Genomic DNA, 57671 nt, shown 5'->3' on the forward strand with positions numbered 1-57671 from the left:
GGCGCGGCCGAGTACCTGGATGTTCTGGGTCCGGGGGCCCCACGCCGAGTCGGGGTTGAGCTTGACCACGACGGAGGTGATGTCGGCCTCGGCCCCGAGCTTGACCGTCAGGTTCGACGGGTGGCCCGCGGACTCCCAGTAGGTGTTGACGTTGTTGTCGTTGGCGTTGGCCGCGACGAACGTGTGGATCGTCGACGACGCCTCGATCGCCTTGCCGCGCGCCAGGTCGGTGCCGTCGTCACCCGGGTCCGGGTCGGGGTCCTCGCCCGCGGGGCCGTAGATCCCGAACTCGGATATCTGCGCCGCCGGCCAGCCCGTGTTGCCGGTGATGTTCAGCCGTACGTAACGGACGCCGGTGGAGGGGAAGTCGATGGTGACGGTGTTCCCCGACGCGGGGGTGAACAGCCGTCCCTGCGAGGCCGAGAGGGTGCTGTAGGTGTTCCCGTCGGTGCTGCCCTGGACGCTGAGGGCCTGGGTGCGGGCCTCCCAGGTGGCCGGGAGCCTGAGCACCACCTGGTCGACGGCGACGTTCGTGCCGAGGTCGACCCGGAGCGTCTGCGGGAACGCGTTGTTCGGTCCCTCCCAGTACGACGCCTGATTGCCGTCGGTGACGTTGGACGCCGGGTGGTTCCCCTCGGATCCGCTCGCGGACACGCTCTTGCCGGCCGCCTGGTTGGGGCGCTCGGCCGCCGTGGCCGAGAGGGGGGTGAGCCCGACGACGGTCAGGGCTGCCATCAGGATGCCGGTGATCAGCCGCCGGCGGAGCTGTCCGCGTCTGAGCCGCGCGGGCTGTGGGGGTCTGAGCTGCTTCCGTCTCATATGGTCCTCTGTTCGGTTGGAACGAGGGGGCAGGCCGTGCGCTGCCATGAAGTTGCGAGAAGAGCCTTAAGAAATTGAGCCACTTGCTTACTTTTTTGCGATTCACAGGTTGCAATCATGTCAACGGCTTGTCAACGGTTTTCGCACGCCTATCACGGGAGTTGTGCGCGGCACGCCGGACGCCCCCGCCGGTCATGGCAGGGGCGCCGAACCGCTGTTGACGGCGCGTCAGAGAGCCGGAGCCGCGGGTCCCGGCAGGAGCGCCATGCGCTCCTGCTCCTCCGCGACGATCTGCCGGGCCAGCGACTGCTCCGAGATGTCGACCGCGTCCGGCGTCGACTCGGCGACGTCGCTGTGGCGGGCGTACGCGTCGAAGAGCCGCTTCTTCGTACCCAGCAGGCGCAGAACCCGCTGGTCGACACTGTCGGCGGTCAGCAGCCGGTGGACCTGGACATGGCGTATCTGCCCCATCCGGTGCGCGCGGGCGATGGCCTGGGTCTCCAGTGTGGGTTTGACCTGCGGCTCGCACAGGATGACCACCGACGCGGCCTGGAGATTGAGGCCGGTGCCGCCCGACTGGATCTGGCTGAGCAGGACCGCGTGCCCGGACGCCTCGGCGAAGCCGTCCACCAACTCCTGCCGCCGGGCGGCGGGCACCCGGCCGGTGAGCGGACCGAAGAGCGTACGCGGATCGGCACCGGCCCCGGAGGCCGGGCCGAGCGCCTCCTCGGCGGCCCTCAGCACATCGTGGAAGAAGGAGAAGACAACGACCTTCAGCCCGTTCGACGCGGCGTCGCCGACGAGTTCGCGCAGCCGCCGGAGCTTGGCGGACGTCGCGGGATCCGCGTACGCGGCCCGGCGCATGGCCATGAAGTTCCCGGCCGCGACCGCCTGCCGGTAGGCGGCGCGCGCGGCGGGGCTGAACTCCTCCCACTCGTCGACCTGTTGCAGCTCCGGCAGCTCGGTGAGGACGTCCTGCTGGTTGCGGCGCAGATACGTGGGCGCGACGGCCCTGCGGAAGGCTTCCGAGCCGATGGCCGCCTCGCCGAGGCGGACGGCGGGGACGAGCTCGGGCCGCAGATGGCGCACCAGGCTGCGGAACTCGTCCACCCGGTTCTCCATGGGCGTCCCGGTCAGGAACAGGACCCGGTCGGTGCGCTCCGCCCAGCTCCGTACGGTCCGGGAGCGCCGGGTCTCCGGATTCTTCACATAGTGCGCCTCGTCCACGACGAGCATGCCGACGCTCACGTCGTCCGGCACGGCGAGCGAGCCGAGCAGGTCGTACGTGGTCACCGCGACGTCCCCGTGCCGCGTCCACTGCCCCAGGGCCACGGTCCGGTCCTGGCCGTGCACCCGGTACGCGCGCAGGGTGCTGCGGGACTCGATCTCCCGGATCCAGTTGATGACGACGCTGGCCGGGCAGACCACCAGGAAGTGGGTATGCCCCTCGGACTTGAGGTGCGCGAGGGCGGCGATGGCCTGGATGGTCTTGCCCAGACCCATCTCGTCACCCAGGATCACCCGGCGCTGCGCCAGCGCGAACCGGGCGCCGAACGCCTGGTAGCCGCGCAGCGACACCCGCCGATGGGTGTCGTCCAGCCGCTGCGTACGGACACGTTCGGAGATGTCACCGGGCAGGAAGCCCTCGGCCGCGTCCACGTCCGGGGCGGCTTCGGAGAGTTCTTCGAGGAGGACGAGATAGTCGGCGGGGCGGACCTGGAAGTCGAGCCACGCCTCGTCCGCGGGGACGGCGGGCCGCAGCAGATCCGTGGCCGCCTGGGCGAGCAGCAGCGGGAGTTCGCGATCGGCGGCGTCGAGGAAGGCCTCGACCGTCCCGACCGCCCGCTGCGCCTCCTGCCGGCGCCGCTTCCCGGTGAGCAGCATGCGCAGCCGGTCCCCGGCCGGGCGCGCCGGAGGCAGCAGCGGGGCGAGGTCCGCCTCGGTCCGGGCCGCCGCAGCGAGGGCGCGGGGCATGTCGGGGCCCGCGTTCACCATCCGGTTCAACGCGAGGACCAGGGCGGTGGCGTGGGGATCGCCGATGTCGTCGGCGTCGAGGCGGACGGCGACATGCTCCTCCATCGCCTCCGCGAGCCGCCGCGCGGCGGCGATGGCGTGACCGGCGCTCTGTGTGCCGATGCCGGGGATGCGGCGGAGCTCGTACGCCGTCGCGTCGAGCACCTTCCTGACGTTCGTGTATCCGGCCTGTTCGAGCGTGCCCAGCCGGAGCCGGCCCTCGGTGACGTCGGCGAGCCGCGAGAGGGGGATGCCCTCCAACTCCCGGCGGACCAGCGCGTCGCGCAGCGGGGTGATGGCTCCGAGGACACCGCCCCGGACCTCCGCGTGATCGGCGGTGACGCGGCGCGCGGTGGCGAGAAGCCGGTCGGCCCGGTCGAGCACGGCGCGCGCGGCGCCGCCCACCGGCACCGCCCTCCGCTGCTCAGGCCCCGCTCCGTCGCCCATGACGCCCCTCGTGGTCCACCACATCCGGTCGAGCGACATGATTCCACGGGGGTACGACATCGCCGGGCGGCCGTTTCGGCGCGCCCGGCGATATCGGGTCGGTCGTTCGTGGGCCGGGGACCCCCGCGAACTATGCCGCCATGGTCCAGCGTTGGCCGGAGGCGCCGTCGCAGGTGCGGAGTTCGAGCTTCGTACCGTTGGCCGTTCCGCCGGCCACCGGCGTCAGGCACTTGCCGGAAGCGACACCGACGACAGTGCCGTCCGCGTTGACGCGCCACTCCTGGTTGGCCGTGCCGCGGCAGTCCCAGATGATGACGGGGGTGCCGTCGGAGGTGGCGGCGCCGCTCGCGTCCAGGCAGCGGTTGCCGTACACGCGCAGCTCGTTGGAGGCCGTACGGGCCCACTGCTGGTTCGCCTTGCGGTGGCAGTCGTAGACGATCGTCCGCGTGCCCGTGGTCGCCACGGCCCCGTCGACGTCGAGGCAGCGGCCCGACTGGGAGTTGACGAGCGTGCCCTGACCGCCGCCGAGCGGGACGAGGCTGGCGGGCACCGAGCGCAGCGCGTTGTACCAGACGGTCGCCATCTTGGCGTAGCCGGCGGCGTTGGGGTGGACGCCGTCGGCGAGGTCGGCCACCGTCAATGCCTTGTACATGTCAACCAGATGGACGCGTGGACCCTTGCTGTCGACGATGCCCGGCACCTCCGCGTTGAACGTCTTGACCCGGGCTTCGAGGCCGGGGCTCGCCTCGGGCGTGATCGTCGCGACGAACAGCTCGATCTGCGGCTTCTGTTGGAGGATGCGGTCGATGAGTTCGGAGAGCCGGGCCGGGGCGTTCGCCAGGTCGTAGTTCTGGTTCACGTCGTTCGTGCCGATCTGGAGCATGATCGTGCGCGGGTCACTGGCGGCCAGCCAGCCGTCGATGTTCGAACGGAGCTGGTCGATGCGCCAGCCCGAGTGGCCCTGGTGGTCGTGGTCGCCCAGCTCCGGCGGGCCGTTGAACTGCGAACCGACGAAGTCGACGGTGTAGCCGCCGGAGGCGAGATGCTGCCAGAGGTCGATGCGGTAGCCGCCGGGGACATTGAAACCGTCGGTGATCGAGTCGCCGAGAGGCATGATCCGGACTCCGCCGTTGGACTCGGCGGGTGCGGCGGTCGCCGCGTTCGCGGCGGTCTGGGTGAGCGTCATGACGGCCGCTGTGATGGCGAACACCAGGAGGCTGAGGAGAGCTTGCGCACGGCGTGAGGCAGTTCTTCGCAAGACGGGTCCTTCCTAGGGGCCGCCGAGGAATGGGGGGATGCGCGTCATGTGTCCGGTGGTGCGTGCGCGCGTGGAGGGAGGTGCGGGGGGTGAGTGGCGGCCCTGTTGTAGATACCACCGGCCGGTCCTTCCGGCGAGGCATCGCGCGGCGGAGTCGGCGAAATGACGCTGTTCCGGCCACACTCCGACAGGCTTCCGGCCAGGAACAACCGCCGGACGGGCCTTCCCGGGCCCTCTCGGGGGACGGTCCTCCGGTCCCGCGGGTCAGTCCTCGTACAGAAGACGGCGCAGGAAGCTGTTGGTGAACTTGCCCGCCGGGTCCAGGGATTCCCGCAGCTCCAGGAAGTCCGCCATACGCGGGTAACGCCCCCGCAGTTCGGCCGGCGCCGTCGTGAACACCTTGCCCCAGTGCGGCCGTGCGTCGAGATCCTCCAGCGCCGCCTCCAGCCGGGCGATCACCGGTACCACCGACGCCGTGTCCTTGACCCAGGTGAAGTGCAGCGCGACCGTGTCCCGTCCCTCGGCCGGGCTCAGCCACAGACCGTCGGCGGCCACCGTGCGCACCTCGCAGACCTGGAGCACAGGCGCCATCACCGGCCCGAGCGCGGCCACCTCCCGCAGCGCCGCGAGGGCGTGGTGGCGCGGGACCAGATACTCGGACTGGAGCTCCTCACCGTTGCTGGGAGTGAACTCGGCCCGGAAATGCGGCAGTCGGGCGTGCCAGGGCCCCGGCACCCCTTGCTGCTCGGTGCAGTGCGCCGCGGGCATACCGGGCACGGGGTGCATGGGCCCGGTGGCCGGGGCGCCCCAGGGGAAGTCCGGCCCGGCCGGGTCCGACGCGGGGCCGGCGCGGTGCTTCAGCCAGACCTGCCCGAAGCCCGGCGCGCTCCAGTCGGTGAACAGGCTCACGCTGTACGCCGCCGAGGTGACCGCGTCGAAGTGCTCCTCCAGCACCGCCAGGGGCAGCCCGGTGCGGACGAACTGCCGTACGTCGAAGGCCGGAACGAGGTCCAGGGTGAGCGAGGTGACCACGCCCAGCGCGCCGAGCGCCACCACTGAACCGGCGAAACGCCCGCCGTCCTTCTCGCGTTCCCATGTCACCGAGTCGCCGTCCGCGGTGACCATCTCCACCGCGCGTACGGCGGTCGCGAGCGAACCGGAGGTGTCACCGGAGCCGTGCGTGCCGGTGGCTACCGACCCGGCCACCGAGATGTGCGGGAGGGACGCCATGGTGTGCAGGGCCAGCCCCTGCTCGTGCACCGTCCGGGCGAGTTCCGCGTACCGTACGCCGCCCGCGACGCGGACCGTACCGGCCGCCGTGTCGACGTCCACGGTCCGGGGCAGCCCGGCGAGCGAGACCAGGGCGCCGTCGGTGTCGGCGATGCGGTTGAACGAGTGCCCGCTGCCGAGCGCCCGTACGCGCGGGCTGCCCGCGACGAGCGCGCGCAGCTCGTCGAGCGTGGCCGGGCGGTGCACCCGGTCGGCCGAGAAGACGATGTTCCCGGCCCAGTTGGCACCCGCGCCGCCGGCCACTGCCTCCGTCACCCTGTCCGCCCTCTTCCTGAGTCCCCGGTTCGATCCGGTTCGATCCGGCGGTCCGATTCGATCACGCGTCCGCCGCGCACCCGACTCCGCCCCCCCATCCCCATCCCCGCTCATCGAAGGCGGACCGCGCGTGTCACACCCCCGCGATCACGCCAGCTGACGCCGTACGAGTTCGTGCAGCCTGCCGCCCTCGTCCGCCAGCAGGGCGGCCGGCGGCCCCTGCTCGACGATGCGTCCCGCGTCCATGACCAGCACGCGGTCCGCGTCGAGGACCGTGGAGAGGCGGTGGGCGATCACCAGACGGCCCGCGTTCAGTCTGCGGGTGCTCTCGATCACTGTGCGCTGGGTCTCGTTGTCCAGCGCGCTCGTCGCCTCGTCCAGGAAGAGCAGCCGCGGGCGGCGGACCAGCGCCTGGGCGATCATGAGGCGCTGGCGCTGGCCGCCGGAGATGGCGCCGCCTCCGGCGATCATGGTGTGCAGGCCCATCGGCATGCGCTTGATGTCCTCCGCCAGCCCCGCCATCTCGACGGCCTCCCAGACCTCCTCCTGCGAGAACGTCTCGGCGCCGCAGACGCAGTCCCAGATGGAACCGGTGAGCGGCTGCGCGTTCTGCAGGACGACACCGCACTGACGCCGTACGGCCGCGCGGTCGAGGGCCGCCAGGTCCTGGCCGTCGTACAGCACGCTGCCCGTGACCGGCCGGTCGAACCCGATCAGCAGGCGCAGCAGTGTCGACTTGCCGCAGCCGCTCGGCCCGACGACCGCCACGAACTCGCCGGGCTCCATCCGCAGCGACACGTCGTCGAGCACGAGCGGACCGTCGTCGGTGTACCGGAAGGAAAGCTTCCGGGCTTCGATCCGGCCGGTCAGCACACCGGGCTGGGCGCCCGTGTCGCCGCCCTCGGGCGCCTCGTCCAGGACCGGCTTGATCTGCTCGAACATGGGCAGCACGGCGGCGACCGACACGAGCGCGCCGGTGAGCTGGGTGACGGAGGTCAGCAGCATGGTCACGGCGGTGTTGAAGGTCAGGAACTCGCCGGCCGACATGCTGCCGCGCGCCGGTCCGGCCAGCAGCATGAACATCACCAGGGAGCAGAATGGCAGATAGACCGCGTCCAGCACCGTCGCCACGTTCTTGATCCGGCCCGCCCGCTGCTGGAGTTCGCGCGAGCGGGCGAAGCCGCGCGCCCAGGCCGCGTACGCGAAGCCCTCGGCCGCCGCGACGCGCAGTTTCGGCAGCCCGCGCAGCGTCTGGAACGCCTGGTTGTTGAGCTTGTTGCCGAGTTCGACCAACTGCCGCTGCCAGCGCAGCTGCCACAGCCCCAGCCCGAGGAACACGGCGGCGATCACGACGAGCATCGCCATCGCCGCCAGCGCGAGCGGCACACTGTGGACGAGCAGCAGCACCAGGCTCATCGCGCCGACCGCCGCCGACTGCACGAGCACCGGCCCGATGCCCGACAGCACCCGCCGGATGGCGCTGACGCCCATCGCCGCGCTCGCGAGTTCACCGGTGGAGCGTTCGGCGAAGAACTTCGTCGGCAGTCTCAACAACCGGTCCCACACAGCGGGTTGGAGCGTGCTCTCGATACGGCCCTCCATCCGCAGGATGGTCAGGCTCTGCGTCAGCATGAAGGCGGCCGAGACGATGCCGGTGATCATTACGGCGATGGAGACCTGGGCGATCAGCCCCGTGCGGGCGCTCGGCACGTACTCGCCGAGCACCCGTCCGGTCGCGATCGGCACCAGTGCCCCGAGCCCCACGGTGACGAGACAGGTCAGCGCCAGATTACGCAGATCCACACCGTTGCCGCGCAGGCCGAAGCGGAGCAACCGCCAAGGGGTCAGGGGCTCTTCGGGCAGCGGGCGGTAGAACATCACGGCGCGCGGTTCGAAGTCGTCGGCGTTGTGCGCGCCGACGCGGAGCCGTGCCTGCGTCGCCGGGTTGACCGCCTCGTAACGGCCGCGCCGCCAGAGCAGCGCGACCGGGGCGCCGGACTTGGCCCGGTGGCCCACGAGCGGGCCCGAGTCGGTCCGCCACCAGGGGCCGTCCAGCCGGACGGCGCGGGTGCGCACCCGCGAGGCGATCGCGATGCGTTCGACCGGGCCGACGCGGTCGTCGAGCGGGGTGCCCGCGCCGTGCGAGTGGTCGGACAGGGTGATGCCGGAGGCCGCCGCGACCAGTCGGCAGACCGCGAACGTCGCGTCCCGTGCGGCGTCGCCGGTCGCGCCCCCGGCCGCGCCGCCCTCGTCGGAGCCGGTGCCGGGGCGGCCGATGGACGCCACCAGCGCCTCGTCGGCCCGCGCCCGGACCGCCTCGCCGGCCTTGATCCCGGCGGCGGTCCGGTCCTCGTGCGCGCGCTCCTGCCGCTCGATCCAGTGGTCGACGGCCGACAGCAGCCGGTGCTGCTGGTTGACCATCCGCTGCCACATCGCGCCGTCGACCAGCAGGTCGCCGGCCGCGTCCGCGCTGTACGAGGCGCCGTACTGGACGCTGCCGGGGGAGACCGGCATCCACAGCACGTCGTCGTCCGAGACGGCGCCGTCGGTGGACGGGCGGGCATCGAGGGGTGTCTGGAAGAGCGCGCCGAGTCCGCGCGCGGCGCCGAGGGCGAAGGCGTGCTCCAGAGGGGTCGGGACCGGAGGCGTGGACGGTGCCGTGCGGGCGTCGCCGTACGGGTCAGGGCCGTACGGGTCGGCGCCGTACGGCCGGGCGTACGGATCACCGGACGCGGGCGGCGGCGTGTACAGCTCCCGCAGTGCGATCCGGCGCAGCGCGCAGTCCCCCGACGGCCTGCTCAGCAACGTGTGCCGGGGGCCCTCGACCGGACCGAGGAGCAGCGTGCCGGCTTCCAGGCGGCCGAGGAAGTGCCAGTGCCCCTGCCCCACCGCGTCCACGGCGAAGAGGTCGAGCGTGCCGCCGACGACCAGCCACAGCACGTGCGGGCCCTCCAGCGGCACATTGCGCACACCCGCGCAGTCGACCGGTGTGCCCAGGGCGCCCAGCGCGTGGATCACCGGGTCGAGGCCCGCCGTCGCGCCCGTCCCGGCGCCCGCCGTCGTGGAGACCATGTCAGTGCTCCCTGACCAGTCGCGCGTACGGACCCTCGGCGGCGACCAGCTCCTCGTGCCTGCCGCGCTCCACGACCGCGCCGTGGTCCAGGACCACGATCTCGTCGCTGTCGCGCACCGTGCTCAGCCGGTGCGCGATCACCACGCAGGCGCAGCCGCGCCGCCGCAGATTGTCGATGATCAGGCGTTCGGTCTCCGCGTCCAGCGCGCTCGTCACCTCGTCGAGCACCAGAATGCTCGGCCGTCTGACCAGCGCGCGGGCTATCTCCAGCCGCTGCCGCTGACCCCCGGAGAAGTTGCGCCCGTCCTGCTCGACCCTGCTGTGGATGCCCTCGGGGCGGCGCGCGATCACGTCGTCGTACAGCGCGGCGTCCCTGAGGGCGGTGACGACGGCGTCGTCCGGTATCGACGGGTCCCACAGCGTCACGTTGTCCCGGACCGTTCCCTCGAAGAGGAAGACATCCTGGTCGACGAAGGACACCGAGGCGGCGAGCGCGCTGCGGGAGATGGACTCCAGCCGCTGCCCGTCGATACGGATCGTGCCCTCCCACGGACTGTAGAGCCCCGAAATGAGCCTGGAGACAGTGGACTTGCCACTCCCGGACCCGCCGACCAGGGCGACCTGCCGCCCCGGACCGACCGACAGCGAGAAGCCGTCGAGCAGCGGCGCGTCCAAGGGGCTGTAGCCGAACACCACGTTCTCCAGCTCCACATGGCCCAGCAGCCGGCGCGTGCTGGAGTCCGGCTGTTGGCGCGAGTAGAGCGGGTCGACGGGGAAGCTCTCGACGTCCTTGAGCCGGGCCACGTCGGCGGCGAAGTCCTGGATCCGGCCCGCCACCCCGTTCAGCCGGGTGATGGGCGCGGTGAAGCGCACCACCAGCGCCTGGAAGGCGACGAGCAGACCGATCGAGATGGCGCCCTCCACCGCCCGCAGTCCGCCGATCCAGAGGATCAGCGCGCTGTTGAGCGTGGCCAGCGTGGGGGCGACGACCGTGAGCGCGGCGCTCGGCACGCCGAGCTTCTGCTGCTCCTCCAGCGTCGTCGCGTGCTGTCCGGCCCACCGCCGGAAGTATCCGTTCTCACCGCCGGTCGCCTTCATCGTCTCGATCAGCTGAAGGCCGGTGTACGAGGTGTTGGTGAGCCGCGCGCTGTCCGCCCGCAGTTTGCGCGTACCGGTGGAGCGCAGCCGGATCACGATCCGCATCGCGACCACGTTGAGCAGGGCCATCAGCACGCCGAACAGGGTCAGTTGGGGGTCGTACGACCACAGCAGCGCCGCGTACAGGATCACCACGACGCCGTCCACGGCCGCCGCCGCCAAGTCCCGCGCCAGGGTCTCGGCCACCGCGTCGTTGGACTGGAGCCGCTGCACGAGGTCGGCCGGGCTGCGCTGGGCGAAGAACGTGACCGGCAGCTTCAGCAGATGCCGCAGGAAGCGGGCGCCGCTCAGGGTGGAGGAGATGACGCGCCCGCGCAGGAGGTTCGCCTGCTGGAGCCCGGTCAGTACGGCGGTGAGCACCACCATCGTGGCCATCGACGCGAACAGCGGTCCCAGGAGGGAGGTCTGACCGCCGATCAGGAACATGTCGATGTACGTACGGCTCAGCGCGGGCACCGCCGCGCCCACCGCCACCAGCAGCAGGCTGGCGAACAGCGCGGCCAGCAGAGTGGCGGCGGTGCCGCGCATCCGCGCGGGCATGGCGCTCATGATCCCGGGCTTCCGGCCGCCCTTGCGGAAGGCGTCGGTGGGCTCGAAGACGAGGACCACGCCCGTGAAGCTGGTGTCGAAGTCCTCCGACGGTACGAAACGGCGGCCCTTGTCGGGGTCGTTGATGTGCACACCCCGGCGGCCGGGCCCCCGGCGCATACCGTCGTACACGACGTAGTGGTTGAACTCCCAGAACAGGATCGCGGGCGCCCGGACCTCGGCGAGGGCTTCCGCCTCCATCTGCATGCCCTTGGCCTGGAGGCCGTAACTACGCGCGGCCTTCAGGATGTTGGAGGCGCGCGATCCGTCGCGCGAGACGCCGCACGCGATGCGCAGCTCCTCCAGGGGGACATGGCGGCCGTAGTGGGCGAGCACCATGGCGAGGGAGGCCGCGCCGCACTCCAGGGCCTCCATCTGGAGGACGGTGGGGGTGCGCACGGTCCCGGGCCTCGGGCTTCCGGTGGCGGGGCGCGTGCGCCTGGGGGCCCGGCGCCGTCCGCCGGTGGAGCCGGCGCCGGTGTCAGGCGTCTCGTCGGGCCGGTGCCTGCCGCGTCCGGCGGGCGGCAGTTGCTGGTGCTTGCGTGGGGCTGGAGAAGGCTGGTGGCGCCGCGGGCTCACGGGAGCAGCCAATCGATCGGGTGCTGTTCGGCCAGCCGGATGGAGCCGGTGGCCAGGGTCATGGACTCGACGGCGTACGGCGGCCCGTCCGGTGACGACCAGGCGTAACCGGACCTGGTCGCCGACGACTCGTCAAGTCGTACCAGTACGGCGACGGGTGGGCCCTCTCGCGAGAACTGCTCGCCCAACTGGGTACTGCCAAGGAACCCGGTGATGCGCCTGCTGGTCTCGGCGACGCGACCGACCGCTTCGACCCGGCCGCGCAGTACGCCGTACCGCTGCTTGGGCACCGACTGGACGGTGACGTCCACGGACGCGCCCACGGGTACGGTCGCTCCGCTGTCGGCGGGGGCGTACAGCATCACGCTCAGCGGGTCGTCCTCCTTCTCGACCCGCTCCACCGCCGCCACGTCGGCGCCGGTGGTGATCACGGAGCCGACGGCCGCGACGAGGGTCGTGAGCCGGCCGGCGCCGATGGTGCGGACGACGGTGCTGCCCTCGGCCGAACGGACCTTGACGAGGGGGGCGTTGGCGGACACCCGCCGGCCCTCCTCGGCGAGCACCTCCGTGACCTGGCCGGCGACGGGGCTCTGGATGACGTAACTGCCCTGCGCGTGGGTGAGGATGCCGGGGGCGCCGAGGGTGGACGAGACGCTGCCGGTCACCGCCCAGACGGCCGCGGCGATCATCACGACGACCGTGACGCCGAGGACGAGACAGCCCTGGGGCCGGGCGAAGCGCACCGGCAGATCGATCTCCTCGGGCGACTGCAGTTTGGAGAGGGCCTGTTGGCGGAACTGCACGACGCTCTTCCCTCGTTGCTCAGTGTTCGGACACGGGATTCACCTCGACAACCACCACCGCCGCGACCTCCGCCACGACGACCGCCGCGTCGGCCGTGTGCCCGGGACCCGGGGCACACGGCCGACGCGGCGGAACTGGGGTCTCAGCTCAGAGGCTGGAGACCACGCCCGTGGCGAGGCCCGTCACACCCGACGTGTTGATGCCGGTGGCACCCTCGACGGTGCCGACGACGCCGCCGATCGTGGCGGAGATGGGGAGGACGGAGTCCACGGTGCCCGTGACGGTGCCGACGAGGCCCCCGACGAGACCGCCCGACACGTTGTCGAGGTCGCTGTCGGAGATTTCCTGGGTCTCAACCTGGGGAGAGCGGTTCATGATGTGAGATTCCCTTCGCATGGCTTTTCAAATGGCCACGACCGGCCTTGCCGTACTGGCGAACCGGCCGTCGCAACGGTCGTCGGGGCGACCCCTGCGGATTTCCGAGTATCAGGATTCGGAAATCCGCCGAATGGCGCCGGGGTGACTCCCGCAGTGCGAAGGATCAAAGCACGGAGGCCGGTCGGGTAGCCACTCGAACGCCCAACGAACAGGTCCCGTCCGTGCGTTGGAGCACCTACAAGTGCGCGGGCGTCCATGGCTTGATGGCAGCTTCTTCACGCGATCCCACACCCTGAAATGGACATTCCCGCATCAAGGCCGTACGTGTACACGGTCACAGGTACGGACCTGGCGGCCGGCTGTGTCCGCCTGCGTATTCGGTGTGCAGATTCGTCGAAGGCGACAGAGGAGGGAGAGGCCGCCGGGAAGCCCGCGGCCGGCCGCGTGGATTGCTTGGTCACGGTATTTCCGGGGAAACCGCGCGGCTTCCAGGAGAAGGCAACATACACGCATAACGGCGTTGCGCCGGACGCGGGGGAAATGGTGGTCTTCCGGCCGGTCACCGCATGGTTCGACGTCAGTAGGGCTATTTTTGACTCAGTGCGCCGTATCGCCGGTCGTGTCGGTTTCCTGGAGCCGGGCGCCCGCCTGTCACGACCTTCGAGCTCTCCGGCTTCGTCGAGGAGCCCGACCACTACATCCTGCGGATCCCGCTGGGAGTCCATCGACAAGTATCCGCGGGACTTCAGATCCAGTAAGGAATTCCGCGCCTTCTTCGCGGAGATCTGACCGTACGTCGATGCCGTCGAAGAGATGCGCCACTACTCACCGACCGATTTGGTCGGTGTCGACGCCGGTACACCGCAACCACCGACCCCCTATGGCTGGGCCGGTGGCGCTGCAGCCTTCGAGCGGATTTTCAGCCGCTTCTACGAAAACGTCGTCGAGGACGAATTGCTCGCACCGCTATTCGCCGGCATGAGCGGGGATCATCCGCCGACGCTGGGTGGACCTCCTCGTTGACGCGGCGGACGAGATCGGTCTGCCTGCCGACCTTGACTTCCGCGCGGCGTTCATGAGCTAGATCGAGTGGGGCACCCGCATCGCCACGGAGAACTCCCAACCGAACGCGCCCCCGGTTCCCCACGCCCCGGTCCCGCGCCGGGGCTGGGGCGTGGCACCGCCCTGTTGGCTGTGAACGCCAGAGGTCCGCGTCCCGCCCGCCTTTACGCAGTGTCGTCGCCAACTGCCTCACGGTAGCCTGAGAGTGGGTTGACGCAGCGGTACCGGTTGGGAGCTCGGGGGGATCGTGGAGCGGCGTGATGTACGAGGGCACTATGAAGACCTTGCGGCTGAGTACGACGAGCACTGGGTATACGGACCGGACTACGTCCCCTGGATGTCGGCCCGGATCATGGAGGCGTTGCGTCTCTCGTCGAAGGACCGAATCGCCGATGTGGGCTGTGGCACCGGCCTGTTCGCCCGTGAGGTGGCCAGGTCGGTTCAGCCCAGGCACCCCATCCTGTGTGTCGATCCGTCCGAAGCGATGCTGCGTCAGATCGGAACCCCGGCACCGGAAGGGCTGACCAAGGTAGTCGGTTCCGCGGAGGACATTGCTGAGGGTCGGGTCGGCCTGCCTTACGAGCGTCTCGACGCGCTGTGGCTGAAGGAGTCCGTGCACCACCTGGCCGAGGCCGGCCGCACCCTGCGGTCACTCGCCGCACGTCTCGCCGCCGGCGGGAGGATCCTCGTCGTGATGCTGCCCGCCACGATTCGGTATCCGTTGTTCCAGGACGCCCTCACACGGTTCGAGGAACTGCAACCTGACCCGGAGATTATCCTCCGCCACCTCAGAGCAGCTGAGCTGGACGTGGAACTCACTCACGTTGAACACGAGTTGCGTGTCAAGCGTGACACCTACTTCCGGATGGTGCGCTCGCGCTACATGTCGCTGCTGTCCACATTCAGTGACAGAGAGCTCGACAAGGGGATCGACGAGATGCGCGAAGCCCATCCCGAACCGGTGCTCGTCTTCCCCGACCGGTTCGCCTTCATCACCGGCGTACGGCGGGGTGAGGGCTGATGAGCACGATGGTTGACGAACGGCTACGGCGCCTGCGTGGCGAACTTGAGGATCACTCCCGTATCGCCGATCACTTGGGTCTCGACCTGGAGCGGCCTCTTCGCTCACTGAACGACGGCTATCCCGAGAATGCCGTCGCCCTCATCGGGAAGCTGACCGAGAAGTTACTCAAAGAGTTGTGGCGGCATCACGGTATCGAGGGCGATCCGGCCACCAAGGCACTGAACGATCTTGTCAAGCGCTGTCGCCCGCACATCCGCAGCAGCACCGTCCTGGACGCGCTGGACGACATCCGCAGGCTTCGTAACCGCTCCACACACGATGGTTATGACATCACCGACGAGGACGGGCTGCTGGCGATACGCCGACTTGTCGATGTGCTTGTTTGGTTCACTAACGCCGGCAGCGCCGCTCTGCTCGGCGGTGAACCCCAGATGGACCCCGCGGTAGCGGGATACTGCGAATTCCTCGCCGGGCTCCACGTCACACTCGGCTACCGCCAGGCCAAGCGCTTCGTCCTCAGCCCCGACACCGTCTACCAACTCTTCTGCCGCGAGTCCGGGATGCGGCTCGAGTATGTGGAACTGCTGCTGTCCCGACACGCGGACGACCTGCGGACCGTGCTCGCCTCCGGCGATGGAGAACTACTCCGAACCCAGTTGCCCAAGCGCACCCGCTTCGTCGTGTTGGAGGACGACGACGGCAGTCGGTCGGGAGACTGCCTGCACGAACTTCTCGGTCAGGATTGCCGAATCGTGCGCTACGACGGATTCGTCGACACACTCGTCAACCTCGACACCCATCTCGATGGCCTTGCCGGTACCCCTGCTCGCGCTGAGGCCTCATCCACGCTCACCGCCGCTGTCCTCTCGGCCGATCCGTGGACCGGTGAGCCGCAGGTGACGGAGGATGAAGACGCCGCCGCTCTGCTCGCACGTCTGGCCCGGGGCAGTGCGAATGTGCTGGTCACTGGTCGGCCGGGAAGCGGCAAGAGCACGCTTCTGCGCGCGCTGGCAGTGGACCCTGAAACTCGCCGGTTCCGTTTCTATTTCGACCTCGGCCTCAAGGCCAGAGACGAATCGTTCGCAGACTACGTCGGGAGGCTTCTCGCCCCGGCCATGGCGTCGGACCGTTCCCGCGCCTACGAGCTCTTCCTCTACCTGATTCGTTCTGGGACAGCGCTGTGCGTGCTGGACGCCGTGGACGAAGGTGTCGAAGAGGCGAGTCCCGCCGGATTTCTGCGGATCTTCGCGGATCTCGCGGCGGTGCTCTCTGCGGAGTCTGCGGTGATCATGAGTTCCCGCGTCTCCTTCCTGGCCGACTCGCCGCAGGTCCGACAACTTCTGGACAGTCGTGCCGGTCGCTCCGAGCAATTGGTGGAACAGATGTACGCAAACGGAGTGGACCCCGCCCGCGTACCTCATTTCCATCTGGTTCGCCTTGCTGAATCCGACACGACACCCCTGGAGAAGCGGCTCACCGCGACGCTCCGGCTGAGCCCGGCACAGCCGTTCGCTGACATTCTCGCGACTCACATCACCCGGTCCCTGACTGAGGCGGGACGACCGGAGATCGAGCGGCATCTACCGGCCACCCTCGGCCGGGAGTTCCTGGCCGACCGCACCGTATTCTCCCTCCTCGACCTGCACCGGATGCTTGGCAGGGACGCCTTCGCGGACGGACGCCTGGAAGCCGACTCGTGCGTGCTGGCGACACTGCTCCGGCCCGCGGGACCAGAAACGGTCGCCTTCGTGCACACCGCCTACCACGAACTCTTGGCCGCCCGCTATCTTGCTACCCCGCAAGGCAGAGCTGCGGCGGCCGAAACGCCGGGAGGGCCGTTCCTCACTGAACAGGTACGTTCCTTCCTTGTGCATGTCGAGAAAGGGCCGACATCCGACGACTGTGTTCTGCCGGCCGACACCTACCTGGTCGGCCCGGCCGAGAGGCTCCTACTCCGTCCAGTCCACGCGCCGGTTCTCTTCGACCGCCATCCCGTAACCGTGGCTCAATACCGCAGGTTCATCGCAGTGTTGGACGAGGATGGCACGTCGCCCTGGGACCACCCGGATCAGCCGTCTCATATCAGCCACCATCCTTGGACGGATCGGCTCCGTGAGTCCGACTACTACTTGGACCCCCGTTATGACAATTATCCAGCCGTATGCGTCAACTGGTGGGACGCGTACGCCTTTGCCGCCTTCGCGGGCAAGAGACTGCCTACCGCTCTCGAGTGGGAAGCGGCGGCCAGGGGGCCGATCGGCCGACTCTTCCCCTGGGGCGACGCCGCCGACGGTGCCTCAGTCAACTGCGCTGATATGTGGGTCGGTCGACCCGTCGTGACCTACCAGGCTTGGCAGCGGGACTTCGCGCTCGATGCCGCGCGTAGGGCATGGGTGCGGCCGGTGGACGAACGCCCCGACAACCGTTCCCCGTACGGCATCGTGGATATGGTCGGAAACGCCTGGGAGTGGACCTCCACCAGCCTTGCCGATGCCGGAGAGGCCGTCATCTGTGGCGGCAGTTATGACAACCCGCTGCGTGCCGTGCAGACGAGCAGCAAAGGCGTATACCGGAAACGCGGAGGGAGTAACGCGGTCGGCTTCCGCTGCGTACAGGACATCACGATGGGGAGGACTTTGCCGGATGGGTAGTGAGCCACGCCTAGGAACGATTGTCGACCGACGTCCCAGTGGTGGAGGAATGACCGGCGCCGTTGGCGCCTACGTTGTGCAGGATGTCGAAGACGAGCGTTACTACGTCTTCGACTACCGGCAGATCGTGACGGAGGGATTCAGGACAATTCGTACTGGTGAACGAGTCCGCTTTCACCTCTCCGATGACAGCCCCGGCAGGGCGGAATTCGTTATCCGGCTCGACCAGCCCGACCCCGCCGAGTACTACGAGTGAGCGGCGACTCCCCGACGCTCGAGTCCGCCACCGGCGCCAGGCAGACCCTCACCGTTGTCCTGCCGGTGAGGTTGCTCCGAACGCCCGGGTGGGAGGAGGGACCGTTTCCGTTCGAGCTCGGCAGCCGACGTACCGACACCACCACCAGGTCGACGTACTTCGCCCCCGCCTGCGCGCGGGTCCTTTACGGAACACCTGGGCGCGCCTGTCGGTGGCACCGCGCGGCGGACACCAGCCACAACGGGTTGCGGCTTGTCGCCATGGAGGTGCTGCGCGCCCCCACCGCCCGCGATCCGCACCATGCGCTCGCCGTGCTGCACTTTTCTGTCGATCAGCCGTTGCTGCCCGTCCTCCGGGCCATCGGGCACCGGCCGACCGCAGGTCCGGAGCCGCTCGCCGGGCCGCTCGATCCCGCAACGCTGCTCGCGGGGGTCGGCGAAGTACTGGGTGGCGAAGAGACCTTCGCCCTCGCTCGCCCGTACACCATTGCCTTTCTCACCCCCGGGCCTCTCCACACGCATGCACTGAGGCAAGACCCTGAAGCCGCACTGCCGCCCACAGCCGATCGATGGCTTTGGCAGCTGGCCTCTCGTTCCGCCCCGGGGGACTTTCCCGTCGCACCCGAGAGCGCCCCGCACCACGACGCCTCCACCGTCCGGATATCCGCCGACTGGAGCGCCCTCGTGCTGCGGCACGGAGCCGCCTTTCTCGGGCACCGGGCCGATACCGGAGACGGCGACTTCTACGACTTCGCCGCCCTGCACGCGCGGACCGTCTACCTCGACGCACTGCTCCTCGGGTCGCTCCAGCGCGATCACATCGACGAACTCACCGAAGAGCTCTCCGAGGTCTTCGACTCCGAGCGGCTCACCCGGCGGGTGACCGCGCTGGAGAAGAACATCGCCCGCTTCCGCAGCACCTACTGGCGTCAGCACCTCACCGCGCACGGCCCCGCCAACGGCCTGCTGCTCGCCTTCCAGCACCAGCACCGGCTCCCCGAACGGTTCGCCGAGATCCTCGCGGAGGCCGCCGACCACAGCCGGCTCGTGCAGACCCTGGAGAGCCAGCAGATCAGCGCGGCCCTGGGCGTGCTCACCATTCTCGGGCTGCCGCTCGGGACAGCGCTCGGGGTGCTCCAGGTGCTCGGCGACGAATCGGTGTCCCATCTCCTCGTCGCACTCGGCCTGTCGATCGCCGCGACGGCCGCGGCGCTCACCACCCGCTACGGCCGTCTGGTCCTCTCCTCCCTCCGAGGCGGCGGCACGGCACGCGGCCAGGACTAGCCGAAGCGCCGCGCCACCGCCCGGAACGACTCCTTCTGCTCCCAGCCGCCGCCGACCGCCTTCAGCAGGCCGAAGCTCGCCATGTCCAAGTCCTTCGCCGGGTCGGGGGAGTACGGCTTCGGCGAGGCGAACTCGAAGACGTACGCGCCGTGGACACCGTGGGCCTCGTAGAGGTCGAGCAGGTCCGTCAGATAGTCGGCCTGTTCCTGCTCCGCGCGGACGTGGGGGCCGTTCAGGACCGGCGGATCCACCGTCCAGTCGATGATGTCGTAGCCGGACGGGCCCGCCGCCGCCGCGCCCTCGAAGGTGCAGCATCCGAACTCGGTGATCAGGAGCGGCTTCCCGTGGTCCAGGTGCGCGCGCAGACCGTCCGTGTAGTGCTCGGTGTTGAACGCCATCCGGTAGTAGTTCTGTCCCACGAAGTCGAAGCCCGACCAGTCGACCTGCTCCCACAGCGCGCCGCCGTACGTCAGCCGGCCGCCGAAGCGGGCGCGGGCCACCTCGATAGCGCGTGCGAGATGCACGTTGAGCTTCTCGCTGAACTCCGGCATCCGCGGCCACCACTCCGGGAGCGCCAGCTTGGCCAGACGGTCTCCGTAGGTGTCACCCGGGATGAACCCCGAACCGAAGACGGTCAGTTCGCAGCCGACGTTGAGATCGACCGCCCCGTGGCGCCGCCTCAGCCCCTCGGCGGCGTCGGCCGCCGCCGACAGATGCGTCAGCGTCGCCTCCGCGTCGCCCTCGATGAGCCGGGGCTGCAACCAGACATGCAGGCCCGCCTCGGCGGCGAAGCCCGCGTACGCGGCCAGCCGGTCGATGTCCGTGCCGAGGATGCTCACCGAGTTCGCGTGCAACTCCCCTTGGATCAGGGCCATATGGCGGCGCACGACCTCGTCAGGCCAGGGCGGCGGGGAAGAGCCCCCGCCCGAGTAGTCCGTTCCCGCGTCGTAGTTGACGCCCTTCAGGACCAACGGCGCCGCGCGCCCTGTGGGTTCGTCTCGCATGGTGCGACCCTAGAGACTCCACCCCCGTACAGACACCGGTCGCCGCCGGACCAAATCGTCCGGATCCGCGCCGATCCCTGCCCACCGGCGGGACCGGCGGGCTAGGGTCATGACCTGACCTGCACGCTCGTTCCCCTGAGGAGGGTGAAGATGCCCCCGCCGGAGGAGTCGGACGGCCTCCCGCTTCTCGAACGCGAGCCGGAGATCGCCGCGGCCGCGCACGCCGTCGAGGGGCTCTTCGGAGACACACCGTCCGGTGGACTGCTCGTCTACCGGGGCGCCGCCGGACTCGGCAAGACCGCGCTGCTCGCCGAGGTCCGGCGTATGGCCGCCGGGCGTTGCACGGTCTGGTCGGCGCGCGGCGGCGAGACCGTGACGTCCGTGCCGTTCCATGTCGTACGGCAGCTGCTCCAGCCCGCCCTGACGGAGCGTGGACCCGACGACGTACGGGACCTGCTCGGTGACGGGTACGACATCGTCGGCCCCGCGCTCGGAGTCGCGCCGCCCGGCGCGCGGCCCGCCGACCCGCAGGGCGTGAGGGACGGCCTGGAGACCCTGTTCCGCAGGCTCGCCGAGACACTGCCCCCACTCGTCGTGATCGTCGACGACGCGCACTGGTCCGACCTGGAATCCCTCGGCTGGCTCGCGTCCTTCGCCCGGCGTACGGGCGGCCCGCCGATCCTGGTCGTCGTCGCGTACCGCAGCGAGGACGCGATCGGCGAATGCGCCCACCTCCTGCGGGCCCTCGGCGAGAGTGCCAGACTGCTCGTCACCCTCAAGGCGCTGACCTCCGAGGCCACCGCCAGACTCGCCCGCGCCGCTCTCGGCGAGCACGCGGACGACCCGTTCTGCCGCGAGGTGTGGGAAGTCACCGGCGGCAACGCCTACGAGACCGTCGAACTGCTCGCCAAGGCGCGGGACGAAGCCCTCGACCCCGTCGGCCGATCCGCCGGCGCCCTCAGCGCGCTGGGCGCCGCGACCCGCGGCACCGGCCTCATCGCGAGGCTGGAGGGGCTGGGCACCACCACGACCCGCTTCGCCTGGGCCGCGGCGATCCTCGGCACCGACATCTCACTCGAACTCGTCGTGTCCCTCGCCGGGATGGGGCCGGCGGAGGCCGCCGACTGCGCCGAACGGCTCCGGCTCGCCCGCATCCTCGTCGGCAACGACCCGCTGGAGTTCGTCCACCCCCTCATCGCCACCGCCGTCTACCGCGCCATCCCCTCGGGCATCCGGACCGCCTTCCACGGCCGCGCCGCCTGGCTCGTCACCCGCAAGGGCCTCGGCGCCGCCCTCGCCGCCCGGCACCTCCTCGAAGTCCACCCCGACAACGACGCCGAACTGGTCGAGCAACTGCGCGAGGCAGCCGCGGAACACCTCGCGGTCGGCGCCCCCGACGCCGCCCGCCGCTGCCTCGAACGCGCCTTGACGGAGCCGCCGTTGCCCCGGGTCCGGGCCGAAGTCCTGTACGAACTGGGCTGCGCGACCCTCCTGGCGTCACCGGCCACCACCGTCAGGCACCTCCGCGACGCGATCGACACCCAGCTCCTCGACGACAACCTGCGCGTCGACGCCGTCTTCTCCTCGACGACAACCTGCGCGTCGACGCCGTCTTCCGGCTCTCCCAGGCACTCACGCACAACGACCAGACCCGGGAAGCCGCCCGGGTCGTCGCCGCCGAAGCGGCCCGCACCCCGTCCGGCCCCGCCCAGATGAGGCTCAAGGCGGCGCACTTCCTCTGGGAGGGCGTGCAGGAGACGGAGGACGACGGGCGCGAACGCTCCCGCCGTCTCGCCGAGACCGCCGCCGCGCTCTCCGGACGCGACAACACCGAACGCGTCCTGCTGATGCTGCGCGCATTCGACGCCACCGCACGCGGCGAGAACGCCGAGGAGATCATCCAGATCGCCGAACGGGCCCTGCTCGACGGCGGACTCGCCCCCGGCACCGGCTGGACCGGCATGGCCTGGGGCTTCGAACCTCCCGCCCTGCTCGGGCTCTCCCTCGCCTTCGCCGACCAACTCGACCGCGCGGAGACCCTCTTCGACGAAGGCATGCGCGCCTTCGAGATCTCCGGCTGGAGCGGCGGCCATCTCGCCTTCGCCCACACGCTCGTCGGCTACGCCCACCGCAGACGTGGCCACCTCGCCGACGCGGAGATGTATCTGCGCGAGAGCCTGCGCCTCGCCGACCGGGTCGGTGACCGCCTGCCGATGCACTGGAACGGCATCTGCATGCTCGTCGACACCCTGCTCGCCCGGGGCCGTGTCGAAGAGGCACGCGCGGCCGCCGAGCGTTACGGCTTCGGACCGCCGTATGCCTCGTCCATCGCCATCCCCGACGCACGCTCCGTACGGGGCAGGCTGCTGCTCGCTCTCGGCCGTACGGAGGAGGGGATCACCGAACTCGAAGGCGCGGGGCGGGCGTTGACGGCCCGAGGCCGCCACAACGGGGTGATGGGCGCCTGGGCGATCGACCTCGCGCGGGCACTCGCCGACGTGAACCCGGGCCGCGCGGCCGAACTCGCCGCGTACTCACGCGACCGGGCCGAGCGTTTCGGCACGCACACCGCGATAGGAGTGGCCCTGTGCTGCTCCGCGTCCCTCACCGAGGGACCGGCCGCGGTCAAACTGCTCGGCGAGGCCGTCACTCATCTCGAAGCCTCTCCGTGCAGGTACGAGCTGGCGGTCGCGCGCGTCGAGTACGGCATCGCCGCGAGGTCGGCGCCGGACCTCGGCCGGGGCCGCGTACTCGCCGAGTGGTGCGGCGCCGACGGGCTCGCGGAACGGGCCCGGCTGGCACTGGAGGACCTGCGTACGGTGGGGGACGGGGCCGGTCACCGCCAGGAGTGAGGGCCGCCGCCGCGCCATTCGACCATGGTGGCGTCGGCCATCCACGCGGGATCGACACCGGCCCTGCGCTGCAGCTCGGCCACCACCTGTTTCTCCATCACACCACTGTGCGCGCCGTCGCCGCAGGCCGCATCCGGACCGTGCCGCGCCCGGCGCCGGCGGACCACGTCTACGGCAGCGGGCCCACCGGATACCGGCGCCGCCGTGCGGTGCGCCGTACGAGGAACAGCGCCAGCGCGGCGAGACACGCGGCGCCGATGAAGACGACGGGCCAGGCGTACCCGGACGGTGCGGAGTCCCGGCCGGCAGGTTCGGAAGGACCCGCCCGCTCACCCGCCGAGGTGAGCCGGCCCCCCTCCGCCACGCGCGCCCCTCCCGCCGCGTCCGCCTCGGGCCCCGCCGCCAGCCCGGCCCGCGCGACCGGGCCCCGCTTCGCCTCCTCGGCCGCCCGGCGCGGCGGGCTCGGCGGCCGGGGCGGCATCAGCGACCCGACGGGAGTAACGGCGGGCGCCGCCGCGAACCCCCAGTCCAGCAGGGTCCTGGCCTCCTCGTACACCGCCCGCGAGGCTCCGGACTGCGGATTCATCACCGTCACCAGCAGCGTCCGGTCCCCGCGCCGGGCCGCCGCGACGAGCGTGTTCCCCGCGCTCGTGGTGTAGCCGTTCTTGATGCCGATCAGCCCCGGGTAGCGCTCCACACCACCGGAGCCCGTCAGCAGCTTGTTCGTGTTCCGGATGCCGAACGTCGAACCGCCGTTCCCGGGGAACTGGGCGTCGACGGTCGAGCAGTGCTCCGCGAACGCGGGCAGCTTCAGCCCGGCGCGCCCGAACACCGCGAGGTCGTACGCGGATGACACCTGGCCGGGCTCGTCGTAGCCGTCCGGCGAGACCACGCGGGTGTCGCGCGCGCCCAACGCCTCCGCCTTGGCCTGCATTTGGGTGATCGTCGAGTCCCAGCCGCCGTTCATCCCGGCGAGGACCCGCACCGCGTCGTTGCCCGAGCTGAGGAAGACGCCACGCCACAGATCGGCCACGTCGTACGTCCGGCCGGGGGCGACGCCCACCAGGCTGCTGCCCTCGCCGAGCCCCGCGAGGTCGGCCTGGGTCACGCTGTGCCGGGCACCGGCGGGGATCCGGGGCAGCGCGGTGACGGCGAAAAGGGTCTTCAGGGTGCTGGCCGGCGGCAGCGCCTTGTGGGCGTTGTGGGCCGCGAGCACCGCTCCCGAGCCCGCGTCGGCGACCACCCACGAGAGGGCGGAGACGTCCTTGGGCGGCGCGGGCGCGCCGGAGGCCGCGCGCACATGGGTGCCGGGCCGGTACAGCAGCGAGGGATCCGCCGGCCGCGAGACGTCTCCGGCGGGGTCGGCCCTTGAGTCCACCCGGCTTGCGGCGGTGGCCGTCGGGGAGGACGCCGACGCCGGGACGAGGGTCAGCAGTCCGGTGAGCCCGGTGGTCAGAGCCACCGTGCCGGCGAACGCGGGGCGCAGGATCGATCTGATGATCATTCAGCCACCGTAGGAACGGACCACCGGGCGCGCACGGCTGCGTGAGCCGACCGGAGGTATCCCCGTCCGGCCGCGACCGCCCGTCCCTGCCTCCGGCCTCGATCCCTGTCCGACCGCCGCTCGTCCGGCCGTCACCCCTCGTCAGGTCGTGCGTTCTCACCGTTCGTGTGCGAGCGGGATGCCGTGGTCGCGCAGGATCGTGAGCGCGCGGACGGTGGCGTAACCACGCCACTCCAGGGCGGCCGCGGGGGAGTGGGCCGTCCAGTCGACGCTCCAGCCGCCGTCCTCGCGCTGGTCGGCGGCCAGCTGTTCGAGTTCTTCGGCGATCACCGACGCGTCGAGGAGCTCCCGCAGCGGTCGGCCGGGGCGGGGCGAGAAGTCGAGCAGCCGCAGCGATTCGTCCTCGCCGCCGCCCTCGACCGGCAGGGGGCTGCCGTCCCTCGGCAGGAACGCGGCGAGTCTCGCCAGCTCGGCGGGGGCCCACGAGTGGCTGCCGTGGATGGTGTCGAGGAGGTCCAGGACGAAGCGGAACTCGATGGCGGGCGGCGGGCGGTCGAGACCGGCGATCCGCTCCTGACAGAAGTCGGTGGCCCGCGCCAGCCAGGGATGGTCACCCACGGCCGGGTCGTGCCGGCCCACGCGGTGCGCGGCGGCGGCGAGTTCCGACGTCATGTGGAGTGAGGAGACGTGCGGATCGGCCCCGGCCCAGAACGGCGCCGAGCCGGCCGCGTCCGCCCCCGACATCGGCAGCGCGAACGGCAGGCCGCCGTCGGGGCGGCTGATCGACCCCAGCCAGTCGCACAACTGGGTGGCCCGGGAGAAGACGGCGGGAGCGCACTCCTCGAACACCTCGAAGGCGAGGAGCGCGCCGACCGGCTGGCTGAGGGCGGACCGCAAGTCGGGTTCCAGCGCCCAGCCGTAGCCGCCGTCGCTGTTCCGGTAGCCGTCCAGCGCGGTGACGACGGCGGAGGGAGTGCCCGTGCCGCGCAGCAGATCGAAGCGGCGCCGGTCCAGCAGCCGCGCGTGTGTGGTCAGGAAGGCGATGGCCCCGGTGAGGCTCGGGGCGTGGGTGAAGTGCATGGGCCGAGTCTGCGTGGTCGGGCCACCACCGGTGCTGAACGAAACGGCCCCGGAGGCCGCGCCGCGGCGGCCGGCGGCACGCCTCGCCGTCGCCAGGGCCCAACCGACTCAGGGAGCCCAGGGGTAACACACGTACAGGGCCGCGTCATTCGAACTGATGTCGTCACCGTACGCGCTGGTTTCAGAGCTCTCCGTGCAAAATCCGCGAGTCTATGCCCCCCGGGCCCGCCCGCGCACGAGGTTCGTGAATATGCCGCTGCCGTGTTTCGCCCGAACTAAGCTCTCGCGGAGCGCGCCGAGTTGAGATGGAATCAGGCGCTTGTTCCCATGTGCCGCAATAGTTTCGAATACCCGACCCCGGAATCGACCGCCAGAGGGCTTACATGGTTCGTGTTGAAGCACCCATGAATGATCAAGCGTCATCCACCGTTCGCGCGCTTCTGCTCTCCGCGGTACTGATGGCGACAGCGACAGCTGCCGTCGTGGTCTTCGTCGCCGACGCCGCCCGTGTGCCGGTCGCGGCGTACGGCGCGGTCGCCACCGTCCTCGTCGGCTGGGGCGCGCTGGAGATCAGCAGACGGGGAGAGGCGACGCGCGCTCTGCACACCCGGTACGGGCAGCATGTCGCGTTCCTGGAACGGCGCATCGCCGAGCACGACAGCCAGAGCGTGCGCCTCGGCAAGGAACTGATGCCGCTCGCGATCTACCAGCTCCGCCGGGGGAACTCGCCCCAGGAGGTCATGAACGTCATCGTCGACGGTGACGAGCGCTACCGCGAACTCCCCGATTCGCAGCGCGCGTTGCTCCGCGCGATCCTCGACATCGTCGACGACGAGGAGGCCATGCGCGAGTCCGCGCAGCGCTCCTTCGTCAACATCGCCCGGCGCGTCCAGTCCCTCGTGCACCAACAGGCCAGCGAGCTGCGCGAGATGGAGGAGCACCACGGCCGGAATCCCGACGTCTTCGACGACCTGCTGCGCATCGACCACGGCACCGCCCTCATCGGCCGGCTCGCCGACAGTGTCGCCGTCCTCGGCAAGGCCCGTCCCGGGCGCCAATGGCCCAGGCCCGTACCGCTGTTCAGCGTGCTGCGCGGTGCCATGTCCCGGATCCTGGAGTACCAGCGCGTCGATCTGCACTCCATCGCCAAGGTCGCCATCGTGGGTACGGCGGTCGAGCCGCTCATCCACGCGTGCGCCGAACTCCTCGACAACGCCACCCGCTACTCACCCCCGCAGACGCGCGTCCATGTGACCGCCGTCGAGGTGCAGACCGGCATCGCCATCGAGATCGAGGACGGCGGCGTCAGTCTCAGCGAGGAGGCACGGACCCGGGCCGAGCGGATGCTCGCGCAGGCGCAGGCCGGTATCGACCTCAACGACCTCGGCGAGAGCCCGCGCCTCGGCATGGCGGTCGTCGGCCGCCTCTGCCAGATGTACAACCTCCAGGTCTCGCTGCGGCAGTCCGCGTACGGCGGCGTCCGCGCCGTCCTCGTCGTACCGCGCGACGTGGTGACCACCGGCCCCGCGCCCGGTATCGCCCACGGCATCGGCGCGACCGCGATGGGCATCGGCGGCACCGAGCTGCCCCAGATGCGCCCGTCGCGCACGGCCGCGGGCGGCGCCCCGGCCCTGGCGCCTCCCGCACCGGCCACGACCCGTACGTCCGCGCCGGTGGCCGCGCCGGCCGCCCCTCCCGCGCCCCGCCCGGCCACCGGCCCGGTACGGCCCGCCGCCGGGGCTGGCATGGAGGACGACGTCCCCGTCGTCACCGAGTGGACCGCGAACGGCCTTCCGCAGCGCCGCAGCCGCGGCAGGGCCCCACTGGGTTCGCACAACACCGTGCGCACCCCGGTGCCGCGTCCCTCGAACGGAGCGGCCCCCGGTACGGCGGGGACGACCGGCACGCCGGGCACCTCGAACGGCACCGGGGAGGACCGGAAACCCGGCCCCGGCATCTGGCTCGAAGCCTTCACCAAGGCGGTCAACGGCGAGATGCAGGCGCCGCCGACAGGTTCCGCGGGGACGGGCACGGCCGCCGCGACAGGAGCGGGGGAGGCGCCGCCGGACCGGCCCGGCGAGCGCGGCGAATCCGATGACATGTGGGGCAAAGGGGACCTGAAGTGATCCAGCAGCGCGCGAACTTGGACTGGATGCTCAAGGAGCTCGCGGACGGGGTTCCGCAGATTCAGCAGATCGTGGTGCTCTCCGCCGACGGACTGCGAATCGCCAGGCACGGCGGTGACCCCGACGTCGCCGACCGGCTCGCCGCCGCCTGCGCGGGGCTTCAGAGCCTCGCCGCCGCCGTCGCCGCCGAAATCCCGATGAGCGACGGCCGGATGAGGCTCGTCGTCATCGAAGTGGGCGGCGGATTCTTCTACTTGATGGAAGCGGGCACGGGCGCCTATCTCGCCGTACTCGCCGACGAGACGGTGGACGCCGGGCTCGTCGGCGCCCGGATGCGGGACATGGTCGTCCGGATCGGCGCCCATCTGACGAGTCCGCCGCGACATGACGGGCCGACCGGATGACTCCTCCCCGACGAGAGCGCAGGCTGCCCGGGGCCGACGTGGGGGACCCGGAGCGGCTGTACGTGATCACGGGTGGCCCGGACGGGGCCAAGCGCGCCTCGCTCGACCTCGTCACCATGATCGTGGCGCGCGAGGCCCCCTCACCGACGGTGCCGCCCGAACAGGCGGCCATCCTGCGGCTGTGCGGGGCGCCGCTGTCCGTGGCCGAGCTGTCGGCCTATCTCAGCCTGCCGTTCAGCGTGGTGACGGCGCTGCTGACCGACCTTCTCACGCTGGATCTGGTCGAGTCCCGCGCGCCCGTCGCCCGCGCCTCACTCCCCGACAGGTCCCTTCTCGAAGCGGTGATGCATGGACTCCAGAAGCTCTGACACGATCACAGGCCCCAGGAGCGAGGACGTACTTCCCACCACGGCGACCTCCGCAGTGAAGGTCGTGATCGTGGGCGGATTCGGGGTGGGCAAGACCACCATGGTCGGTTCGGTGAGCGAGATCCGCCCGCTCACCACCGAAGAGACCATGACCCAGGCCGGCGTCGGCGTGGACGACAACTCCGGGGTGGAGAGCAAGACCGCCACCACCGTCGCCATGGACTTCGGCCGGATCAGCATCAGCGACCAACTGGTGCTCTATCTCTTCGGCACCCCGGGCCAGGAGCGGTTCTGGTTCCTCTGGAACGGCCTCTTCGAGGGCGCCCTCGGCGCCGTCGTTCTCGTCGACACCCGCCGTCTCGAAGTCAGCTTCGACGTGATCGGGCGGCTGGAGGAGCGCGGCGTGCCGTTCGTCGTCGCCGTCAACACCTTCCCCGACGCGCCGAGCCATCCCGTCGAGGCGCTGCGCACCGCGCTCGACCTGCCCGACGAGGTGCCGATGGTCGACTGCGACGCACGGCTGCGGGCGTCGAGCCGTGACGTCCTGCTGACCCTCATGCGCTATCTGCACTCGCTGGCGCTGCCGGCCTGATCCGCCCTTTCCCCTCCCTGCCCAGCCCTGGACTCCTCCCATCCCTGGAGCGACCGTGACAACGCCCAATTCGCACCGGCCCGGAACGGACGAACCCGCCGCCCCGCCCCCGGGCTGCCCGGCCCACGGCCTCGTCGCCGACTCCTTCGGCGGCGGCCGTCCGGCGCCCACCGGGCTGCGGCGGCTCTACGGCCCCGAGGCGGAGAACGACGCCGCGGGCCTGTACGAGAAGCTGCGCGCCGAGCACGGTTCGGTGGCGCCGGTCCTGCTGCACGGCGACGTACCCGCCTGGCTGGTCCTCGGCCACAGCGAGAACCTGCACATGACCCGTACGCCCTCGCAGTTCTCGCGGGACTCCCGCCGCTGGCGGGCCGTCAACGACGGCAGCGTGCCGCCCGACCACCCCCTCGCGCCGGTCTTCACCTGGCAGCCCATCTGCGTCTTCGCGGACGGCGCCGACCACGAGCGGCTGCGCGGCGCCGTCACCGACTCGATCGGCCGGATCGACCACCGGGGCGTACGGCGCTTCATCAACCGCTACAGCAACCGGCTCGTCAACGACTTCTGCCAGTCGGGCAGGGCCGACCTCGTCAGCCGCTTCGCCGAGCACCTGCCCATGATGGTGATGGCGCAGATCCTGGGCATGCCCGAGGAGTACAACGAACGGCTGGTCCAGTCCGCCCGCGACATGATCAAGGGCACCGAGACGGCCGTCGAGAGCAACGAGTACGTGATGGGCGTCCTGGACAGGCTGGTCGCCCGGCGCCGCGCGGCGCCCCAGGAGGACTTCGCCAGCTGGCTGGTCGAGCACCCGGCCGGACTCACCGACACGGAGGTCGCGCAGCACCTGCGGCTGGTGCTGGTCGCCGCGTACGAGACCACGGCCAACCTCATCGCCAACGTGCTCCGCATGGTGCTCACCGACCCGCGCTTCCGGGCGCAGCTCAGCGGCGGCCATATGACACTGCCCGAGGCGGTCGAGCAGACCCTCTGGGACGAGCCGCCGTTCACCACCATCTTCGGCCGGTGGGCCGTCGGCGACACCGAGCTCGGCGGGCAGCGGATCAAGGCGGGCGACGCGCTGGTCGTCGGGATCGCCGCGGCCAACGTCGACCCGGTGGTACGGCCCGACGTCAACGCCTCCATGCAGGGCAACCGCGCCCATCTCGCCTTCAGCGGCGGCCCGCACGAGTGCCCCGGCCAGGACATCGGGCGTGCGATCGCCGACACCGGCATCGACGCGCTGCTGCTGCGGCTTCCCGACCTTCAACTGGCCATTCCCGAGGCGGACTTGCGCTGGTCGTCGTCGCTGATGTCGCGGCACCTCCAGGAACTGCCGGTGACCTTCGCGGCGCGCCCGCCGCAGGATGTCGCCGGGCCGCCGTCGGCAACGCCGGAGCACGCGCCGCGCGACGAGTGGCAGGTGCGGTCGCCTCGCCCGGTGCCCGCGCAGGCCGCGCCCGGCGGGCCCGCCGTACCGCCGCCCGTACCGCCAGCCGGACCACCGAAGTCCGTGCCGGCGTCCGCCGCGCGGATCCCGGCGCAGCGCGGACCCGGCGCGCCGGCACGGGCGTGGCGGGCAGTGGTGCGGTGGTGGCGGGGGTACTGACCACACGCCCTCGGGCGGTGGTGGGGGCGGGCCGGACGCTCAGTGCGTGGTGTCCAGCTGCTCCCACCACCACGAGATGGTCGGGATGGGCAGGGGCTCGGTGCCCGAGTCGGAGGGGTACCGCTTCCACCAGCCGCCCGGCTCCGCCACCGGTCCCGACGGCACCGAGTAGCGGGGACAGACCGACGCCCAGTCCAGATGGCCCCGGATGAACTGCCCCAACCCCTCTATGTAGCCGCGCAGTTCATGGCTCGCGTCCACCAGGACCCGCTCGCTCAGCCGGCCGTGCAGCACCATCACCCGGTCCCGCATGGCCACCGCGTGATTCAGCGCCTCGCGCGGCTCGCAGCCGAGCTCCTGGCAGAGCACGTCGATCAGATTGAGGTCGTCGCCCGCGCGCAGCAGTTCCTTGTTCCGTGAGTAGAGGTCGTTGTCCCAGCTGACCAGCGTCCAGGCCATCTCGGTGAGCGCCTGGACGCGTGGATCCGCCAACTCCTCGTCGCGTACGGAGAATCCGCCCACGATCTCGATCATCGCCGTGGACGGTGCCATGCCGATGGCCCGCATCCACAGGGTGATGTAGTCGTTGAGTGACGGCAGTTCGTCACTTCTGCGCCAGGACGCCTCCCACACCAGACCTGATGTGTACACGCGCATGGCGTCGGTCCAGCGGCGCAGCTGCCGCGGGGACGCGTACTGCTCCAGCTCCGTTCGCAGGGCGCGCAGCGCGGCCGTGTGCGGCGAGTCGGAGCGGGAGTTGGCCCCCGGGGCCTCGACCGCGCGGATGATGCGGGAGGTCTCCTGGGCCATCAGATCGGCCGTGGCGTCGGTCTCGTCGCAGACTCCGTCGTCGAGGGAGAAGAGCACCGCGTGGAACTTGGCCATCAGGGTGAGCGGTTCGAGCTTCCCGTACGGCATCGTCGACGCGGTGAGCCCGCCGAAGTCGCAGACGGCGAGCCGCTTGCGTTGCTGCTCGTCGGTATCGAGATTCTGGCTCAGCATCCAGTCCACCGTCAGGTCGTTCAGGATGTCGACGCCGGGATGCACGGCCGGCTCCACCGGGCAGTAGAACGGCACGGGCGGGAGCTGCCGGGCAACGGCCTGTTCCTCGACGCACGTCATGACCGGCCTCCTGGGAGATATGCGGACACAGGGCTGGTTCGGTGAAGATCTGGCGCGGGGTGGTGTAGGGCGGGAGTTGCTCGAATGGAGCGTATATGCCCATGACGGTTCGTCAATAACAGTGCGGCTGACCTATGCCTGGCCAGAATTGACCGTATGTGGCATGGCCGGGATCACACGACGTGACCGCGCCGCCGGGGTTTCCCATGTCAGAGCGGGTGCGGGCTCCGCCGTACGGCGACGGGGCGACCGGTCTCGGCGGATTCCGCGCGGGCGGGTTCGATCCGCCCTCAGCCGCGCGCGCCGAACGCCTGGGTCCACCACGGTCCGCCGGACGCGTCGTGGACGCCGACACCGATCTCCTTGAAGGCGCAGTTCAGGATGTTGTCCCGGTGGCCGGGGCTGTTCATCCAGCCCTCCATCACCGATTCGGGTGTCTGCTGGCCTCTCGCGATGTTCTCGCCGTAGGTGGTCCACCGGTAGCCCGCTGCCGTGATCCGGTCGCCGGGGTCCCTGCCGTCCGGGCTGTTGTGGTCGAAGTAGCCCTTGGCCGCCATGTCCTGGGAGTGGCGCAGCGCGGCTGTCTCCAGCTGGGAGTTGGCGGTCACCGGGCCGCAACCGGCCTTGGAGCGCTCGGAGTTGACGAGCGTGGTGACCTGCTCGGCGAAGCCGCCGCCGCCCGGCTGAGGTTCGTCAGGCGTCGGCTTCGGGTCGGGCTTCGGGGCCGGATCGGCGCTGGAGGGTCGCGGGTCGGGCGCGGGCTTGCTCGGCTTCGCCGCCTTCTTGGAAGGCGAGCGGGAGGGCGAGGGCGACGGGCTCGCGCTGGTGCGCGAGGGAGAGGGCGAGGGACCGGCCGACTCCGCCGTACGGCTCGCCGCCGACTTGGGCTCCAGCGCTTCGGGCTCGACGGCGGTGGAGGCGCGCGACTCGTCCTCGGTCCGCTCGCCCGAGACGAACTGGGCGACGCCTGCGGCGGCCACCAGCGCGGCGACGGCGGCGGTCACGGTGACGACGCGGCGCCGTCTCGCCCGCCGGTCGCGGCGCTGGGCGTCCCTGGCCCGCGTACGGCTGCCGGCTCCGCCGTCGTCGTGGCCGCCGGCGGAGGCACTGCCGTGGCCGTACGCGGACGGGGACCCGGCCGGGTCCGGACGGGAGCCGACCGGTACCGGCGGCAGCTCGGCCACGAGGGCGTCGGCGGGCACCAGACCGGCCGCGTACCCGGAGCAGACGGTGCACTCGTGGGTGTGCCCGGCTATTCGCTCCCGCCAGAGCGGGGACGGTATGCCGTCCCAGCCGCCGGTCAGCTGCTCCAGCAGGACGCACGGAGGCTCCGCCGACAGCGCGCGGACCACCACCCGGGCGGTCTCCAGCTCGTGCTCCATCCGCTCGACCCGGGCGCCCACCTGCTGGGTGTTGGCGGCGAGGGCGGCGGCGACCTCGGGCCGGGTGAGCTCACCGGCGCACTCCAGCCACCACAGCGCCACCAGGGCGTGGTGCTCCCTGTCGACCCACCGCGTGGCCTCGGCGACCTCGCGGTGCTGACCGGTCAGACCGAGCCGGCTGATCATCAGATCCACGAAGTCGAAGTCGGGGCGGGGGAGGGCCGGGTCGTACACATGGTCCGCGTGCGCACGGATCCGGGCGATCGTGGTGGTCACCAGATACGAGCGGAAGTCGGCCGGGCGGCGCAGCCCGTCGAGGCCGGCGAGCACATGGCGCACCGTCTCCCGTGTCACGGCGTCCACCTCGGGGTGGCCGTGCAGGGCGTGGCCGACGAGCTGGTGGACAAGCGGCAGCGACTCGTGGCCGAGCCGGTCCCTGGCCGGCTGGTCCCCGGCCTGCGCCGCCTTGACGACTGAGGCCTTGAACGGACTGCTCACGCTGTCTCACTCCCACTCATGACTCGCGGTGGCCACCGATCGTAAGGGGAGCGGCGGTACCGCATCTCGCGGATGCGGTACTTGGGTCCGCACAAGTGGTCGATTTCTTACCTGGTTTCCGGTTCGGCCCACCGTCCCGCTCCCGTATCGCGTGAAGCTTGGCTGTCGGCCCGCTTAAGAAATCCTCGATGGACTGAATGGTCGTGGCGGCGGGAGATTGGTGCCGACATCGACCAGCATTGATCGCGTCCGCACGCGCGGCGCACCCGCGTCCGCGTCCCGGTCCGCACCCCTCAGCACCCCCTCCGCACTCCGTCCGTACCTGGACCGCACCGCCTGGAGCCGCCCCGATGAAGGCACTTGTGAAGCTGACGGCCGAGCCGGGGCTCCGGCTCACCGATGTGCCCGAGCCGCGGACCGGACCCGGCGACGTACTCATCAAGGTGCTCCGCACCGGCATCTGCGGCACCGATCTGCACATCCGCGCCTGGGACGGATGGGCGCGGCAGGCCGTCGACGTGCCACGTGTTCTTGGTCACGAATTCGTCGGCGAGGTCGCTTCGGTCGGGGCCGACGTCCAGGACATCGCCGTCGGGGACCTCGTGAGCGGCGAAGGACATCTGGTCTGCGGCAAATGCCGTAACTGTCTGGCCGGGCGCAGACATCTGTGCCGCAGCACCGTCGGACTCGGGGTCGGCCGCGACGGAGCCTTCGCCGAGTACGTCGCGCTGCCCGCGTCGAACGTCTGGGTCCACCGCGCCCCCGTCGACCTCGACATCGCCGCGATCTTCGACCCGTTCGGCAACGCCGTGCACACCGCGCTCACCTTCCCCCTCGTCGGTGAGGACGTCCTGATCACCGGCGCGGGCCCGATCGGCATCATGGCGGCGGCCGTCGCCCGGCACGCGGGTGCCCGCAACATCGTGATCACGGATGTCAGCCCCGAACGTCTGGAGATCGCCCGCAAGGTCGGCGCCACCCTCGCGCTCGACGTGTCGAACACCGACATCGCCGAGGCGCAGCGGCGGCTCGGCCTCAAGGAGGGGTTCGACATCGGTCTGGAGATGTCCGGCCGCCCCGAGGCGATGCGCGACATGGTCGACAACATGACCCACGGCGGCCGGATCGCCATGCTGGGGCTGCCCGCGAAGGAGTTCGCCGTCGACTGGGCGAAGATCGTGACCTCGATGATCACGGTCAAGGGCATCTACGGCCGTGAGATGTTCGAGACGTGGTACGCGATGACCGTGCTGCTCGAAGGCGGCCTCGACCTCGGGCCCGTCATCACCGGCACCTACGACTACGAGGACTTCGACGCGGCCTTCGACGAGGCGGCCCGAGCCACCGGCGGCAAGATCATCCTCAACTGGGCCTGAGGCCCCCCGGCCTCTCCGCGGCCACGACCCCCTTCGACCCGCTCACCCTTCCCACGGGAGCCCTGTTATGTACGCGTCCGTCCGCGACGACCTCCGCACCACCCTCGACGAGATCCGGGACGCCGGACTCTTCAAGCCCGAGCGCGTCATCTCCACCCCGCAGAGCGCGTCCGTCTCCGTCGGAGCCGGCGACGTCCTCAACTTCTGCGCCAACAACTACCTCGGCCTCGCCGACCACCCCGACGTCGTCGCCGCCGCCAAGGACGCGCTCGACCGCTGGGGCTATGGCATGGCCTCCGTGCGCTTCATCTGCGGCACCCAGGAGATCCACAAGGAGCTGGAGCAGCGCCTCTCCTCGTTCCTCGGCCAGGAGGACACGATCCTCTACTCCTCCTGCTTCGACGCCAACGGCGGAGTCTTCGAAACCCTGCTGGGCCCCGAGGACGCGGTCATCTCCGACGCGCTCAACCACGCCAGCATCATCGACGGCATCCGGCTCTCCAAGGCCCGGCGGCTGCGCTACGCCAACCGCGACCTCGCCGAGCTCGAAGCCAGGCTCAAGGAGTCGCAGGACGCGCGCCGCCGCCTCGTCGTGACGGACGGCGTCTTCTCCATGGACGGCTACGTCGCGCCCCTGGCCGAGATCTGCGATCTCGCCGACCGGTACGACGCCATGGTGATGGTCGACGACTCGCACGCCGTCGGCTTCGTCGGCCCCGGCGGCCGGGGCACCCCCGAGCTGCACGGCGTGATGGACCGCGTCGACATCATCACGGGCACCCTCGGCAAGGCGCTCGGCGGCGCGTCCGGCGGCTATGTCGCCGCTCGCGCCGAGATCGTCGCGCTGCTGCGCCAGCGCTCGCGCCCCTACCTCTTCTCCAACTCCCTCGCCCCGGTCATCGCCGCCGCCTCGATCACGGTCCTCGACCTGCTGGAGAGCGCCGGCGAACTGCGCGAGCGGCTGAACGCGAACACGGCGCTCTTCCGTACGGAGATGACGGCGGCCGGGTTCGAGATCCTGCCCGGCGGCCACCCCATCGCCCCGGTCATGATCGGCGACGCCGCCGAGGCGGGACGGATGGCGGAGCTGCTGCTGGAGCGCGGCGTGTACGTGATCGGTTTCTCGTACCCCGTCGTCCCGATGGGACAGGCGCGGATCCGGGTACAGCTGTCGGCGGCGCACTCCACGGCGGACGTGAAGCGCGCGGTGGCGGCGTTCGTCGACGCGCGTGCGGCGCTCGTCGGCTGAGGGGCCCGGCCCGAACCTGCCGTGGCCTGGCACTATGGCTGAGTGATCGACCCCCGGCGACTGCGCATCCTGCGAGCCGTGGCGGACCACCGTACGGTGACCGCCGCGGCCGCGGCGCTCTATCTGACCCCGTCGGCCGTCTCCCAGCAGCTCGCCGCGCTGGAGCAGGAGACCGGCCACGCGCTGCTGACCCGCAGCGGCAGGGGCGTACGGCTGACGGCGGCCGGGGAGATCCTGCTCACACACGCGCACGCGGTCCTCTCCCAGCTGGAGCGGGCCGAGGCGGAGCTGGCGGCCTACGCGGGCGGGGCGGCCGGCGAGATCACGGTCGCCGCCTTCGCCACCGGGATCGCCGAGGTGCTGGCCCCGGCCATCGCGCACCTCGCCGACTCGCACCCGGGCATCCGTGTACGCGTACGGGACTCCGAGGGCGACGAGAGCCTGCCGCTGCTCCTCGACGGGCAGGCGGACGTGGCGCTGGCCGTCGAATACCGGGGCGCGCCCACGGAGGACGACCCGCGCCTGTCGCGCGTACCGCTCTACGCCGAGCCGTTCGACGCGGTCCTGCCCGAGGGGCACCCGCTCTGCCGCGAGATCGAGGTCCCGCTCGCGGGACTCTCGGACAGCGACTGGATCAGCCCCTATCCGGGCAACCCGTGCCACGAGGTGATGCGCCTCGCCTGCGAGTTGGCGGGCTTCGAACCGCGCCTGGTGCACTCGTCGGACGACTTCCGCGCGGTGGTCGCCCTCGCGGGGGCCGGGGCGGGGGTGGCGCTCGTACCGCGCTCGGCGCTGCGTGGGATGGAGCTGAAGGGCACGGTGGTACGCCCGGTGTCCGGGCCGTCCGCCACGCGCCGGGTCTTCGCCGCGGTCCGCAGGGGCGCGGACCACCACCCCCTGATCCGCCCGGTCCTGGACGCGCTGAGCGAATCGGCGTCGGGCCTGACGACGGGCTGACGGCCGGCCTCTCCGAGCGGGCCCCGCACGCGCCTTTCCCTCGGCATTTCGGGTGGACGCGGCCTGGGAAACCCGGATTCCGCCCTGGGACTGGTATCCCGGGACTCAGGTCCGCCGGCAGGTCGATGTCAGGAGTTCATGGTGAGTGACCTTCCCGCTCTTCCCCGCCGGCTTCCCCTGGCGCGCGTCCTCGACGAGTACCTCCTCACCACCGTTCTGCTCTTCCTCACGGTGACGGTGGTGCGATGGCTGCGCGATCCGGGATCCGATCTCTTCATCGCCGATCTGGAGGTCGCGCTCGCCGTCATCGGCGTGATCAGCGGGGCGATCCTCACCGCCCTGATCCTCAGCCCACCCGGCCGGCGCAGCGGCGGCCACATGAACCCCTCCGTGACCGTGGCCCTGTGGCTGATGGACGCCTTCCCCGGCCGCAGCGTCGTCCCGTACGCCCTCGCCCAGCTCGCGGGCTCGGTCACCGGCACCGCGCTCGCCCGCCTGGTGTGGGGGTCGACGGTGTCGAACGCCTCCGTCTCGCACGCGGCGATCAGACCCGCCCCCACCTGGCGGGCCGCGGACGTCTTCCTCGCCGAGGCGGGAGCGATGATGGCGCTCATCCTCGTGGTCGGCGTCATCCTGGCCTACCCCCGTTACATCCGCACATTGCCCTATGTGATCGGAGGATCGGTCGCGCTGGTGATCGCGTTGCTGGGGCCCCGCAGCGGCGGCTCGATCAACCCGGCCCGCCAGTTCGGTCCGGCCGCGCTCTCCGGCCGGACCATGGACCTGTGGATCTATCTGGTCGTGCCCGTCCTGGGTGCCGTCATCGGCTCCGCCATCTACCACCTCTTCATCTGGCGGTTCAACGCCTGCCGGCCTCTCACCTACAAACTGGCGGGCGACCACAGCCGGGAGGATGAACCGGGCGACGCCGGCGCCGCCCGGCCGGCTGACGGCCCGCCTGTCCGGTGACGGCCGTGGGCCGGTCGTCAGGCGTCGTCCTCCGCGAAGCCGGAGCGCCAGGTCGGATGTTCGGGACGCCAGCCCCGTGAACGGGCCAGAGCGTTGGACGCTCCCCGCGCCCAGCTCGCGCCGCCCGTGGAGACCTCGGGTGCGGGTACGCCGAGGGCGTCCGCGAGGACGGGCAGCCACTCCCGCCCCCGCGCGGGCTCGTCGTCCACGATGTTGACGGGACCGGACGGCCAGTCGAGGGCCTGGACGGCCGCGCGAGCGCCGTCGGCGACATGAACGAACGAGTTGACGGAGTTGTCCGCCTCGACGCTGCCCAGGAACCGCGCGTCCGGATCACCGGAGAGGGCAGCGGCGACGGGGCCACCCGGCTCGTACCAGGTGCCGGGGCCGTACAGGACTCCGTACCGCAGCGACACCGCGGTCTGCACCTCGGCGGCCATCTCCTCCAGCGCCCGGATGCCCTCCACGATCGAGCCGCGCGGCTCCGCGGCGCCGAGGTCGAGCGGTTCGCCCTCGGTGGCCGGGCCGTTCCCGGGGGCGTACATCCAGGCCATCGACTGGACGGAGATCCTCCGTACGCCGGCGGCCTTGGCCGCGTCGACCAGGTTCCGGGTCCCTACCTCGCGCAGCCGGTTCGTCGCCTCCCCGTCCGCGCCCGACAGGTCGGTGAGCTGGTGGATCACCGCGTCCGGCGCCGCCGCCGCCATCACCTCGTGGAGGGCGTCCCGGTCGAAGACATCGACCTGGGCGGGTGACGCGCCCTGGTCTCTCACCCGTTCGGCGCCCGCGCGTGACCGGGACGTACCCGTCACCTGGTGACCCGCGTCCAGCAACAGCGGTACGAGCAGCCGGCCGACCGCGCCGGTGGCCCCCGCGACGAAGACATGCATGAATGTGTCCTTCCTCCGCTCGGTCTGAAGATCCATACGCAGTAGACCAGCGCGGAGGGCGGCATCCAGGAATAGAGGGGCCGGGCGGTCAGGGTGTCGTCGCGGACACCTCCTAGGAAGCGAGCCACAGGATCAGGACCACGATGATGACGATGACCGCCCCGGCCGCGATCAGGCGGCGTTTGAGCTGGTTCGACAGGGTCGGGACGACTTCGAGCCTCCGGGCGCCGGGGAAGACGTAGAAGACCCGGTTCGGTTCGTCCACCAGCTCCACCCGGGCCAGCGGGCAGGTTTCGAGAGTCACCCGCCGGGACAGCTCCACCGTCCCCCGGGCCAGGTGCTCCGACACGGCGGCGCGGTGTTCGTGGTCGACGCCGGCCGGTACCCCGCCGCCCGGCGGGATGTCGAGCTGCTGCCACCGGGCGGCGCCCGCCAGCCGGTCCCGGACCTTGTCGGGCCAGTCCGGCCTGGGCAGCGACAGGGACGCCTTCTCGTTCGCGTACTCGACCGTTCCCTCCACCCAGTGCGAGAGGCTGCCCCGGCCGCCGCACACCTCGTGCGTGCCGACGCCCCGCCCGGAGCAGCGCGCACACGACTCGTGGCCCCGGCCATCGCACTGCGGGCACCGGATCCTGCCCCGGCCCGAGCAGCGCGGGCAGGCGGCCTCGGCGGTGCCGCACACCGCGCAGGTGATCCGCTGCGCGCCGGGCGCCGTGGCGCGCGGACCGGCCGCGGCGGGGCGGGCCTTCGTCGTACGGCCGCCGCGCCGGCCCGTCGTCTCGCACTGCGAGCAGGGGGCGACGTCCAGACACACGTCGCACGCGGGCGGCTCGTTGCGGCACGAGCACGGGTGCCGCCCGCATCCGGAGCAACTGGCGCACTGCTGCGTCCCGCCGTCGCACGGGCAGGGCACCAGCCGGTAGGAGGCCGAGCGGATCAGGGTGAGCTTGCCGGGACCTTCGGGCGCCGGTAACGGGTGGTCCGCGATGGCGCCTTCGTAAAGAGGGAGCGCCGAGAGGTCCTCCGTACCGAAGGCCGTCCGCTGGGTCTCGGTGCGCCGCTCCGTGAAGCGGACGACGTCGCCGCGCACCAGTTGCCGTCGCTCGATGTCCCGGATCCGGACGAGGCTGGCCGCCCCGCCGCCGCCCCGGGCCATGTACGGGGCGAGCGCCTTGAGGATGTCCGCGTCGGGCAGATCGTCGGAGAGCGCGTCGTCTTTCGTTGCGTCGGACATGGGCGGGTCTCGTCCCTCCTCCGGCGCGCGGCGTCGCCGCGCAGACCGGCAGGGTAGGACTGTTCCCGACCTGCCATCAAGAGGGCCCCGGCGGCGTGCGCCGGCGGGGCGGGGGGAGTACGCCGACGTGTTCGCGTACGCCGGTGCCCCACCCGCCCCGCCGACCCCAGCCGCCCTACGAGAGCAGGCTCGGCGCCGCCCGGTCCAGCACCGAACCGACGCGCTCCCAGGTCTCCATGTCCCTTGCCACGGGCGGCAGTTCGGGGCCGTCGCCGGTCTTCCAGGACGCGGCGATCGCCACCGGGTCCTCGTCGGTCGCGGCCGACGCCGCCAGCGCCGCCGCGCCCAGGGCGACCAGCTCGCCGCTCTCCGGCACGATCACCGGGCGCCCGGAGAGGCGCCGTACGGTCTCCACCCACGTACGGCCCTGGGCGCCGCCGCCCACCAGCCGCAGCGGCCGGCCCGCCACCGCCGGGTCCGCCGGGTCGAGGCCGCAGGCGCGCAGGACCTCGTCGAGCGCGCGCAGGACCGTCACCGCCGCGCCCTCGTACGCCGCGCCCAGCAACTGCTGCGGTGTCGTGTCGTGCCGCAGGCCCGTCAGCAGACCGGAGGCGGTCGGCAGGTCGGGGGTGCGTTCCCCGTCGAGGTACGGCAGGAGGACCGCCTCCCCGCCGGGCGCCACGTCCTCGCGGTCCAGGCGCAGCAGCTCGGCGACCTTGTCGACGGCGAGCGTGCAGTTCAGGGTGCAGCCGAGCGGCAGGAATGTCCCGTCCGCCGCCGCGAACCCGGACAGCGCGGCCGAGGCGGGCCTGGTGCGCGTGGCGGCGAAGACCGTTCCCGATGTGCCGAGGCTCAGCACGGGGTGGTCCAGCAGCCCCGCGCCGCCGAGGCCGAGGCCGACGGCGGCGCTCATGTTGTCGCCGGTCCCGGCGGCCACCGCGATACCGGCCGGCAGCCCCAGCTGCTCGGCGGCCGAGGCGGTGAGCGAGCCGACGCGGACGGCGCCGGTCGGGGCGACGGTGGGCAGCATCGACTCGTCGAGGCCCACGAGCGCGAGCAGTTGGGGGTCGTACGCCCCGGTCTGCGTCGAGTACCAGCAGGTGCCCGACGCGTCGCCGGGGTCGGTGGCCGCCGTACCGGCGAGGCGTTCGGTGAGGAAGTCGTGGGGCAGCCGGACGGCCGCCGTCGCCTCGGCGGAGGCGGGGTCGTTCTCCCGGAGCCACTGCCACTTCGCCGCCGTCATCGAGGCGACCGGCACCGATCCGGTCCTGGCGGTCCACGCGTCCGGACCGCCCAGCGCCTCGGTGAGCGCGGCGGCCTGCGGGGCGGAGCGGGTGTCGTTCCACAGCAGGGCGGGGCGCAGGGGTTTCCCGGCGGCGTCGAGCACCACCAGGCCGTGCTGCTGGCCGGCGACCGCCAGGCCCGTGACGGCGGACGCCGGTACGCCCGACTCCTTCAGGCCCATGGCGACGGCCTCACACAGCGCCTGCCACCACACCTCGGGGTCGGTCTCCCGCGCCCCGGCCTCGCCCGTCACCCGGTGCGGGGCGCGCCCGACGGCGAGCAGCCGTCCGGTCGCCGCGTCGGTGAACGCCGCCTTGGTCGACTGCGTGGAACTGTCGACGCCGATGACCACCTGGCTGTGCGGCACGCTCGTACCTCTTCCTGGTTTCCGGGGCTTGCGACGGTATTTTGGCCGCAGGCCAACAAATTACGTGATGTTGTCGTGCATCCGGCAGGGATAAGTGTCATTTCCTTGCCCGAAGCGGTGTTCACCGCTCCGGGTGGGGTTGGGCGAACGCGGGGTCTTTTCCGTACCCACCCGGAGGTGCATTATTAGTCATGTCAGGAAACAAAAAGGTCTGCACCTGCCGGACCTGAGGTATCGAAGGCGGCCAGAGAAATGACGGAACGTTTCACTCCCACCCCCGCGGACAAGTTCAGCTTCGGTCTGTGGACGGTCGGCTGGCAAGGCAGGGACCCGTTCGGAGACGCGACGCGTCCGGCGCTCGATCCCACCGAGTCCGTACAGCACCTCGCCGAGCTGGGCGCGTACGGAGTGACCTTCCACGACGACGACCTGATCCCGTTCGGCTCGTCCGACGCCGAGCGCGAGGCGCACATCAAGCGCTTCCGGCAGGCGCTGGACACCACCGGGCTCGTCGTGCCGATGGTGACCACCAACCTCTTCACCCACCCCGTCTTCAAGGACGGCGGCTTCACGGCGAACGACCGCGACGTCCGCCGCTTCGCGCTGCGCAAGACCCTGCGCAACCTCGACCTGGCCGCCGAGCTGGGCGCGAAGAGGTTCGTCGCCTGGGGCGGCCGTGAGGGCGCGGAGTCCGGCGGGGCGAAGGACGTACGCCTCGCGCTCGACCGGATGAAGGAAGGCTTCGACCTGCTCGGCGAGTATGTCGTCTCGCAGGGATACGACATCAAGTTCGCCATCGAGCCCAAGCCGAACGAGCCGCGCGGGGACATCCTCCTGCCGACCGTCGGTCACGCGCTCGCCTTCATCGAGCGCTTGGAGCGTCCCGAGCTGTTCGGCGTCAACCCCGAGACCGGCCACGAGCAGATGGCCGGGCTCAACTTCCCGCACGCCATCGCGCAGGCCCTGTGGGCGGGCAAGCTCTTCCACATCGACCTCAACGGCCAGCACGGCACCCGGTACGACCAGGACCTGCGCTTCGGCGCCGGTGACCTGCGCGCCGCGTTCTGGCTGGTGGACCTGTTGGAGACGGCGGGCTGGGACGGCTCGCGGCACTTCGACTTCAAGCCGCCGCGCACCGAGGACTTCGACGGGGTGTGGGCGTCCGCCGCGGGCTGCATGCGCAACTACCTGATCCTCAAGGAGCGCGCCGCGTCGTTCCGCGCGGACCCGGAGGTCCAGGAGGCGCTGCGCGCCTCGCGCCTGGACGAGCTGGGGCAGCCGACCGCCGCCGACGGCGTGGCCGGCCTGCTGGCCGACCGTGGCGCGTACGAGGACTTCGACGTGGCGGCGGCGGCGAGCCGCGGCATGGCCTTCGAGCACCTCGACCAGCTGGCGATGGACCACCTGCTGGGTGCCCGCTGACCCCGCGCTGACCACCGAGTCCTGACACGACGGAGCACGCGGGGCGAGCCGGCCGCCGGCCCGCCCCGCGTGCGCGTGTTCGGGAACCGGCCACCTGACGGCGCGATTGGCGGAAGACGGCCCGAGCCGTGCGCGTGCGAGGGAGCCCACCTGCCCCCGCGGCGCGTCCGCGTGGGCGGCGTCGGTCTCCGCACGCCGTGGGCGCGGTGGCGCGTGCCCGCGCCTTCGGCCCGGCGCCCGCCGTCGACGCCCCACCCCCGCGCCCCTCGCGCTACGCGCTTGTGCGGTCCGCGTACGCCACCGGGTCCGCCAGCACCGCGCGGACCACCAGCGCCGCCGCGCCCCGCGCCGCGTCGCCCGCCGAGGATGACGCGCGTAGCCTGCCGCTGTCGTGCGGCCACAGGCCCGAGACCACCCGGCCGGTCAACTCGCCGTCGGCGGGCGGCGAGAGCCACGGCATCAGGCTCCGGTAGATCCCGCCCAGCACCACCGCGTCGGGGTCGAAGAGGTTCACCGCGCCCGACAGGACCCGCCCCAGCATCCGGCCGGCGTCACCGATGGCGGCGATCGCGCGCTCGTCGCCGCTCCTGGCCAGGGCCTCCAGCTCCACCACCCCCGGCACCCCGGCGTTCTCGTCGAGCCCCGCGCCGCGCAGGAGCGCCGACTGGCCCGCGTACTGCTCCAGGCAGCCCCGTGAACCGCACCTGCACAGCGGCCCGTCGGCGTCGACGACCACATGGCCGATCTCACCGGCGAACCCGTTGGCGCCGCGCAGCAGTTCACCGTCGAGCACCAGGGCGCCGCCGACACCGATCTCGCCGGACAGATAGAGGAAGCTGCGGATGCCGCCCAGGCCGCCGAACCAGAGCTCGGCGAGCGCCGCCAGATTGGCCTCGTTCTCCGAACGCACCGGCAGCGGCGGTGCGGTGGGCCCCGCCTCCGCCAGCGCCCGCGCGAACAGCTCCTCGGCGGGCACCTGGTTCCAGCCCAGGTTGGGCGCCTGGCGGACCGTACCCCCGGCGACGAGACCGGGCAGCGCGAGCTGCACCCCGACCGGCGACAGGCCCTGTTCGGCGGCCGAGTCGAGGGTGCGCGCGGCGATCCGGGCGCCCCGGGCGAGGACTTCGGCGGGCGCGGCGCCGCGATTGTCGAGGTGTTCGGTGAGGCGTACGCGGTCGGTGCCCGACAGGTCGACCACGCACACCGACACGTAGTCGATGTTGATCTCGACGCCGATGCCGGCCGGTCCGGCGCGCGTCACCTTCAGTACGGTGCCGGGCCGTCCCGCCTGCCCGCTGAACGTCTTGCCGGACTCGGAGAGGAATCCGCTGTCCAGCAACTGCTCGACCAGCGAGGACACCGCGGCCCGGGTCAGTCCGACCCGCGCCGCCACACCGGCCCTGGTCGCTTCGCCCTCGTCCCGTACGGCGCGCAGCACCAGGCTCAGATTGTGCCGGCGCACCGTCTCTTTGTCGGCCTTGGGACCGAGCGATGTGTGGTTGCTCTTCATGGTGCCGTCGAGCCTATGTGATCGGTATCCGGACGGATGGCCGGTCGCACGAGATCGTTGTCCCTTCCAGTCACTTGCCCGGTCACTTGTTTAAATTAATTAGTAATAATCGTTGACAGGGTCGGGCCGCGCGGCGACAGTCTTCGTCGTGACCCCAACCTTCGGGAGACATCAGTGACTTCGCATCGGGCCACGGTGGCCGCCGTCGTCGCCGCGCTTGTCGCGGTGGCCGTGCCCTCCGCGCAGGCGGCCGACGGCCGGGACGCCGTCCGGACCGCCGACCAGCAGACAGCAAAGACCGGGACCGGGACCGGGACCGTGGACCAGGGCGCGCCCGAGTACTACGACAGCGGGCTCGCCCCCACGCCCTACATGGGCTGGAACACCTACTACGGACTCGGCGCCCCCACCGAGGAGGAGGTCAGGTCGGTCGCCGACCACCTCGTCAGCAGCGGGCTCCGGGACTCCGGCTACGACATCGTCTGGCTGGACGGCGGCTGGCAGGCCGACAACCCCCGCGACAGCGAGGGCCGGCTCGCCGCGCACCCCGACCGCTTCCCGTCCGGTATCCCCGCCCTGGTGACGTATCTGCACAAGCGCGGGCTCAAGGCAGGCATCTACACCGACGCCGGGACCTACGACGGCGGCAAGAGCTGCGGGCTCGGCAGCCGGGGCCACTACACCGAGGACGCGCGGCAGTTCGCCGGCTGGAAGATCGACGCCATCAAGGTCGACTTCCTCTGCGGGATCTCCGAGAAGATCGACCCGGGGCCCGCCTTCAAGGAGTTCAGCGACGCTGTCGCCAAGTCCGGCCGCCCGATGCTGCTCAACCTCTGCAACCCGCTGACCGACGACTGGGGCATCCCGCACACCCCCGAGCAGGACGCGCACAACACCTATGTCTACGGCCCGCGCACCGGTGACTCCTGGCGCACCGGCACCGACGTCGCCTTCGGCACCCCCTCCGCCGGCCAGTGGGCCAACGTCCTGCGCAACATGGACGCCAACGCCTGGCACCCCGAGGCCCAGGGACCGGGGCACTACAACGACCCCGACTACCTCATCCCCATGCGCAAGCTGGAGGACGGCTCGTACGAGCTGACCGAGGAGGAGTCCACCACCCAGCTTGTCATGTGGGCCGTGATGGGCTCGCCGCTGGTCATGGGCTCCGACCCGCGCACCCTGCCGCAGTCGATGATCGACACCCTCACCAACCCGGAGATCATCGCCGTCGACCAGGACCCGCTCGCCATCCAGGGCGTACGCGTCGCCACCGACTCCACCGGCGACGTCTACAGCAAGACCCTCAAGGGCGCGGGCAAGCGTGCCGTCGTCCTCCTCAACCGCTCGGACAAGGCGGCAAGTCGGACCGTGACCTTCGCGGACGCCGGACTGACCGGCGACGTGTCCGTACGGGACGTACGCGCCCGCGCCGACCGGGGCACGCACAACGGCTCGTACACCGTCGACGTCCCCGCGCACGGCACCGCCTTCCTCACCCTGCGCGGCCAGGACGACGCGCCCGGCGCCTCGCTCGGCACGCGTTCCACCGCGAGCCCCGCCCTCGTACGCGACGGCGACCGGCTGACCGCCTTCACCAGGGGCACGGACGGTTCGCTGCGGCAGCAGAGCGGACGTGACGGCCACTGGTCGTCCCGTACGACCGACCTCGGCGGCCCGACGGGCGGCCGGATCCTCGGCCAGCCCGCGGCCTACGCCTCCGCCGACGAGCCCGGCCGGATCGACGTCTTCGTCCGCGGCACCGACGACGCCGCCTACACGCGCGCCTTCGCCGGCGGACGGTGGGGACGCTGGCAGAAGCTCGGCGGGAATCTCGCCGACGCGCCGTCCGTCGCCTTCGAGGGCGCCGGCGACTGGACGCTCCTCGCCCATGACGAGGACGGACAGATCCGGGCGCGCGGCCCGCGCTCCGGCTGGACCTCGCTGGGCGCGCCCGAGAACCGGACCGTGTACGGACGGCCGTCCGCCGTCGTCGACGAGGCGGGCCGGACCCATGTGGCGATACGCACCGCCGAGGACGCGGTGTGGTCGCGGGTGCGGGACACGGCGGGCACCTGGTCGCCGTGGACGTCGCTGGGCGGGACCGTCAGCGGCAGCCCGACCCTGGTCGCGGTCGACGGCGGTGTGCGGCTGTACGCACGGGCCGGCGACTACACGCTCTGGCAGCGCGCGTACGGCGCCGAGGGCGGCACCTGGGGTGACTGGTCGGCGCGCCCGGAGTTCGTGAGCGGCGTCTTCGACGGCGCGCTCGGCGCGACCGCCGGGCCCGGCGGCACCGTGCTCACCGCCTTCCGGGGAGTCGACGGCCGCGTCCACCAGACGTCCGTCCCGGCCGGCTCGTAACCACGCACTCCCAGGGGGCCGGCCGCGACACGACACCGGCCGGCCCCCGTACCACCCACCGGCACCGACAGCCCCCCGACGCTCGCACCACCACTCAACCCGCACCGTCCGACAGGGAGTTCACCCATGACCACCCCACCACCCGGCCGCCGTCAGTTCCTCGCCGGCACCGGCGCCGTCGGCGCCGCCGCGCTGCTGAGCGGCTGCGTCACCTCGGGATCGACCGGCAAGAGCGAGTCGGGCGGCGACGTCACCCTCCAGTCCAACCTCTCCGCGCCGCAGGCGAAGACCGCCATGCAGAAGGTCGTCGACGACTTCGGCAAGCAGGGCGGCGGGAAGGCGAAGCTCAACACCGTCGCCGCCGAGACCTTCCGCACCCAGCTGCCGACCTACCTCACCTCCGCCAACCCGCCGGACCTCTACACCTGGTACCCCGGCTCGGTCGCCGAGTCGTACGCGTCGAAGGACCTGCTCCTGGACGTCAGCGACATCTGGACCAAGCCCGAACTGACCGGCTACTCCGCGGCGTTGCAGAAGCTCTGCACCTCCGCCGCGGGCAAGAAGGTCTTCGTCCCCACCACCTACTACTGGTGGGGCGTCTTCTACCGGAAGTCGAACTTCGCCAAGTGGGGCGTCCAGGAGCCCAAGACCTGGGACGAGTTCCTGGACCTCTGCGACACCCTCAAGGGCAAGGGAGTCGCGCCGATCGGTCTCGGCGCCGGCGGCAACACCCCCTGGGTGGCGTCCTCCTGGTTCGACTACCTGAACATCCGGATCAACGGGGCCACCTACCACCGTGAACTCCTCGCCGGCAAGCACCGGTTCGACGACCCCGAGGTCCGCAAGGTCTTCGACCGGTGGGGCGAGGCACTGCCGTACTTCGACCCGAACAGCACCGCCCTGCCCTTCCAGGACGCCACCACCGCCCTGCTCCAGGGCCGCACGGGGATGATGCTGATAGGCACCTTCTTCGCCGACTCCGTCCCCAAGGACCAGGTGGAGGACCTCGACTTCTTCCGCTTCCCCGTCATCGACCCGAAGGTCCCGGTCGCCGAAGAGGCCCCCACCGACGGCTACTTCGCCAGCGCCCGCACCAGCCGCGAGGCCGAGGTCAAGGAGCTCATGCGGTACCTCGCCACCGCGGAGTCCCAGGAGATCTACCTCAAGAACTCCTCCGGCACCGCGCTGCCGACCAACCCGGACGCCAAGGACAGCGGGACCGCCCTGGTGAAGAAGGGCCGTGCGCTGATCGAGGGCGCCGCCGAACTCACCCAGTACTTCAACCGCGACTCCAGCGACGCCCTCCAGCCGCCCGCCGACGCCGCGCTCACCCGCTTCCTCGCCAAGCCCAAGGAGATCGGCTCCATCCTCACCACCTGGCAGCGCGATTCGCAGAAAATCTGGGGCCGCTGAGATGGCGGCGGTCGTCACCGGCAGTCCGCCGAAGGAGCGGGAACAGCCGACGGCGAAGGAGGACAAGGGGCGCCGGCGCAAACGGTCGACCCGTGTCCCGCCCGTGGTGCTCGCCTTCGTCCTCGTGCCCCTCCTCGCCGAGGCGTTCTGGGTGTTCTGGCCGGCGGTCCAGGGCTTCTACCTCTCCCTGACCGAATGGGACGGTGTCTCCGCGCCGCGCTTCATCGGCCTCGGCAACTTCCGCGAGATGCTGCACGACGACATCTTCCGCACCGCCGTGCTCGACACCGTCCTGTGGCTGCTGCTCTTCGGCGGGCTCTCCGCGCTCCTCGGCCTCGGCGCCGCCCTGCTCCTCCAGCAGGAGCGCCGCGGCGTCGGCTTCTACCGGGCCGCGCTCTTCCTGCCCGTCGTGTTCTCCCTCGTCGCCACCGCACTGGTGTGGCAGGCGATGTACCAGCCGGACGGCCTGATCAACCAGGTCCTGGAAAGCATCGGTCTCGGCAGTCTCACCCGCGCCTGGCTCGCCGACCAGGACACCGCCCTGTACGCCGTGATCGTGCCCGCGCTCTGGCGTCAGATCGGCTACGTGATGATCCTCTACATCGCCGGCCTCAAGGGCATCGACCCGGTGCTCTACGAGGCGTCGAAGGTCGACGGCGCGAGCCGCTGGCAGCGGTTCCGGCACATCACCCTGCCGCAGCTGCGCAGCGTCAACGCCGTCGTCCTGTCGGTCATCGTCATCGACTCGCTGCGCTCGTTCGACGTCGTGTGGGCCCTCACCCGTGGCGGCCCGTACCACTCGTCGGAGCTGCTCTCCACGTACATGTACTCCACCGCCTTCCAGTCGCTGCGACTGGGATACGGCTCCGCCCTCGCGGTCGTGATCTTCGTGCTGGCCTTCGGTGTCATCGCCTCGTACCTCGTCCGCGCCTTCCGGGAGGCCGACTGATGTCCGCCACCTCAGGCTCCACCACGGCCACCCGCCGCAAGCTGGCGACCGCCGGGTTCCATCTCGGCGCCGGCGCCCTGTCCGTGCTGTGGCTGCTGCCCATCGCGCTCGTGCTGGTCACCAGCGTCCGCTCGTTCGACGACATCGCCGCCAACGGGCTCGGCAGCCTGCCGCACTCCTTCACCCTCGACGGCTTCAGCCAGGCCTGGGTCGACGGCGGTCAGCAGCGGGCCCTGATCAACAGCATGCTCGTCACCGTGCCGACGGTGCTCATCACCCTGGCGCTCGCGTCGATGGCCGCCTTCGCCCTCAGCAGGTACGAACTGCCGCTGCGCCGCACGCTGTTGCTGCTGATGCTCGGCGGGAATCTGCTGCCGCCGCAGATCCTGCTCATCCCGGTGTCCCGTATCAGCGAGACGCTCGGCCTCTACGACACGCTGTACGCGCTCATCGGTGTACAGATCGGCTTCGGTGTCGGCTTCTACGTCTTCGTCCTCTACGGGTTCATGCGGTCGCTCCCCGCCGAGATCCAGCAGGCGGCGGTGATCGACGGGGCGAGCCCCTGGCAGATCTACTGGCGCATCGTGCTGCCGCTGACCAAACCCGCGCTCGCGGCGCTGAGCGCCCTGTCCTTCACCTGGATCTTCAACGATCTGCTGTGGGCCATCACCGTGCTGAGGACCGACAGCCAGATGCCGATCACCGCGTCACTGATCGGGCTCCAGGGTCAGTATGTGTCCATGTGGAATGTGATCGCGGCGGGCTCCGTCATCGCGGCGGCCCCGACCGTCGCCGTGTTCCTCCGGTTCCAGCGCCACTTCGTGGCCGGGCTCAATCTGGGAGCGGTCAAATGACCCCGCACGACGCCCCGCGCTCCGGCGCGTCCCGCCCGCCGTGGGTGCTGCGCACCGCGAACACCGTGTACGCCGTCACCCTCTCCCCGGACGAGGGGTGGGCGGAACTGGCCGCCTGGGGTCCGCACGGTGCCGAGCAGGGCCCCTCCCCGCTCGACTGGTCGCGCCGTACGCACTTCATCACCCCCGCCGACGCGGCGCCCGCCGAGTACATCCCTTACGGGCCGAGGCCGTTCACCGGCGCCGACCTGGTCGCCCAGCGCCCCGGCGAGGAGCGCGGTGTGTGGTGGCGCTTCACCGGCGCGACCGCCGACGGCGAGCACACGCTCCGTCTCGTCTTCACCGACGAGACCCTCGGACTGACCACGGCTCTGTGCTACGAGACGGTGCCCGGCACCGATGTGATCCTCCGCTGGACCGAGCTGACCTGCACCGGCGATGCCGAAGTGCGCCTGGAACGCTTCGACTCGGCCGCCGTGAACATCCCCGTCACCGACACCGCTCGGCTCACCTGTCTGACCGGCCAGTGGTCCCAGGAGTTCACCCGGACCCAGCTCGAACTCACCCGTGGGCGCTTCGAGTTGGCCAGCACCCAGGCCGTCCCGGGCCACGCGTACGCGCCGTGGCTCGCGGTCCAGGACGCGGCGGAACCGGCCGAGGGCGCCACCCCCACCTACGGCATCGCCCTTGAATGGTCCGGCAGTTGGCGCATCAGCGCCGACGCCGAGCCCGGCGGCGCGGTGCGCGTACGGGCCGGGCGGCTGCCCCACGAGAGCGCGGTGCGTCTCGCGCCGGGCGCCACGCTCACCACGCCACGACTGGCCTGCGCGTTCAGCCCGGACGGGCTCGAAGGGCTCGCCCGCGTCTGGCACCGCTACGAACGCCGGCTCTCCGGTGAGCGGCTGCACCGGTCGCGCCCGGTGCTCTACAACTCCTGGGAGGCCACCGGCTTCGACGTCGAGGCGGGCGGCCAGCTGGCGCTCGCGCGCGCCGCCGCCGGCATCGGCGCCGAACTGTTCGTCGTCGACGACGGCTGGTTCACCGGCCGGAGAGACGACACCGGCGGTCTCGGCGACTGGTATCCCGACCCGGCCAAGTTCCCCGGCGGATTCGACCGGTTCATCTCCCAAGTGCGTGAGCTGGGGCTGGACTTCGGGCTCTGGGTGGAGCCGGAGGCGGTCAGCCCCGGGTCCGCCCTGCACGCCGAACACCCCGAGTGGGTCTACCGCGTCGAGGGCCGCCCGGTCACCCTCGTACGCAACCAGCTCCTGCTCGACCTCGGCCGCACCGACGTCCAGGACTTCGTCATCGCCACCCTGGACCGGCTGCTCGGCACGTACGCGATTCGTTACCTCAAGTGGGACATGAACCGCCCGCCCACCGAACGCGGGCGGCCGGGCGGCGGCCCCGTGGAGAGCCAGGACCTCGACGCCGCGCACGTCGCCGGCTACCTCCGGGTACTCGACCATCTGCGGAGCGCGCACCCGCACGTCACCGTCGAGGGCTGCGCGGGCGGCGGCGGCAGGATCGACCACGCCACGCTGGCCCGCACCGACGTCGTCTGGCCCAGCGACAACACCGCCCCGCTCGACCGCCTCACGATCCAGTACGGCTATCTGCACGCGCACGCCCCGCACACCATGAGCTCGTGGGTGACGGACGCGCCCGGCGTCTTCGACCCCCGGCCCCGCTCGCTCGCCTTCCGCTTCGTCAGCTCCATGTGCGGCGTCCTCGGCATCGGGGCCGACATCCTGAAGTGGACGGACGAGCAGCGTGCCGAGGCCGCCCACTGGGTCGCCCGCTACAAGGAGATCCGCGACGTCGTCCACCACGGTGAGATCCGGCTGCTGAACTCGCCCGCCGACCCGACCTGCGGAGTGCAGTACGACGAAGACGCCCAAGGCGCCGGCGCGCGCACCGTCGTGACCGCCTGGAACACCGGCCCCCTCGACGGCGCGCCGCTCGTGCCGGGACGCCCCGCCCGGCTGCGGCTACGGGGTCTCGACCCGGCGGCCCGCTACCGGGACCAGGCCTCCGGCACGGTGTACGGCGGCGGGTATCTCCTGCACTCGGGGCTGCCCTTCCACTGGAGCGCCGACCACGACGCCGAACTGGTGGTGCTGACCCGGGTGGGCCCCGGCGGACCGCCGGCCGGGGTCTCATGATCCGCCACGTCACTACAGTCGCCCAGGACGCCGGAAGGCCGCCCCGCACCCGGAGGAGTCGAACCGCCGCATGAACCACGCACCAGCCCGCTTCCACGACCGCGTCGCCGTGGTCACCGGAGCCGCGTCGGGCATCGGGGCCGCCGCCGCCTCTCGGCTCGCCGCCGAGGGCGCCGCCGTGATCCTCGCCGACATCGACACGCCGCACGGCGAGGCCGTCGCCGCCGCAATCCGCGACAAGGGGGGCCGCGCCGACTTCGTAAGGGCGGACGTCGCCGAGCAGGAAGACTGGGACCGCGTCGTGGCCGCCGCCCACCGCCACGGCCCCGTCGGCGTTCTCGTCAGCAACGCCTACACCGTCGACGTCGCCCCCGCGCACGAGATGACCGCCGCCTCCTGGGAACGCCAGCTCGCCGTCAACCTCACCGGCGGCTTCCTCGGGTTCCGCGCCGTCCTGCCCGATCTCCGCGCGCACCACGGCGCCGTGGTGCTGACGTCGTCCGTCCACGCGCACATGGGCATCCCCGGCCACCCCGCCTACGCGGCGAGCAAGGGTGCGCTGCTCTCGCTCTGCGGGCAGCTCGCCGTCGAGTACGGGCCGGAGGTACGGGTCAACGCCGTACTGCCGGGCCCGATCCTCACCGCCGCGTGGGACCGGGTGACGGAGGAGGACCGTGCGCTCAGCGTCGAGGGCACGGCCGCGCGCCGCTTCGGCACCCCCGAGGAGGTCGCGGCGGCCATCGCCTTCCTGGCTGCCGACGAGGCCTCCTACATCACCGGATCGAGTCTGCTCGTGGACGGCGGATGGAGTGTCGTGAAGGCCTCGGCCTAGCCGGGCCCGCCCGGACGGCTCCGGGCGGGCCCGGCCGTACGACCACCGCCGCTCACGAACGACCAGCAGAAAGGCAGAACGACACATGACGCCGTACGCGCGCCGCGGAGTGCACGGCCAGACCGTGGAGACTCTCGCGCGCCGAGTGCTCAGCGGCGAGATCCCCGAGGGAGCCACCCTCGATCTCGTGGAACTGCAGCGCGAGTTGGACGTCAGCCTGACCGCCCTGCGCGAGTCGCTGAAGGTGCTCGCCGCCAAGGGGATGGTCGACGCGCGGCAGCGCCGGGGGACGTTCGTCAGGTCCCGCGCGGACTGGAACCTCCTCGACGCCGACGTCCTGCGCTGGCAGTTCGCCGAAGGGACCAGCGCCGGCGCGGACCTGGCACTGCTGCGCAACCTCGGCGAGGTGCGCGGCATCATCGAACCGGCCGCCGTCCGGCTCGCGGCCGAGCGGCGCACCGACGCCGATCTCGCCGCGCTGGAGGCCGCGTTGACGGAGATGGGGGAGGGGGACGGCGGTGCCGCGCACGCGGTCGAGGCCGACCTCGCCTTCCATCGCGCGCTGCTCGCGGCGACCCACAACGAACTGCTGACACGCATGGAGATGGTCATCGAGTCCGGGCTCGCCCACCGCGACCGGATCGTGCACTCCTCGCCGCACGGCGAGGATCCCGTGCCGAGCCACCGCGCCGTCCTGGACGCCGTACGCGCCCAGGACCCGGACGCCGCCCAGCAGGCCATGCGCGCCCTGCTCGACCAGGCCGTCCGCGACCTCGACAAGGTCCACGGCACCGGCGGAACGGCCGACCCGGCCGGTCCGGCCGCCGCTCCCGAGACGAAAGGCTCCGAGGCGAAGTGAAGATAGTTCGCGTGGAGACGTTCCTCGTCCCGCCCCGCTGGCTGTTCTGCCGTATCGAGACGGACGAAGGCACCGTCGGCTGGGGCGAGCCCGTCGTCGAGGGCCGGGCGGAGGTCGTACGGGCGGCCGTCGACGTCCTCGCCGAATACCTCGTCGGCCAGGACCCGCTGCGGATCCAGGACCACTGGCAGGTCATGACCAAGGGCGGCTTCTACCGGGGCGGCCCGGTCCTCTCCAGCGCCGTCGCCGGTGTCGACCAGGCACTGTGGGACATCGCCGGCAAGACCTACGGCGCGCCCGTGCACGCCCTGCTCGGCGGCCCTGTCCGCGACCGGGTGAGGGTGTACGCGTGGGTCGGCGGCGACGAACCCGACCGGCTCACCGAGGAGGTCGCCGCACAGGTCGAGGCCGGCTTCACCGCGGTGAAGATGAACGCCGCCGGGCGTACGTCCCCGATCTCCAGCCCCGCCGAGACCGCCGCCGTGGTCGAACGCGTGGTGGCGGCCCGCGCGGTCCTCGGCCCGCACCGGGACGTCGCCGTCGACTTCCACGGCCGCTTCAGCCCGGCCGGCGCCCGCCGCGTGCTGTCCGAACTCGCCCCGCTCCACCCGCTGTTCGTGGAGGAGCCGCTGCTGCCGGAGCACGGGCATCTGCTGGCCGGGCTGGTCGAGTCCAGCCCCGTGCCCATCGCGACCGGTGAACGGCTCTACGGGCGCGCCGAGTTCCTGCCCGCGCTCGCCGCGGGCATCGCGGTCGCCCAGCCCGACCTCTCGCACGCCGGCGGCATATCGGAGGTGCACCGCATCGCCTCCCTCGCCGACACCTACGGCGCGCAGCTCGCACCGCACTGCCCGCTCGGCCCGATCGCGCTGGCCGCCAGCCTCCAAGTCGCCTTCTGCACCCCGAACTTCCTCATCCAGGAGCAGAGCAGGGGCCTGCACTACAACAAGGACGCCGACCTGCTGTCGTACGTCGTGGACACGGAACCGTTCCGCTTCGTCGACGGCCACGCCGTCCGGACCGATCTGCCGGGGCTCGGCGTCACGGTCGACGAGAACGCCGTACGCGCCGCCGACCGCACCGGACACGCCTGGCGCAACCCCGTCTGGCGCCACGACGACGGCTCGTTCGCCGAATGGTGAGCGAACCGCCGTCCGTCACCACCGACCCGGCACACGGCGGACGCTGGACGTCGCTGCGCGCGGGCGGCCGGGAGTGGCTGTGGCGGCGCGACGAGCCGAGGCGTCCCCTCGTCGCGCCGGGTGACGCCTTCGCCGACGCGGGGGGACTGGAGGAGTGCGTCCCCACGGTGCGCGGCACACCCGACCACGGCGACGCGTGGTCCCGGCCCTGGCGCCCCGACGGTGACGGTGACGGTGCGAGCGTCGACTGCCCGGACTTCCGCCTCACGCGCCGCATCCGTACGGAGGGCGACACCCTCCTCGCCGACTACCGGCTGACGGCCGCCCCCGGCTACCGCTTCCTCTGGGCCGCCCACGCGCTCCTCGACGTGTCGCCGCGCGCCACCCTCGGCATCCGGCACGGCACGCCCACCCGGCTCTACCCGGACGACGGGGCCGACTGGCGGGCGGGCGGCTGGCCACTGGCCGACGGTGTGTCACTCGACCGGCTCGGCCCCGACGACGGCACGGCCGTGGGCGCCGTCGTCGCCACACCGGAGGTGTCGTTGCGGGACGGGCGGGACACGTTGCGCCTGGCGGTCGAGGCCCCGGGACAGCCCGTCTCCGTCGCGCTCTGGCGCAACCTCGGCGGCTTCCCGGCCGGCGCCCCGTACCGCTCCATCGGTGTCGAGCCGATGCTGGGCCGGGTCTTCGACCTCGCGGCGGCTGGCGAGAGCGATGCCGCGCGGGTCCCCGCGTCGGGCGAGGTCCGCTGGCGCCTCACGATCAGCGCGGGCGCCGACGAGCCCGCCCCATGAACGAGCCGCCCCCCTGCGGGCCACCGTGACGGCGGGGTTCGCGCCCCCCGTCACGGACGGGCCATTCCCCCGCCGCCGGGCGAGACCACCGGCCCGTGGCCGGGGCCGGTACCCGGCCCGCTGGACGGGCCTACCCTCGCCGTCCGGCGGCCACCGGCCTGTGGCCGGGGCCAGTACCCGGGCCCCGACCACGGGTCTACCCTCGCCGTCCGGCGGCCACCGGCCCCTGGTCGGGGCCATTACCCGGCCCGCTGCTCGGGCCTACCCTCGCCCACCGGCCGCGCCGGGCCGGGAGCCCCGGGCCCCGGAGGCCCACGTAGCCTCGACCGTCCGAAAATCGCATACGAGCACCCACCGCACACACGAGAAGGAACCCGACCGTGGATCTGCCGGCCGCCCTGCGCGCCCACCGACTCGTCGCCATCGTGCGCGGCGACGACCCCGACGCGGCGCTCGGAACCGTACTCACGCTGATCGAGGAGGGCGTCGCTCTCGTCGAGGTCTCGCTCACCGGGCGGGACGCGCTTGACGTCATCGCGCAGGCCCGCGCCGCGCTCGGACCCGACGCGCCGCTCGGCGCGGGCACCGTCCTGACCGCCGGGGACGCCCACGCCGTGCACCGGGCGGGCGCGGACTTCGTCGTCACACCCGCCGTCTGCGAAGGCGTCGACGCCGCGCGGGGGCTTCAACTGCCGGTGCTCGCCGGGGTGATGACACCCACCGAGATCGTGGCGGCGCTGCGCGCCGGAGCCTGCGCAGTGAAGATCTTCCCCGCGGCCCAGGCGGGCGGGCCCGCGTATCTGCGCGCGCTCCAAGGCCCCTTCCCCGACGTCCCGTTCGTGCCCGTCGGGGGCGTCGACGCCACGGCCGCCGCCGCGTATCTGGAAGCCGGAGCGCTCGCGGTCGGCGTCGGATCGCCTCTCGTGGGCACCGCGGCCGACTCACCGGCCGGAGCCGGTCACGACGGTCTGCGCTCCCGCGCCCGCGCCTTCCTCGACGTCGTACGTGCCGTGGGTCAGGACGCCGCGTGAGTACGGCCCTGCCGCCGCGCCCCGGTCCGGTCGTCTGTATCGGCGAGACGATGGCCGCGCTGGCGCCCGACCCGGCCGCCCCGCTCGACACCGCGGAGCTGCTGCGGCTCGACGTCGCGGGCGCCGAGTCCAACGTGGCGATGTATCTGGCGGACCACGGCGTGCCGGCCCGGTGGGTGTCCGCGCTGGGCGACGACCCCTTCGGACGGCGCGTCAGGGAGCGGATCGCCGCGTCGGGCGTCGACGTCTCCGGCGTACGGACCGATCCGGCGCGCCCCACCGGCCTGCTGGTCAAGAACCCGGGCACGGAGGCGACGAGCGTCCACTACTACCGCACCGGATCGGCGGCCTCCGCCCTTGGACCACCGGCCCTGGACGACCCGGCCGTACGCGATGCCGCGCTCGTCCATCTTACCGGGATCACCCCCGCGCTCTCGGCGTCCTGCCGCGCGCTGGTCGAACGGGCGCTGCGTCCGCGGCGGCCGTACGCCGTCAGCTTCGACGTGAATCACCGCCCCGCGCTCTGGG

At 71.6% G+C, this 57671-nt stretch carries 43 protein-coding genes and 1 pseudogene (2 of these 44 cut by a window edge); 27 read left to right on the forward strand and 17 right to left on the reverse strand.

Features of this window, described 5'->3' with window-relative positions; genetic code table 11:
• The 8 genes from IEY79_RS24290 to IEY79_RS24325 all read right to left on the reverse strand — a co-directional run.
• On the reverse strand, nt 1–819 hold the start of the coding sequence (locus tag IEY79_RS24290) for a CARDB domain-containing protein (RefSeq protein ID WP_189109702.1). The gene continues 2643 nt to the left of window position 1, outside the view; only the first 819 of its 3462 coding nucleotides appear in the window; its start codon is at nt 817–819; the stop codon falls past the left edge of the window.
• A gap of 228 nt (nt 820–1047) precedes the next feature.
• The gene (locus IEY79_RS24295; RefSeq protein ID WP_189109772.1) at nt 1048–3279 is read right to left on the reverse strand and encodes a DEAD/DEAH box helicase; all 2232 of its coding nucleotides are present in this window, start codon (nt 3277–3279) and stop codon (nt 1048–1050) included.
• A 130-nt stretch (nt 3280–3409) separates the two neighbouring features.
• A complete protein-coding gene (locus IEY79_RS24300; protein WP_189109703.1) occupies nt 3410–4465 on the reverse strand; it encodes a ricin-type beta-trefoil lectin domain protein in 1056 nt (351 codons plus the stop codon).
• Nucleotides 4466–4801: 336 nt separating this feature from the next.
• A complete protein-coding gene (locus tag IEY79_RS24305; RefSeq protein ID WP_308426688.1) occupies nt 4802–6082 on the reverse strand; it encodes a D-arabinono-1,4-lactone oxidase in 1281 nt (426 codons plus the stop codon).
• A gap of 147 nt (nt 6083–6229) precedes the next feature.
• Nucleotides 6230–9154: an NHLP bacteriocin export ABC transporter permease/ATPase subunit gene (locus IEY79_RS24310; RefSeq protein WP_189109705.1), complete on the reverse strand. Its 2925-nt coding sequence runs from the start codon at nt 9152–9154 to the stop codon at nt 6230–6232.
• Between the two features lies 1 nt (nt 9155).
• On the reverse strand, nt 9156–11300 hold the full coding sequence (locus IEY79_RS24315; protein ID WP_268240601.1) for an NHLP family bacteriocin export ABC transporter peptidase/permease/ATPase subunit: 2145 nt from the start codon (nt 11298–11300) through the stop codon (nt 9156–9158).
• 176 nt (nt 11301–11476) lie between these two features.
• Nucleotides 11477–12283 (reverse strand): hypothetical protein, encoded by an 807-nt coding sequence (locus IEY79_RS24320; RefSeq protein ID WP_189109707.1) that lies wholly within the window; start codon nt 12281–12283, stop codon nt 11477–11479.
• A gap of 148 nt (nt 12284–12431) precedes the next feature.
• The gene (locus IEY79_RS24325) at nt 12432–12659 is read right to left on the reverse strand and encodes a type A2 lantipeptide (RefSeq protein ID WP_189109708.1); all 228 of its coding nucleotides are present in this window, start codon (nt 12657–12659) and stop codon (nt 12432–12434) included.
• Between the two features lie 816 nt (nt 12660–13475).
• Between IEY79_RS24325 and IEY79_RS37475 the strand changes: the two genes are divergently transcribed.
• From IEY79_RS37475 to IEY79_RS24350, 5 genes are all read left to right on the forward strand, one after another.
• Nucleotides 13476–13685 carry a globin family protein gene (locus IEY79_RS37475; protein ID WP_229701082.1) on the forward strand — a complete coding sequence of 70 codons (210 nt, stop codon included), beginning with the start codon at nt 13476–13478 and terminating at the stop codon, nt 13683–13685.
• 286 nt (nt 13686–13971) lie between these two features.
• A complete protein-coding gene (locus tag IEY79_RS24335) occupies nt 13972–14745 on the forward strand; it encodes a class I SAM-dependent methyltransferase (RefSeq protein ID WP_189109709.1) in 774 nt (257 codons plus the stop codon).
• Nucleotides 14745–17399 carry an SUMF1/EgtB/PvdO family nonheme iron enzyme gene (locus IEY79_RS24340; protein WP_189109710.1) on the forward strand — a complete coding sequence of 885 codons (2655 nt, stop codon included), beginning with the start codon at nt 14745–14747 and terminating at the stop codon, nt 17397–17399. Before IEY79_RS24335 ends, IEY79_RS24340 begins: the two co-directional genes overlap by 1 nt.
• 49 nt (nt 17400–17448) lie before the next feature.
• Nucleotides 17449–17655, forward strand: a complete 207-nt coding sequence (locus tag IEY79_RS24345) for a hypothetical protein (RefSeq protein WP_229701083.1) — start codon at nt 17449–17451, stop codon at nt 17653–17655.
• Between the two features lie 245 nt (nt 17656–17900).
• The gene (locus IEY79_RS24350; RefSeq protein ID WP_229701084.1) at nt 17901–18938 is read left to right on the forward strand and encodes a hypothetical protein; all 1038 of its coding nucleotides are present in this window, start codon (nt 17901–17903) and stop codon (nt 18936–18938) included.
• Here the strand turns inward: IEY79_RS24350 and IEY79_RS24355 are convergent.
• Nucleotides 18935–19942 (reverse strand): glycoside hydrolase family 113 protein, encoded by a 1008-nt coding sequence (locus tag IEY79_RS24355; RefSeq protein WP_189109713.1) that lies wholly within the window; start codon nt 19940–19942, stop codon nt 18935–18937. The genes IEY79_RS24350 and IEY79_RS24355 overlap by 4 nt on opposite strands.
• Nucleotides 19943–20092: 150 nt before the next feature.
• On the opposite strand from IEY79_RS24355, the pseudogene IEY79_RS24360 reads away from it, so the two are divergent.
• A pseudogene (locus IEY79_RS24360) lies at nt 20093–22794 on the forward strand (ATP-binding protein).
• Nucleotides 22795–22963: 169 nt separating this feature from the next.
• Here the strand turns inward: IEY79_RS24360 and IEY79_RS24365 are convergent.
• Both IEY79_RS24365 and IEY79_RS24370 read right to left on the reverse strand, forming a co-directional pair.
• On the reverse strand, nt 22964–24298 hold the full coding sequence (locus IEY79_RS24365; RefSeq protein WP_189109714.1) for a D-alanyl-D-alanine carboxypeptidase family protein: 1335 nt from the start codon (nt 24296–24298) through the stop codon (nt 22964–22966).
• Between the two features lie 156 nt (nt 24299–24454).
• A complete protein-coding gene (locus IEY79_RS24370; RefSeq protein WP_189109715.1) occupies nt 24455–25378 on the reverse strand; it encodes a hypothetical protein in 924 nt (307 codons plus the stop codon).
• A gap of 383 nt (nt 25379–25761) precedes the next feature.
• Between IEY79_RS24370 and IEY79_RS24375 the strand changes: the two genes are divergently transcribed.
• The 5 genes from IEY79_RS24375 to IEY79_RS24395 are packed head-to-tail and all read left to right on the forward strand — an operon-like array spanning nt 25762 to nt 30477.
• Nucleotides 25762–27504 carry a sensor histidine kinase gene (locus tag IEY79_RS24375; RefSeq protein WP_189109716.1) on the forward strand — a complete coding sequence of 581 codons (1743 nt, stop codon included), beginning with the start codon at nt 25762–25764 and terminating at the stop codon, nt 27502–27504.
• Entirely contained in the window at nt 27501–27908 is a 408-nt protein-coding gene (locus IEY79_RS24380; RefSeq protein WP_189109717.1) for a roadblock/LC7 domain-containing protein, read from the forward strand. The genes IEY79_RS24375 and IEY79_RS24380 overlap by 4 nt, the downstream gene beginning before the upstream one ends.
• Entirely contained in the window at nt 27905–28276 is a 372-nt protein-coding gene (locus IEY79_RS24385) for a DUF742 domain-containing protein (RefSeq protein ID WP_189109718.1), read from the forward strand. The genes IEY79_RS24380 and IEY79_RS24385 overlap by 4 nt, the downstream gene beginning before the upstream one ends.
• Nucleotides 28257–28868: a GTP-binding protein gene (locus IEY79_RS24390; protein WP_189109719.1), complete on the forward strand. Its 612-nt coding sequence runs from the start codon at nt 28257–28259 to the stop codon at nt 28866–28868. Before IEY79_RS24385 ends, IEY79_RS24390 begins: the two co-directional genes overlap by 20 nt.
• Nucleotides 28869–28923: 55 nt before the next feature.
• The gene (locus IEY79_RS24395; RefSeq protein WP_189109720.1) at nt 28924–30477 is read left to right on the forward strand and encodes a cytochrome P450; all 1554 of its coding nucleotides are present in this window, start codon (nt 28924–28926) and stop codon (nt 30475–30477) included.
• 39 nt (nt 30478–30516) lie between these two features.
• Here the strand turns inward: IEY79_RS24395 and IEY79_RS24400 are convergent, their stop codons facing one another.
• Nucleotides 30517–31599 (reverse strand): terpene synthase family protein, encoded by a 1083-nt coding sequence (locus IEY79_RS24400; protein ID WP_189109721.1) that lies wholly within the window; start codon nt 31597–31599, stop codon nt 30517–30519.
• A gap of 290 nt (nt 31600–31889) precedes the next feature.
• Nucleotides 31890–33479 carry a CAP domain-containing protein gene (locus IEY79_RS24405; RefSeq protein WP_189109722.1) on the reverse strand — a complete coding sequence of 530 codons (1590 nt, stop codon included), beginning with the start codon at nt 33477–33479 and terminating at the stop codon, nt 31890–31892.
• Between the two features lie 350 nt (nt 33480–33829).
• Between IEY79_RS24405 and tdh the strand changes: the two genes are divergently transcribed.
• The 4 genes from tdh to IEY79_RS24425 all read left to right on the forward strand — a co-directional run bounded on the left by tdh (nt 33830) and on the right by IEY79_RS24425 (nt 38030).
• Complete coding sequence (gene tdh, locus IEY79_RS24410) at nt 33830–34855, forward strand: L-threonine 3-dehydrogenase (protein ID WP_189109723.1); 1026 nt, start codon at nt 33830–33832, stop codon at nt 34853–34855.
• A gap of 67 nt (nt 34856–34922) precedes the next feature.
• Nucleotides 34923–36104 (forward strand): glycine C-acetyltransferase, encoded by a 1182-nt coding sequence (locus IEY79_RS24415; RefSeq protein ID WP_189109724.1) that lies wholly within the window; start codon nt 34923–34925, stop codon nt 36102–36104.
• Between the two features lie 42 nt (nt 36105–36146).
• Nucleotides 36147–37061, forward strand: coding sequence for a LysR family transcriptional regulator (locus IEY79_RS24420; RefSeq protein ID WP_189109725.1), 915 nt, complete (start codon nt 36147–36149; stop codon nt 37059–37061).
• 141 nt (nt 37062–37202) lie between these two features.
• Nucleotides 37203–38030, forward strand: coding sequence for an MIP/aquaporin family protein (locus tag IEY79_RS24425; protein WP_373292612.1), 828 nt, complete (start codon nt 37203–37205; stop codon nt 38028–38030).
• Between the two features lie 17 nt (nt 38031–38047).
• Here IEY79_RS24425 and IEY79_RS24430 read toward each other — a convergent pair whose 3' ends face one another.
• The 3 genes from IEY79_RS24430 to xylB form a co-directional block, all read right to left on the reverse strand.
• Nucleotides 38048–38956, reverse strand: coding sequence for an NAD-dependent epimerase/dehydratase family protein (locus IEY79_RS24430; RefSeq protein ID WP_229701086.1), 909 nt, complete (start codon nt 38954–38956; stop codon nt 38048–38050).
• A gap of 76 nt (nt 38957–39032) precedes the next feature.
• Entirely contained in the window at nt 39033–40154 is a 1122-nt protein-coding gene (locus tag IEY79_RS24435) for a hypothetical protein (protein ID WP_189109727.1), read from the reverse strand.
• A gap of 175 nt (nt 40155–40329) precedes the next feature.
• A complete protein-coding gene (xylB, locus tag IEY79_RS24440; protein ID WP_189109728.1) occupies nt 40330–41805 on the reverse strand; it encodes a xylulokinase in 1476 nt (491 codons plus the stop codon).
• A gap of 252 nt (nt 41806–42057) precedes the next feature.
• Here xylB and xylA point away from each other — a divergent pair, with 252 nt between their 5' ends.
• On the forward strand, nt 42058–43227 hold the full coding sequence (gene xylA, locus IEY79_RS24445) for a xylose isomerase (RefSeq protein WP_189109729.1): 1170 nt from the start codon (nt 42058–42060) through the stop codon (nt 43225–43227).
• Nucleotides 43228–43498: 271 nt separating this feature from the next.
• On the opposite strand, the gene IEY79_RS24450 is transcribed toward xylA, so the two are convergent.
• Nucleotides 43499–44737 (reverse strand): ROK family transcriptional regulator, encoded by a 1239-nt coding sequence (locus IEY79_RS24450; RefSeq protein WP_189109730.1) that lies wholly within the window; start codon nt 44735–44737, stop codon nt 43499–43501.
• Between the two features lie 174 nt (nt 44738–44911).
• Between IEY79_RS24450 and IEY79_RS24455 the strand changes: the two genes are divergently transcribed.
• The 11 genes from IEY79_RS24455 to IEY79_RS24505 form a co-directional block, all read left to right on the forward strand.
• On the forward strand, nt 44912–47101 hold the full coding sequence (locus IEY79_RS24455; RefSeq protein WP_373292613.1) for a DUF8189 domain-containing protein: 2190 nt from the start codon (nt 44912–44914) through the stop codon (nt 47099–47101).
• Nucleotides 47102–47227: 126 nt separating this feature from the next.
• On the forward strand, nt 47228–48514 hold the full coding sequence (locus tag IEY79_RS24460; RefSeq protein WP_189109731.1) for an ABC transporter substrate-binding protein: 1287 nt from the start codon (nt 47228–47230) through the stop codon (nt 48512–48514).
• A gap of 1 nt (nt 48515) precedes the next feature.
• Nucleotides 48516–49463, forward strand: a complete 948-nt coding sequence (locus IEY79_RS24465; RefSeq protein ID WP_189109732.1) for a carbohydrate ABC transporter permease — start codon at nt 48516–48518, stop codon at nt 49461–49463.
• On the forward strand, nt 49463–50317 hold the full coding sequence (locus tag IEY79_RS24470; RefSeq protein ID WP_189109733.1) for a carbohydrate ABC transporter permease: 855 nt from the start codon (nt 49463–49465) through the stop codon (nt 50315–50317). The genes IEY79_RS24465 and IEY79_RS24470 overlap by 1 nt, the downstream gene beginning before the upstream one ends.
• A complete protein-coding gene (locus IEY79_RS24475; RefSeq protein WP_189109734.1) occupies nt 50314–52482 on the forward strand; it encodes an alpha-galactosidase in 2169 nt (722 codons plus the stop codon). The genes IEY79_RS24470 and IEY79_RS24475 overlap by 4 nt, the downstream gene beginning before the upstream one ends.
• Before the next feature lie 70 nt (nt 52483–52552).
• Entirely contained in the window at nt 52553–53314 is a 762-nt protein-coding gene (locus IEY79_RS24480; protein ID WP_189109735.1) for an SDR family NAD(P)-dependent oxidoreductase, read from the forward strand.
• 85 nt (nt 53315–53399) lie between these two features.
• Entirely contained in the window at nt 53400–54173 is a 774-nt protein-coding gene (locus IEY79_RS24485) for a FadR/GntR family transcriptional regulator (protein ID WP_189109736.1), read from the forward strand.
• Nucleotides 54170–55315: a galactonate dehydratase gene (gene dgoD, locus IEY79_RS24490; protein ID WP_189109737.1), complete on the forward strand. Its 1146-nt coding sequence runs from the start codon at nt 54170–54172 to the stop codon at nt 55313–55315. The genes IEY79_RS24485 and dgoD overlap by 4 nt, the downstream gene beginning before the upstream one ends.
• A complete protein-coding gene (locus tag IEY79_RS24495) occupies nt 55309–56112 on the forward strand; it encodes a hypothetical protein (protein ID WP_189109738.1) in 804 nt (267 codons plus the stop codon). Before dgoD ends, IEY79_RS24495 begins: the two co-directional genes overlap by 7 nt.
• 380 nt (nt 56113–56492) lie before the next feature.
• Nucleotides 56493–57143 carry a bifunctional 4-hydroxy-2-oxoglutarate aldolase/2-dehydro-3-deoxy-phosphogluconate aldolase gene (locus tag IEY79_RS24500; protein ID WP_189109739.1) on the forward strand — a complete coding sequence of 217 codons (651 nt, stop codon included), beginning with the start codon at nt 56493–56495 and terminating at the stop codon, nt 57141–57143.
• On the forward strand, nt 57140–57671 hold the 5' portion of the coding sequence (locus IEY79_RS24505; protein ID WP_268240602.1) for a sugar kinase. 452 nt of this gene lie beyond the right edge of the window; the window shows 532 of its 984 coding nt (coding positions 1–532); the start codon lies at nt 57140–57142; its stop codon lies beyond the right edge, outside the window. The genes IEY79_RS24500 and IEY79_RS24505 overlap by 4 nt, the downstream gene beginning before the upstream one ends.

The organism is Streptomyces camponoticapitis (genome assembly GCF_014646115.1).
Lineage (GTDB): Bacteria > Actinomycetota > Actinomycetes > Streptomycetales > Streptomycetaceae > Streptomyces > Streptomyces camponoticapitis.

Coding starts and splice junctions, on each gene's coding strand:
- IEY79_RS24295 (WP_189109772.1), bottom strand. CDS start 3,279: ATGGGCGACGGAGCGGGGCCTGAGCAGCGGAGGGCGGTGCCGGTGGGC.
- IEY79_RS24300 (WP_189109703.1), bottom strand. CDS start 4,465: ATGACGCTCACCCAGACCGCCGCGAACGCGGCGACCGCCGCACCCGCC.
- IEY79_RS24310 (WP_189109705.1), bottom strand. CDS start 9,154: ATGGTCTCCACGACGGCGGGCGCCGGGACGGGCGCGACGGCGGGCCTC.
- IEY79_RS24325 (WP_189109708.1), bottom strand. CDS start 12,659: ATGAACCGCTCTCCCCAGGTTGAGACCCAGGAAATCTCCGACAGCGAC.
- IEY79_RS37475 (WP_229701082.1), top strand. CDS start 13,476: ATGCGCCACTACTCACCGACCGATTTGGTCGGTGTCGACGCCGGTACA.
- IEY79_RS24340 (WP_189109710.1), top strand. CDS start 14,745: ATGAGCACGATGGTTGACGAACGGCTACGGCGCCTGCGTGGCGAACTT.
- IEY79_RS24345 (WP_229701083.1), top strand. CDS start 17,449: ATGACCGGCGCCGTTGGCGCCTACGTTGTGCAGGATGTCGAAGACGAG.
- IEY79_RS24355 (WP_189109713.1), bottom strand. CDS start 19,942: ATGCGAGACGAACCCACAGGGCGCGCGGCGCCGTTGGTCCTGAAGGGC.
- IEY79_RS24365 (WP_189109714.1), bottom strand. CDS start 24,298: ATGATCATCAGATCGATCCTGCGCCCCGCGTTCGCCGGCACGGTGGCT.
- IEY79_RS24370 (WP_189109715.1), bottom strand. CDS start 25,378: ATGCACTTCACCCACGCCCCGAGCCTCACCGGGGCCATCGCCTTCCTG.
- IEY79_RS24375 (WP_189109716.1), top strand. CDS start 25,762: ATGGTTCGTGTTGAAGCACCCATGAATGATCAAGCGTCATCCACCGTT.
- IEY79_RS24385 (WP_189109718.1), top strand. CDS start 27,905: ATGACTCCTCCCCGACGAGAGCGCAGGCTGCCCGGGGCCGACGTGGGG.
- IEY79_RS24390 (WP_189109719.1), top strand. CDS start 28,257: ATGGACTCCAGAAGCTCTGACACGATCACAGGCCCCAGGAGCGAGGAC.
- IEY79_RS24400 (WP_189109721.1), bottom strand. CDS start 31,599: ATGACGTGCGTCGAGGAACAGGCCGTTGCCCGGCAGCTCCCGCCCGTG.
- tdh (WP_189109723.1), top strand. CDS start 33,830: ATGAAGGCACTTGTGAAGCTGACGGCCGAGCCGGGGCTCCGGCTCACC.
- IEY79_RS24415 (WP_189109724.1), top strand. CDS start 34,923: ATGTACGCGTCCGTCCGCGACGACCTCCGCACCACCCTCGACGAGATC.
- IEY79_RS24430 (WP_229701086.1), bottom strand. CDS start 38,956: ATGGATCTTCAGACCGAGCGGAGGAAGGACACATTCATGCATGTCTTC.
- IEY79_RS24435 (WP_189109727.1), bottom strand. CDS start 40,154: ATGTCCGACGCAACGAAAGACGACGCGCTCTCCGACGATCTGCCCGAC.
- xylA (WP_189109729.1), top strand. CDS start 42,058: ATGACGGAACGTTTCACTCCCACCCCCGCGGACAAGTTCAGCTTCGGT.
- IEY79_RS24450 (WP_189109730.1), bottom strand. CDS start 44,737: ATGAAGAGCAACCACACATCGCTCGGTCCCAAGGCCGACAAAGAGACG.
- IEY79_RS24460 (WP_189109731.1), top strand. CDS start 47,228: ATGACCACCCCACCACCCGGCCGCCGTCAGTTCCTCGCCGGCACCGGC.
- IEY79_RS24465 (WP_189109732.1), top strand. CDS start 48,516: ATGGCGGCGGTCGTCACCGGCAGTCCGCCGAAGGAGCGGGAACAGCCG.
- IEY79_RS24470 (WP_189109733.1), top strand. CDS start 49,463: ATGTCCGCCACCTCAGGCTCCACCACGGCCACCCGCCGCAAGCTGGCG.
- IEY79_RS24475 (WP_189109734.1), top strand. CDS start 50,314: ATGACCCCGCACGACGCCCCGCGCTCCGGCGCGTCCCGCCCGCCGTGG.
- IEY79_RS24480 (WP_189109735.1), top strand. CDS start 52,553: ATGAACCACGCACCAGCCCGCTTCCACGACCGCGTCGCCGTGGTCACC.
- IEY79_RS24485 (WP_189109736.1), top strand. CDS start 53,400: ATGACGCCGTACGCGCGCCGCGGAGTGCACGGCCAGACCGTGGAGACT.
- IEY79_RS24495 (WP_189109738.1), top strand. CDS start 55,309: ATGGTGAGCGAACCGCCGTCCGTCACCACCGACCCGGCACACGGCGGA.